The sequence below is a fragment of the Neisseria sp. P0016.S008 genome, from assembly GCF_051957775.1.
Taxonomy (GTDB): Bacteria; Pseudomonadota; Gammaproteobacteria; order Burkholderiales; family Neisseriaceae; genus Neisseria; species Neisseria flavescens_B.
Genome location: NZ_JBQCWB010000001.1, coordinates 351,904 through 409,574, shown reverse-complemented (window position 1 = coordinate 409,574; position 57,671 = coordinate 351,904). Strand labels below are relative to the sequence as shown.

The following is a 57,671-nucleotide window of genomic DNA, read 5'->3' as shown; positions in this document are numbered from 1 at the left end:
AAGTCAAAGCGGCGCAAATCGCCAAAGTCGAAACTTATTACGACAAAGACAATCTCTTTGTCGGCGGCGGCGTACACTATGCCAAAGGCCATGAGACAGCCAACGAATATTTAGGCTATTTCACCGATGGTTTTAATGAGTACAAGGGTAGTAACATCACTACCGACTCAGGCAAAGAGGAAGCCGTGAAAGTGGTTGATGCAGCAGTAACTGTCGGTTACAAATTGGGTAATGTCACCCCACGCATTACTTACGCACACGGCTGGCCTGCCAAGGGCGTGAACAGCGGCGAGAAATTGGTGGATAAATTCGACCAAGTCGTTGTCGGTGGCCAATACACCTTCAGCAAACGTACCGGCGTCAATGCCCAACTGGCGTATCTGAAAGTCGGCAACAAAACCCGTCTGACTGCAGCCAACAAAGGCGGCGTTGAACAAAAAGCCGCTTCTGTGGGCCTGTATCACAAATTCTAAGCCGTCTAGAAAGACAAGGCCGTCTGAAAAATTTCAGACGGCCTTTTTCTTGATTAAAGCGGTTTATTTGTCGTGGTTGGTCAGCGTTGTACCGTGACGGCCGCCGCGTTCTTTCAAACGTTGTACCAAACCTTCGACCGTTGTCGGCATGCCGTCGACACAGAATGCCTGATACAGGGCGGTGTGCAGAGCGTCGTTGCGGCTGAACGCATTGCCGATCAGCTTCCAATCACCTTTACGCGGCTCGAACCAGCGGTGGTTTACTGTGTCGCCGTAAGCGAATACTTTGTAAGACGAACGCTTGTCGTTGCTGTAAGTAAAGGACGTGCGGGCGCAATAGAGGCCTTCGACGGAGAGGTTGTCGTAGCCTTTGTCGGAGCGCACGTTTAAGATGTAGCGGATGCTGTTATCCGGCGCAGGCATGATTTGCAGGCTGCTGAGCAGGATTTTGGGCTGCTTGCCGTAGGTTTCGTTGACATAGAGGTCGAACCAATCGCCCGATTGGGTATCGGGCAGGGGCGGCAACTCGGCTTTGTGTTCTTTAAATTCGCGTGCGGCAACTTCTTCAGGGCTTTCCTGATAACGCGTGTTGGTCAGCGTATCCTTTTGGCTGAAACCCAAAGCAAATGCTTGAGTCGCGGCAAGGCTGAGAGCGAGAAGGGCAAAACGGCGCATAGACAGCTCCAAAGTGAAAAACGGCTTTATTTTATGGGCTTGCAGGGTGGGGTGCAAGTAAGTGCGGTATAATTGACGTTAATTCTGATTAATATGACGAGTTTTCATCATGAATACACAAACTCTGGATGTCATCGGTTTGAAATGCCCGCTGCCGATTTTGCGTGCCAAAAAAGCTTTGGCGCAAATGCAGGAAGGCGAAGTGCTGACCGTATTGGCCACCGATGGCGGCGCGCCCGGTGATTTTGAAGCGTTTTGCCGTCAGACCGGACATGTTTTGTTGGAATCGAGTGAAGCCGACGGCGTGTTCAAGCTGGTGTTGAAGCACAAATAAAGGCCGTCTGAAATGTCTAAAGCCGTCGCGTTGTCTGCCGCTGTATTGGCTGTCTGCCTGAGTGCATGCGGTAATGAAGGCGTTTCACCGCAGAACGCTGCCGATTATGCCCAAAATGTAACCGACTTGTTCCGCCAAAGCTGCGTGGCCGCAGACGGCGATGCCGCCCTTGTCGGTGAGTTTGCCAATGCCAACAAACTGGTTTTATTGTCGAAAAAAGATATTGCCGATTTGCCTGCCGGAATGATGGATTTGGAGGCATTAAGTATTTGGAAGAAAACGGTAAACGGCGCAGATTATTATTTGAGCCTGACCGAAGACAGTTGCAGCGTGCGTACGGCCAAAGCCAACGACCATCTGATTTTCAAACAATTTTTGGCTTTGGCAGAAAACCCGCCGCAGGGTTTGAACGCTGAGTTGCGTGCCGATAATTTGTCGGAGGCCCCGTTGCCTATGCGTCAGATTTCCTACGCATGGCGCGCGCCCGGCAGTCCGAAAGAAACCTTGCTGACCGTCAAAACAACGTCGTCCGAGCATTTTCCGGTACAGGCTGTTTTTTATTTGACCCATCATTCTTACGACAATAAGGCCGCCGTTTTGCCTTAGGCCGGTTGACGATTGAAACATCAAATCAATACAAACCATTCCGCCGAATAAAGGCCGTCTGAAACATTATCAAACCAAACCACTCGAAAGTAAGCTATGCAAACCCTGACCATCATCCGCCCCGACGATATGCACTTACACCTGCGCGACGGCGACGCGCTCAAAGCTGTTGCCCCGTACACCGCCCGACAAATGGGCCGCGCGGTTATCATGCCCAACCTGAAGCCGCCCGTCGTCAGCGTTGACGATGCCCAAGCCTACAAAGCGCGCATTATGGCCGCCCTGCCTGAAGGCAGTACCTTCCAGCCGTTGATGACGCTTTATTTGACCGACAACGCCACACCCGAACTCGTGCGCGAAGCCAAGGCTGCCGGTATTGTGGCTTTCAAACTCTATCCGGCAGGCGCGACCACCAATTCCGATTCCGGCGTAACCGACTTGTTCAAACTCATCCCCGTATTGGAAGAAATGGCGAAACAGGGCATTTTGTTCTTGGTTCACGGCGAAGTTACCGACCCTGAAATCGATATTTTTGACCGCGAGGCCGCCTTTATCGAGCGCGTGATGAAGCCCATTTTGGCGCAAGTGCCGAATCTTAAAGTCGTGTTCGAACACATCACCACTGCCGAAGCCGCCCGACTGGTATTGGAAGCTGGCGATAATGTGGCTGCGTCCGTGACGCCGCAACACTTGCTGCTCAACCGCAACGACCTTTTGGTCGGCGGCGTGCGCCCTCATCATTTCTGCCTGCCCGTACTCAAACGCGAAACCCACCGTCAGGCTTTGGTTGCCGCCGTTACCGGCGATAAGGCGCACAAATTTTTCCTCGGCACGGACTCTGCACCACATGCGAAGACTGCCAAAGAAAATGCTTGCGGTTGCGCCGGTATGTTCAGCGCGATGACCGCCATTGAGCTTTATGCCGAAGTGTTTGAGAAAGCAGGCGCGTTGGACAAACTGGAAGCCTTTGCTTCTAAAAACGGCCCGCGTTTCTACGGTCTGCCTGAAAATTCCGATACCATCACCTTGGTCAAACAAACGCAAACCGTTCCTGCCAGCGTGCCTTACGGCGATGGTGAGCTTGTACCGATGAGGGCCGGCGGTGAGATTGAATGGACGGTGCAATATTAAATTTGCCGTCAATAAGGCATAAAAAGAAACAACCTGCTTGAAAAGGCAGGTTGTTTTTTTATTGTTGTTCAGACGGCCTGTCGTGGGGAGGAGAGGCTCACTAGGCCGTCTGAAAACCGGATTAGAGTGTGTGTTTATTCGGTCAACATGGGTTTCAGCACTTCCCAAGCCTGCGGCAGTTGGGTAAAGCCGTCCGAAGCCATCAAATGGCCACCTTCGGGGATATGGGTAACAGGGCTTTTGAGCTTGGCCGCCATGTCCAAAGTCAGTTCGGGCGGAACATGGGTGTCGTTGTCGGAAACCAGGCAGTGTTTGGGCATGTCGATTTTGCGTAGGATGTCGAAATCGGGCGACGCTGCTTTAATGTAGGCATCGAGCGCAGGTAGGGGCGGCAGCGTATCGGCAAAACCGGCGGCAAGCAGCAGGCCGCCGATTTTTTGCGGCTGTTGGCGGCTGAGGAAGTGAAGGAGGGTAATGCAGCCTAGGCTGTGGCCGACTAGGAAGGTATGGGCATCGGGCTTGCCGATGTGCTGGTCAAGGGTAAACTGCCACGCGGTCGTGCTTGGTTTGTCGGGATTGGGCATGGCGAGAGAGATTGCTTGTGCGCCGGTGCTTTTGATTTGGGCGCAAAGCCAGTCAAACCAGTTGCCGTGCGGATTGCCTTCAAAGCCATGTACGATATAAACGCGTCGGTTCATGTTTCTCCTCCTTCAGACGGCCTGAGACTTTTGTCTAAATCTCTGCCTGTAAGTGTTTATTATACCATGTTTGTTTATGTTTTATTGTTTGTCGCTTCGTTAGGATTTTTGATTAAGCTTTTGTTGTTAAATGATATTTGCAAGAATAATAAAGCAAACAACACGGCAGGGGCGGATGGCTTTGCCGTGTTGTTCGGGTTTGAAATATATAGGGGCCGTCTGAAAAAACGGTTTAGAAATAGCCTTGTTTTTTGCGCTCTTCCATTGCCGCTTCCGATACGCGGTCGTCCATGCGTGTGGCACTGCGTTCGGAAATGGTCGCGGCGGCGGTTTCGGCAATGATGTCTTCGGGGGTGGCGGCGGTGCTGGCAACCGGGCAGGTGCAGGAAATATCGCCGACGGTACGGAAGCGGACATCGCGGATTTGGGTAACTTCGCCTTCGCGTTTGGGGGTCAACGGGGTAACGGGAACGAGCAGGCCGTTGCGTTCGACAACTTCGCGCTTATGGGTGTAATAAATCGGCGGCAGGGCGAGTTTTTCGCGTGCGATGTATTGCCAGATGTCCAATTCCGTCCAGTTGGAAATCGGGAACACGCGCATGTTTTCGCCTTGGAACAGGCGTGTGTTGTAGAGCGACCATAATTCAGGACGTTGGTTTTTGGGATCCCATTGGCCGAACTCGTCGCGGAAAGAGAAGATGCGTTCTTTGGCGCGCGCTTTTTCTTCATCGCGGCGCGCGCCGCCCATCAGTGCATCAAAGCCTTGTTCTTCGATGGTTTCAACCAGTGTAACGGCTTGGGCGGCGTTGCGCGAATCGGTTTCGCGGCGCAAGACGACGCTGCCTTTGCGGATGGATTCTTCTACGCTGCCGACCACAAGTTGTACGCCGGTGCGGGCGACCGTGTCGTCGCGGAACTGGATGACTTCGGAGTAGTTGTGGCCGGTATCGACGTGCAGGAGTTTGAACGGCAGTTTCAGCGGGCGGCCTTCGATTTGGAAGGCTTTGACGGCAAGCGCCAGCAAGACGACGGAGTCTTTGCCGCCGGAAAACAGTAGGGCCGGGTTTTGGGCGTTGGCAATCACTTCGCGGATGATGTAGATGGACTCGGCTTCGAGCCAGTCGAGGTGGTGGTTTTGGATGGACATTTTTTCTCTCTTTGCAATCTTGGCGATAGCCGATACTTTAGTGAGGCCGTCTGAAAAAGGGAAAGAATGGTTTGTTTGTTACAAAGATGTTTTTGTTATATTGCCCAAGTGTGTTTTCAGACGGCCTTTGCGCTTTAACTTATTTTTAACCCGATTTCTCTGACGAAGCGCCTGTCTTCGCGTACACTTTGGTTTTTTAGAAATGAGAATGGTTTATGTATCACGGCGAGAGATTTAATGCGTACAGCCATTTGGCCGGTTTCTTATTGGCAGTGGCGGCGTTGGTGCTGATGCTGGTGAAAGCGGTGGAATCGGCGGACGGCTATCGGATTGCCGGTGCACTGACTTACGGAATCTGCCTGCTGCTCCTGTATTTGGGTTCAACCTTATACCACAGTATTCCGCAGCCGAAGGCCAAGGCGATTTTGCAAAAGGTCGATCATTGCATGATTTATCTTTTGATTGCAGGCAGTTATACGCCGTTTACGCTGATTACCCTGCATGGCGGCTGGGGCTGGTCGCTTTTCGGCGTGTCGTGGGGGCTGGCTTTGCTGGGCATTGTTCAGGAGCTGACGATCGGGCGCAAAAGCGAGAAACGGCTGCTGTCGATGGTGATTTATGTGTTGATGGGCTGGCTGATTGTGGTGGCGGTGTGGCCGCTGATAAAATCGCTTTCGGCGGGCGGATTATTTTGGCTGGTGTTGGGCGGCGTGTTGTATAGCGCGGGGATTTACTGGTTTATCAACGATACGAAAATCCGCCACGGCCACGGTATCTGGCACTTGTTTGTCTTGGCAGGCAGTTTGACGCAATTTATCAGTATTTATTTTTATGTGTTGTAGTTTCAGACGGCCTGAAATAAAAAACCTCTCAGTTTGACTGAGAGGTTTTTGTTTGTTGTTAATCAGGGTTTTTGTCGTGGAATTCGTGGAATTCATAGTTGTAGGTCAGCTCTTTGCCGGCTTTGGTTTGCGCCAGATAATCGTCGTAAACCGCACGGATTTCCTTACGCAGCAGGAAGAGGGCGATTAAGTTCGGCAAGACCATAAAGCCGTTGAACATATCGGACATGCTCCAAACCAAATCCACTTTGCCCAATGTACCCAATACGATGGCCACCAAAACCAGTGTGCGGTAGATGCCCAAGTGTTTGCCGCGGAACAGGAAGCGGATATTGGATTCACCGAAGTAATACCAGCCGATGATGGTGGTAAAGGCGAAGAAGGTCAGACAGATGGCGAGCAGTTGCGAACCGAAACCCGGAAAGGCTTTGTTAAAAGCCAGTTGGGTAACCGCCGCGCCGGTTTCACCGGAGAGGTTGGCGTCGGTCAGCAGGATAATCAGCGCAGTTGCCGTGCAGACCATCAGCGTATCGATAAAGATACCGATAAATGCGGCCATACCTTGTTGCACGGGATGTTTGACGTTGGCGGTCGCATGAGCGTGCGGGGTCGAACCCATACCGGCTTCGTTAGAAAACAGGCCGCGTGCCACGCCGAAACGTACGGCCTCGCGCATACCGATACCGGCCGCACCGCCCAATACCGCTTCAGGATTAAAGGCGGCAACAAAAATATGGCTGAACATCGGAATGATGTGGTCGGAGAATTTGAACAAGATAATCACGGCACACAAGATGTAAATTACCGCCATAAACGGCACGACAAATTGCGCGATACTGGCAATGCGGTTGATGCCGCCGATGATAATCAGGCCGGCAAGTACGGCCACGGCAATACCGACCGCCATCGGCGGAATATTAAAAGCCAAATTCATGGCCGAGGCGATGGAGTTGGATTGGGTCGCGTTGCCGATGAAACCCAGCGCGATAATCAAGGCAATGGAGAAAAAGCCGGACAGGAAACGCGCCGCGCCCCGGCCGATTTTCGGGGTCAGGCCGTGCGTGATGTAAAACGCAGGGCCGCCGATGTATTTGCCGTGGCTGACCACGCGGTATTTTTGCGCCAAAACGGCTTCTGCAAAAATGGTAGACATGCCCAAAATGGCAGACAGCCACATCCAAAAAATGGCACCCGGGCCGCCGGCGGTAATCGCAGTGGCGACACCGGCAACGTTACCGGTACCGATTTGCGCGGAAATCGCCACGGCAAGCGCTTGGAATTGAGACAGGGATTTGCCTTCGTGGTCTTTGTCTTTTTTGCTGAACAAGCCGCCGAAAACGGATTTGAAACCTGTTCCTAATTTGGTAATTTGCGGTGCGCCCAAGTACAGGGTAAAAAACAGGCCGATGCCGATTAAGGCATAAATCAGCAGGTAGTCCCAAAGAACCAGATTGACTGCACCCACCAGAGCAGACAATATTCCTTCCATAATATAACCTTTAAGAAAAACAAATAAAAAGAAAATGATACGGGCAACTACTCCCGTTCATTTTCGCGGTTGGCAACAAGGGCGAGCAGGCCGTTTTGCCGTTTAATACCGGTTAAGTTGTTAACAATCCTGACCGATTTTGTCATCATACCGTAAACCTTCGTGAATTAAAACGAAAAACTGACAAAGGTTTGCCGCAAATATGCATCTTTAAAAAAGATTCTTTGTTTTTCAGACGGCCTGTTTTTGCAAATATTCGGGCCGTCTGAATATTTTGGGTAAAGACAACTTATGATAAAATGCACGCCTTACAAATAAAGCACATCCCGCCTCAGCGCGTGAAAAAACGAAAGGAATCAATATGGCAGGCCATAGTAAGTGGGCAAATATCCAACACAAAAAAGCCCGACAAGATGCCAAACGCGGCAAAATCTTCACCCGTCTGATTAAAGAAATTACCGTTGCTGCCCGCATGGGCGGCGGCGATCCCGGCGCCAACCCGCGCCTTCGCCTGGCTTTGGAAAAAGCCGCCGAAAACAATATGCCTAAAGACAACGTGCAACGTGCCATCGATAAAGGTACGGGCAATCTGGAAGGCGTGGAATACATCGAGTTGCGTTACGAAGGCTACGGCATCGGCGGCGCGGCTTTGATGGTGGACTGTCTGACCGACAACAAAACCCGTACCGTTGCCGACGTGCGCCATGCGTTCACTAAAAACGGCGGTAACTTGGGTACCGACGGCTGCGTAGCGTTCAACTTCGTGCATCAAGGCTATTTGGTGTTTGAACCGGGCGTTGACGAAGATGCGCTGATGGAAGCGGCTTTGGAAGCCGGTGCGGAAGACGTCATCACCAACGACGACGGTTCCATCGAAGTGATTACCGCGCCAAACGACTGGGCAGGCGTGAAAGCGGTATTGGAAGCCGCAGGTTACAAATCTGTTGACGGCGACGTTACCATGCGTGCCCAAAACGAAACCGAGTTGAGCGGCGAAGATGCGGTTAAGATGCAAAAACTGATTGACGCATTGGAAGATTTAGACGACGTACAAGACGTTTACACTTCTGCCGTGTTGAATCTGGACTAAACAGTTTAAAGAGTTTAAAGAACAAAAGGCCGTCTGAAATTTCAGACGGCCTTTTTATATTGAAACCAATCAGATTTTTCTGGTTTTCAACCAAGCCCAAAGCAGCAGTAATACGACAAAGCTGAAATACAAAATACTCCAAACCGGCAGGGCGACGCCGAATAGATAGTCCGGCTCGGCGCAGTTGCCAAAGCCGCGGACGATGGGTTCAAACCAATCGAACAAAGGCCAGTCGCGCAGGCGGAAGGTCCAAGGTGCGCCGCAGGAAGGGGCGGTGCCGGGCGGCAGGCTTTGCAACCAAATTTGATAGGCGGCGACACCGGCGCCGTAAACGGCCGGGGCGGCAATCAATAATGCCGAGAGCGAACGGGCAAATTTGGAAGACTGTGAGCTGAACGCCGTAATAATGGCCAACAGCCCGATACCCAATACGCACAAGCGTTGCAGGATGCACAATACGCACGGGTTCATGCCCAATACGTATTGGGAAATAAAGGAGCCGCAGGCGGCAAATATGGAGAGGAGGACTAAAAATAAAACAGTCTTGCGGAAAAAGTTCATGACATAAAACCTTTCAGACGGCCTGGACGCAAAACAGCCGATAAATAATGTTTACTTTAACACAAAACGCATATGCTTTTTTTGGTTTGACGGTTTTTTGCGTATGTTTGTTGATGTTGCGTAACCATATACATAGAAACAAAATGTGTCGTACAGAAAAGGCCGTCTGAAATGTTCAGACGGCCTTTAAGGGAGAGACGTTTTATTTTTTCCCGTGAGATTTCTTGACGTCTGCTTCAGTAATCGTACCGCCGCCATTATTAAAGGCGTTCATGATGTAAGTGGCAACGGCGGCGACATCGGCATCATTGATGGCGGTAGAAGGCATGAAGCCGTTGTAGGGTTTGCCGTTCACTTTAATCGGACCGTTGATGCCTTTGGTCATGCTTTGCAACAGGACTTGCGGTTTTTTGTTGATATAGTCGGACTGGAACAGTGGCGGGAACATGGCGCCACGGCCTTCGCCCTTTTTGCCGTGGCAGGCGGCGCAGTTGGTTTCGTAAATCTTTTGTCCTTTGCTCATCAGCGTGGCATCAGCGGCAAAAGCGGTTGGGAGGCTGAGTGCGCTCAGGAGGAGCAGGATAGGGCGGAGTGCAGTCATGATGTGTTCCTTTTTGAGTCGTGTTTTTGATGGCCACACGCTTGGTTTGCGTTTTAATAGCTTGATGATAACGCTAAAGGCCGTCTGAAAGTGGATTTTTCAGACGGCCTTTGGTTTAGGTCAAATCCAGCCTTGCAGATTGGCCCGGCTTAATTGGGCAAGTGCGGCAATCCAGTCGGCGGAATCGTTGAGGCAGGGGATGTAACGGTATTCTTTGCCGCCTGCGGCGTGGAATTGTTCGCGTCCCATAATGGCGATTTCTTCCATGGTTTCGAGGCAGTCGGCCAGGAAGCCGGGGCAGAATACGTCGAGTTTGGTCGTGCCTTGTTTCGGCAGCTGATCAAACAGGGCTTGCGTGCTGGGCTTGACCCATTGGGATTTGCCAAACTGGCTTTGGAAAGAAACAATGTATTCTTGTTCGGACAAGCCCAATGCCTGCGCCAGCAGTTTGGCAGTATGGTGGCACTCGTCAGGATAGGGGTCGCCGTCGTCGTGATGCTTTTGCGGAATGCCGTGGAAGCTCAACATCAGTTTTTCACCGCGTCCGTTTTGGGCCCAATAGGCTTCAATATGCTGCTTCATGGCTTGAATATAGGCGGCATCGTCGTAATAACGGGAGACGGTGCGGACGCTCATTTGGTTGCGTTGCAGCAATAACTCTTGAAGCACTTTGTCCAAAGCCGCGCCGGTGGAAGAGCCGGCATATTGCGGATAGAGCGGAATGACCAGCAACTTGCCCACGCCTTGGGCTTTAAGTTCCGCCAAAACATCGGCAACGCTCGGGTTGCCGTAAGTCATTGCATGACGGACGATGACATCGGGTAAATGTTTGGCCAGGGCTTCTGCTTGGCGGTGTGTGTAAACCTCAAGCGGCGAACCTTCTTTAAACCAAACTTTTTCATAGGCATGCGCGCTTTTTTTCGGGCGAAAAGTCAATACCAAGCCGCGCAATATCGGTTGCCATAAGAGCTTGGGCAGTTCGACAACGCGTTGATCAGAAAGAAATTCTTTCAAGTAGGGCTTGACTGCGGCAGCAGTGGGCGCGTCAGGCGTGCCGAGGTTGAGCAGTAGGACGGCGGTGCGGTTTTGTGCGGTATAGGCTAGAGCCGGTTCGGTATGGAAACGGGACATGATTGTGCTTTATTAATGATGAATATTGAGGCCGTCTGAAAAGCAGTTTGACTCAAAACCTGGTTTCAGACGGCCTTTAAAAGGATTAATCTACACCGCGGGCGCGGTTTTCATGGAATTGCGCCTGCCAATCGGCAAATTTGCCTTGTTCGATGGCTTCGCGCATTTCGGCCATGATAACTTGGTAGAAATGCAGATTGTGTATGGTATTGAGTTGTGCGCCCAGGATTTCGCCGACACGGTGCAGATGGTGCAGGTAGGAGCGGCTGAAATTCTGACAGGCGTAGCAGGTGCAGCTTTCGTCAATCGGACGCTTGTCGAGTTTGTGTTTGGCGTTTTTGATTTTCAAATCGCCAAAACGGGTAAACAGCCAGCCGTTACGCGCATTGCGGGTAGGCATGACGCAGTCGAACATATCCACGCCGTGTGCCACACCGTACACCAAGTCTTCAGGCGTGCCGACGCCCATCAAATAATGAGGTTTGTGTTCCGGCAGGATAGGGCCGACGGCGCGCAACATGCGGTACATTTCGGGCTTAGGTTCGCCAACGGATAAGCCGCCGATGGCCAAGCCGGGGAAATCGAGTTCTTCTAAACCTTTCAGCGATTCTTCGCGCAAATCTTCATACATCGCGCCTTGGACAATACCAAACAGCGCATTCGGGTTTTTCAGGTCTTCAAAAGCCTTTTTACTACGTTCCGCCCAGCGCAGGCTCATTTGCAGCGATTTTTGCGCTTGGCTGTGCGTTGCTTCGCCAGGGGTGCATTCGTCCAACTGCATCACGATGTCGGAATTCAACACGGTTTGGATTTTCATCGACACTTCGGGCGAGAGGAACAGTTTGTCGCCGTTGATCGGGCTTTGGAATGTACAGCCTTCTTCGGTTAGCTTGCGCATGTCAGACAATGAGAATACTTGGAAACCGCCCGAGTCGGTCAAAATCGGCTTATCCCAACCGATAAATTCGTGCAGGCCGCCGAATTGTTCGATGACTTCTAAACCTGGGCGCAGCCACAGATGGTAAGTGTTGCCTAAGATGATTTGCGCTTTGATGTCATGCAGGTTTTGCGGGTTCATCGCTTTGACCGAACCGTAAGTGCCGACCGGCATAAATACCGGCGTTTCGATTTTGCCGTGGTTCAGTTCCAAAGTACCGCGTCGGGCATGACCGTCTTTTTTGTGTAAGGTAAATTTGAGCATAATAATAAGAGATTGGACGTTCGCGTGTGTGCGAAATGAAAGGGCAGATTATAAAGGATTTTTCGTTGGTTGACGGCTGGATTTTATCTTTGTCAAAACAATGCTTCAGACGGCCTGAATAATAGAAGAAATAAAAAATGAGGCATAAATCAAACAAAAATATCCAGGCCGTCTGAAAAGTATTTACAGATGCTTGCAAAAGGGAACACGCTTCGTTACAATAAGCGACTTAGATGAAGGCACATAGCTCAGTTGGTTAGAGCACCACCTTGACATGGTGGGGGTCGTTGGTTCGAGTCCAATTGTGCCTACCAAATTTCCATAACGGCTTTATGCCGTTATTTTTTAATGTTTTGGAGCTTTCTGATGTTGAACATTACCTTGCCGGACGGTTCGGTCCGCCAATATGAATCACCCGTTACCGTGGCGCAAATTGCAGCGTCTATCGGTGCAGGTTTGGCAAAGGCAACGGTAGCAGGCAAGGTTAACGGTAAATTGGTGGATGCTTGCGATCCGATTACCGAAGATGCCCACGTTCAAATCATTACGCCTAAAGACAAAGAAGGCGTGGAAATTATCCGCCACTCCTGCGCGCACTTGGTCGGTCATGCGGTCAAGCAGCTCTACCCTGATGCCAAAATGGTTATCGGCCCGGTCATTGAAGACGGGTTCTATTACGATATTGCAACTGAAAAACCATTTACGCCTGATGATGTAGCCGCCATCGAAGCGCGCATGAAAGAATTGATTGCACAAGACTATGACGTCATTAAAGTGATGACGCCCCGTGCAGAAACCATCAAAATTTTCCAAGATCGCGGCGAAGAGTACAAATTGCGTCTGATTGAAGACATGCCTGAAGTGGAAGCAATGGGTATGTATCATCATCAAGAATACGTCGATATGTGCCGCGGTCCTCACGTTCCCAATACCCGTTTCTTGAAAAACTTCAAGCTGACCAAACTGGCAGGCGCATACTGGCGCGGCGACAGCAACAATGAAATGTTGCAACGTATTTACGGTACAGCCTGGGCAAGTAAAGACGAATTAAAAGCCTATATCCAACGCATCGAGGAAGCGGAAAAACGTGACCATCGTAAGTTGGGTAAACAATTGGATTTGTTCCACCTGCAAGATGAAGCGCCGGGTATGGTGTTCTGGCATCCTAAAGGCTGGGCTTTGTGGCAAGTGATTGAGCAGCATATGCGTAAAGAGCTGAATGCTGCCGGTTATAAAGAGGTGAAAACGCCTCAGATTATGGATAAAACCTTTTGGGAAAAATCCGGCCACTGGGAAAACTATAAAGACAATATGTTCGTGACCAGTTCAGAAAAACGCGAATACGCGGTTAAACCGATGAACTGTCCGGGGCATGTGCAAATTTTTAATAACGGCTTGCGCTCATATCGCGATTTGCCAATGCGTTTGGCTGAGTTCGGTTCTTGCCATCGTAATGAACCAAGCGGTGCGTTGCATGGTCTGATGCGTGTTCGCGGTTTTGTGCAAGATGATGCGCATATCTTCTGTACCGAAGATCAAATCGTTGATGAAGCACGCGCATTCAATGAGTTGCTGGTTCGCATTTATAAACAATTCGGCTTCCATGATGTTGCTGTGAAGTTGTCCCTCCGCCCTGAACAACGTGCAGGTTCTGACGAAGTTTGGGATAAGGCTGAACAAGGTCTGCGTGACGCGTTGACCGCTTGCGGCGTAGAGTGGGAAGAGTTGCCTGGCGAAGGCGCATTCTATGGTCCTAAGATTGAGTACCATGTCAAAGATGCCTTGGGTCGTTCTTGGCAGTGCGGTACCCTGCAGTTGGACTTCGTATTGCCGGAGCGTTTGAATGCCGAATATGTAACAGAAAACAACGATCGTGCGCGTCCTGTAATGTTGCACCGTGCTATTTTGGGTTCATTGGAGCGCTTCATCGGTATTCTGATTGAAAACCATGCAGGCTCATTCCCATTGTGGCTTGCGCCGGTTCAAATGGTGATTATGAATATCACCGAGAACCAAGCAGATTATTGTCGCGAAGTGGCTGCCAAATTGCAGGCGGCAGGCTTCCGTGTCGAATTGGATTTGCGTAACGAAAAAATCGGTTACAAAATCCGCGACAATAGCCAATACCGTTTCCCTTATCAAATCGTTGTCGGCGATAAAGAGAAACAAGAAAACAAAGTTGCGGTACGCCGCAAAGCAGAAGACTTGGGTTCTTTGAATGTAGATGATTTTATTGCACAATTGCAGCAAGAAATCACTGACGCCCTCGTCAATCATTAATTTTTATAGGAGTATTCATCATCGCTCAAGAACGCGAAGCACGAATCAATGGTGAAATTACCGCCAAAGAAGTGCGATTAATCAGTGAGTCAGGCGATCAGCTTGGTGTCGTTTCAGTTCGTGAAGCTCTGGCTATGGCCGAAGAGCAAGATGTCGATTTGGTAGAAATTTCCCCGACTGCCAAACCGCCCGTATGCAAACTGATGGATTACGGTAAATACAAATACCAACTAGCCAAGAAGCGCGACGAAGCCAAGAAAAACCAAAAGCAGGTACAAATCAAGGAAATTAAATTCCGTCCGGGTACTGATGAAGGCGACTATCAAATCAAGATGCGCAACATCAACCGTTTCCTCGCCGATGGTGACAAAGTCAAAGTGACATTGCGTTTCCGCGGTCGTGAGATGGCCCACCAACAATTGGGCGCCCAACTGCTTGAACGCGTAAAAGAAGAGTTGGCTGAAGTGGCACAAATCGAGTCCTTCCCTAAAATGGAAGGCCGCCAAATGGTGATGATGATTGCGCCTAAGAAAAAATAAAGCTATAATGCAAGGCTTATTTCGATTGCCGCTCGGAATAAGGTTTAATTAGCGGCAAAAACCGTGGTATTTTGGGTTCCAAGTGTTTGAAATTTATTTCAAAACCCCTTATACCTTATCTAATAACGAATGGAGTTTTCCAATGCCTAAAATGAAAACCAAGTCTAGCGCGAAAAAACGCTTTAAAGTACTGGGTAACGGTGGTGTAAAACGCGGTCATGCGTTCAAAAGTCACATCCTGACCAAAAAAACCACTAAAACTAAACGTCAATTGCGCGGCACCGCTATGGTGGATTCACGCGATTTGGCTTCTGTTGCTAAAATGTTGCCCTACGCTTAAGGAGTTTAGAATATGCCACGCGTAAAACGCGGTGTTACCGCTCGTGCTCGTCACCAAAAAGTCTTCGCGTTAGCCAAAGGCTACCGCGGTCGTCGTAAAAACGTTTACCGTGTTGCCAAACAAGCGGTAATGAAAGCCGGTCAATACGCATACCGTGACCGTCGCCAACGCAAACGTCAATTCCGTCAACTGTGGATCGTTCGTATCAACGCAGGTGCTCGTGAAAATGGTCTGTCTTACAGCAAATTCATGAATGGCCTGAAACGCGCTACTATCGAAATCGACCGTAAAGTATTGGCTGATTTGGCTGTATTCGACAAAGCTGCATTTGCACAATTGGTTGAAAAAGCTAAAGCTGCTTTGGCTGCCTAATTCGATAAGATTATTTAAAAAGGAAGCTTATGCTTCCTTTTTTCTTTTCTTAAAGAAATCCTATGTAGTTGATTTTCTTTCTTTAAACTCTATTTTTTTATACTAATTTGCGATAAAATAGGCCTCTCTTATCAAACGGATTGGCCGCAGTAAGACAAAAGGCCGTCTGAACGGGTTTGTAATCAAATCCAACAGACGGCTTTGTTGTTTCAGACGGCCTGCCATCAACAAACAGACGATAAACCACTATGGAAAATGTAAACCGTATCGTTGCAGAAGGTATTGCCGCTATTGAAGCCGCGCAAGACTTCAATGCCTTAGAACAAATTAAAGCACGCTATCTTGGTAAAACCGGTGAATTGACCGGACTTTTGAAAACTTTGGGTCAAATGTCTCCTGAAGAGCGTAAAACCATAGGCGCGCACATCAACGAATGCAAAAATCAGTTTCAGACGGCCTTTAATGCCAAGCGCGATGCCCTGAATGAAGCCAAGCTGCAAGCCCAATTGGCCGCAGAAGCCTTGGATATTACTTTGCCGGGTCGTGCGCAAGAACATGGCGGTTTGCATCCAGTCACTTTGACTTTGCAACGTGTGGTTGAGCTGTTTCACGGTATGGGTTTTGAAGTGGCGGACGGCCCTGAAATCGAAGACGATTTCCATAATTTCCAAGCCTTGAATATTCCTGCAAATCACCCCGCGCGTGCGATGCAAGATACTTTCTACGTTGAAAACGGCGACGTTTTGCGTACACACACTTCGCCTATTCAAATCCGCTATATGCTCGACAAAAAAGAGCCGCCTATCCGCATTATTGCCCCCGGCCGCGTTTACCGTGTGGACAGTGATGCCACTCACTCGCCTATGTTCCATCAGGCCGAAGGTTTGTGGGTGGAAGAGGGTGTCACTTTTGCCGACTTGAAAGCAGTGTTCACTGATTTTATCCGTCGCTTCTTTGAACGCGATGACCTGCAAGTGCGTTTCCGTCCGTCTTTCTTCCCGTTCACCGAGCCTTCTGCCGAAATTGACATTATGGGCGAAAACGGCAAATGGTTGGAAGTAGGCGGTTGCGGTATGGTACATCCTAACGTGTTGAAAAATGTGAATATCGACCCTGAGAAATATACCGGTTTTGCCTTTGGCATTGGTCTCGACCGCTTCGCCATGTTGCGCTACAACGTCAATGATTTGCGCTTGTTCTTTGATAACGATTTAAACTTCTTGAAGCAGTTTAAATAAATTTCAAATAAACCCAATGGATAAATTAACCCCGGAGCAGCGTAAAAAATGCATGCAGTCCAACAAAAGTAAAGGGACGAAGCCCGAGCTTGTGTTGGCGAAGGCAATGTGGGCTTTGGGACTCAGGTATCGGAAAAATAGCGGAAGCATTTTTGGAAAACCTGATTTTTCGTTTAAAAAATATAAAGTTGCCGTATTTGTCGATGGGGAATTCTGGCATGGTAAGGATTGGGAACAGAAAAAAGCGGAAATAAAGGGAAATCGTGAGTTTTGGATTGCCAAAATTGAGCGCAATATCCAAAGGGATATAGAAGTAACAGGCTGTCTGAAAGCCGAGGGCTGGACGGTTTTACGTTTTTGGAGTAACGATGTCGTTAAAGATACAACCAGCTGTGCAGAAAAAGTCAAAGAAATCATCCGAGCAAGAAGAATTGATTTACAAAAACGAAATTAAGGGTGGTAATCAAGGCGAATACTTGGAAGAAAAAGCAGCTCAATACAGCCTTTTTGAAAACAGTGGTACTTTTCAGACGGCCTTGAAGCCCAAATTTACCTTTATCGATTTGTTTGCAGGTATTGGTGGCTTCCGCATAGCGATGCAGAACTTGGGCGGAAAATGTGTGTTCTCGAGTGAGTGGGACGAGAAAGCTAAACAGACTTATGAGGCCAATTTCGGAGAAGTGCCGTTTGGCGATATTACTTTGGAAGAAACCAAACAATATATTCCAAAGCAGTTTGATGTGTTGTGTGCGGGTTTCCCCTGCCAAGCCTTTTCGATTGCCGGTCGGCGTGGGGGATTTGAGGATACGCGCGGTACATTGTTTTTCGATGTGGCGGAAATTATCCGCAGGCACCGTCCCAAGGCATTCTTTTTGGAAAACGTAAAAGGATTGACCAATCACGACCGAGGCAGGACGTTGCAGACGATATTGAATACGCTGAGGGAAGATTTGGGGTATTTTGTACCCGAGCCGAAAATTGTCAACGCAAAGGATTTCGGCGTGCCGCAAAACCGCGAAAGGATTTTTATTGTCGGCTTTCGGGGAGATACCGATATTAAAGATTTCGAATATCCCGAACCGACAGGAATTCAGGTAGCCTTTAAGGATATACGGGAAAAAGATACCGTGCCGACAAAATATTATTTGTCCACTCAATACATCGATACTTTAAGAAAACACAAACAAAGGCATGAAGAAAAGGGTAATGGGTTCGGATATGAAATTATTCCCGATGACGGGATTGCCAATGCGATTGTCGTCGGCGGCATGGGGAGGGAGCGGAATTTGGTAATCGACAAACGCATTACTGATTTTACTCCGACCACCAATATCAAAGGCGAGGTAAACCGTGAGGGAATCAGAAAAATGACCCCGCGCGAATGGGCAAGGCTGCAAGGATTTCCTGAGGAGTTCAAAATCCCCGTCGCGGATGCTTCCGCATATAAACAATTTGGCAATTCAGTTGCCGTGCCGGCGATTCAGGCGGTGGCTGAGAAGATATTAGCAAAATTGGAGAGTCTGAATGGTTAAGAAAAAAGAAGATAGTGGCGTAATCCAAGAGGTGGTAAAGAAACTAATTTTGCAAACCCCTATACAGAAGCAATGGAAGCCAAGTGAGTTTATCTCTGTTTATTGGAAAGAATATAAAGAAAATTTTCCTCCCAACAATTCTGTAAATGGCGGTGTGTTCGAACAGCTTTTAATTTTATCCCTACTTAGGGAGGGAATAAGTCCGATTTATACACAAGCGCAACTGGCATTTGTTCCAAATGTTAATTTGGATATTGTTTTATACAATCGGAAGACACCAGTTACAATAAGTGCCAAAACAACATTGCGAGAAAGATGGAAACAGGCAGATTTGGAAGCTATGGCTACAAAATATGTTCACAGGGAAGCTAAATGTTATGTCTTAACTTTGTCTGAAAAAGAGGTGTCGGCTAGACGTAAAGAAGAGAACAGCTATATGGGAATAGATGCCTTTATTTTGGCAAATACCAATGAATATGACAAACTGATTGAGAAGCTGAAAGAAATAAAGATTTCAGAAAGCGAAAGCGTGAAAATCATTCAAACTGATGAACGTATATATAACCATGATGTTATTAAGGATATTTATCATATTTCGTTTTGAGTACCCGCAGTGTACTGCATAGATTAACCAGCCCTAACAAATTACCTCGAAACCCCAAAAGCAGCCTGCGCATTTTCAGGTAGCCTTAAACGCCGTCTGAAAACAAAATCTGATAGAAAAGTTAATTAATTGATTGAGAAAATAACATGCAATTCTCCTACTCATGGCTGAAAACCCAAGCCAATCCTGATCTTTCTGCCGATAAACTGGAACATCTTTTGACCATGGCTGGTTTGGAAGTGGAAGAAATCGATACTGCTGCCCCTGCTTTCAGTGGCGTGGTTGTTGCCGAAGTAAAATCTGTTGAAAAACATCCTGATGCAGACCGTTTGAACGTTACCCAAGTTGATGCCGGTACGGGTGAGTTGGTTCAGATTGTTTGTGGTGCGCCAAATGTCAAGCCGGGTATTAAAGTGCCGTGTTCGTTGCCGGGTGCCGTTTTGCCGGGCAATTTCAAAATTAAGCCGACTAAAATGCGCGGCATCCCATCAAACGGTATGCTGTGTTCGACCAATGAACTAGGTTTGCCTGATGATGGTGTAGACGGTCTGCATATTCTGCCTGAAGATGCGCCTGTCGGTGCCAATATCCGTGAATACTTGGATTTGGACGATACGCTGTTTACGTTGAAAATTACGCCTAACCGCGCTGATTGCTTGAGTGTTAAGGGTATCGCGCGTGAGGTTTCTGCGTTAACTCAATGTGCGTTTACGCCTGTTGAAATTCAGACGGCCTCTATCGGCAGTGAGAAAAAACAGGCTGTCCGTATTGATGCACCGGCTGACTGCGGCCGTTTTATCAGCCGCGTTATTGAAAATGTCAACGCGAAAGCGGCTACTCCCGATTGGATGAAACAACGTTTGGAACGCAGCGGTATCCGCAGCATTTCCGCATTGGTGGACATTGGTAACTATGTCATGCTGGAAATCGGTCAGCCTATGCATGTTTTCGATGCTGACAAGCTGTCAGGCAGTTTGATTGTCCGCCGTGCTCAAAATGGCGAGACTTTGGCGTGCCTGAATGAGAAGACGGTTACTTTGGCTGACAATACACTGGTGGTCGCTGATGAAAAAGGTGCGTTGAGCTTGGCCGGCTTGATGGGCGGCGAGGCAAGCGCGGTTTCTGATGAGACGCAAAATATTGTGTTGGAAGCTGCTTGGTTTGCTCCGGAGATTATTGCTGGTAAATCCCGTCAATACGGTTTTGGCTCGGATTCTTCTTTCCGTTTTGAACGTGGTGTGGATTACCGCTTGCAAGCTGATGCCATTGAGCGTGCTACCGAATTGGTGTTACAGATTTGCGGTGGCGCGGCCGGTGAAATGGTTGAAGCACAAGGCAAATTGCCTGAGGCAAAACAGGTCGAATTGCGTTTAGGCCGTCTGAAAACGGTATTGGGCGTTGAAATCCCTGCCGAGCAAGTCGAAATTATCTTGCAACACTTGGGTTTGCAGCCTGAGAAAACTGCAGAAGGCTTCTGTGTCACTTCTCCTAGCTTCCGTTTCGATATCGAAATCGAAGCCGATTTGATTGAAGAAATCGGCCGCGTTTACGGTTATGAAAATATTCCTGACGACTATACTTCAGGCCGTCTGAAAATGTTGGCATTGCCTGAAACCAAACGCCCGCGTTTTGCGGTTTATAACGAAATGGCGGCTCGCGGTTACCGCGAAGTGGTCAGCTATGCGTTTGTGGATGAGCAATGGGAGCAAGACTTTGCTGCCAATACCAATCCTATCCGCCTGCAAAATCCGTTGGCGGCGCAGTATGCCGTCATGCGTTCTACGCTTATCGGCGGTTTGGTGGAAGTTTTGCAAAACAATTTGAACCGCAAGCAAAACCGAGTACGCGTGTTTGAAATTGCCCGTGTGTTCAGCAAAGATTCGGCTGATCAATTTGTTCAAAACGAACGTATCGGCGGTTTGTGGTATGGCTCCGTATTGCCTGAGCAATGGGGTGAAAAAACACGCAACGTAGATTTTTACGATATGAAAGCCGATGTTGAGAGCCTTTTGAAAAACAAGGAAGTATCCTTTGTTAAGACCGAACATCCGGCATTGCATCCTGGTCGTGCCGCCAATATTGTTTCAGACGGCAAAGTAGTTGGTTTTGTTGGCGAGTTGCATCCGAAATGGCTGCAAAAATATGATTTGCCACAAGCGCCGCTGGTATTTGAAATCGATATGGATGCGGTATTGGGTCGTGAGAAAACCCGTTACCAGTCCGTATCCAAATTCCAACCTGCACGCCGAGATTTGGCATTTGTAATGCCTGAAGCTGTAACGCATGATGATTTGTTAAATGCCCTGAAAGCGGCGGAGAACAAGCTGGTTCAAGAAATCAGCGTGTTTGACGTTTACCGCGGTACGGGCGTGCCTGAAGGCATGAAGAGTGTTGCCGTCAAAATCATTTTGCAAGATATGGAAAACACGCTGACAGATGAAGTCATCGAGCCTTTGGTTGCGAAAATGATTAAAGCGGCAGCCGAAAAAGACGCACAGCTTCGCGCTTAAAATAAGATAAAAGTTGTCGCTAAAAATCGCCAATAATATTTGATTTTTGGGTGAGGACTTGATTTTTAAAAGAATTTTGGTAATAATTGCACCAGTTTGAATGAAGGTAAACACATGACACTAACTAAAGCAGAATTGGCTGATATTTTGGTCGACAAAGTCAGCAACGTCACCAAGAATGATGCCAAAGAAATCGTCGAGCTCTTTTTTGAAGAAATTCGCAGCACTTTGGCGCGTGGTGAAGAAATTAAAATTTCCGGTTTCGGTAATTTCCAATTGCGCGACAAACCTCAACGCCCTGGCCGTAACCCTAAAACAGGCGAAGAAGTGCCGATTACCGCACGCCGTGTGGTAACTTTCCATGCCAGCCAAAAACTCAAAGGCATGGTGGAGCATTACTATGACAAACAACAATAATCCGGTTATCCCTGCCAAGCGTTATTTTACGTTGGATGAAATGTGCCAATTGGTGCAAATCAGTCCGGCTCAGTTTGCCCAATGGCAACATGAAAATAATGTTGTGATTGGATACGGTGGCGATCGATATACGCGCTCAGATGTGGTTAAGTTGTTGAAACTGAAAGATACGTTTGAACCGTACATCGATACGTTCAGCCGTGGCGCTTTGGATGCAAACGGCAATCCTGCCGCCAATGCAGAAGAAGTCCGTCATGGTCTGATGCAGATTTTGTCTGATTTGGAGCGTCATCTGGGTTCTGAACAACAAAACCACCATGTCGAGCCGTAATCGATAAGGAAATTGTGATCAAAAGTGCGAAGGCATACAAAGATTTGCATGATTGATTATTGTAAAGGCTGTTTGAATTGTTTTCAGACGGCCTTTATTGTTTTATATTGCTTTCGAAATATCAGAATCTTGATTGCAAATGATTCTATGAAATAGCCGTAAATGTTATACTTAGCCTCTTGTTTGCCGATTGGGAAGAAATAGTCATTAGATAATGCGGATAAATGCCGCTTTTTCATGGCAGACTGAGGTTTTTAAAACAAATGTAACGGCAGAATAAACAGGCTGCCGGACAACATTCAAATCGATGAAATGGATAGCAGAAAATGAGCAGAATCCAACACACTTTCTCAGCGCTCAATGGCGCAAAAGCACTGATTCCTTATATTACGGTGGGCGATCCCAGCCTTGAGACAACCTTGGCATTGATGCATAGCCTGGTGGCTAATGGTGCTGATATTTTGGAACTGGGTGTGCCGTTTTCTGACCCGATGGCGGATGGCCCGACTATTCAACGTGCGGCTGAAAGGGCGTTGGCAAATCATGTTTCTTTGCGCGACGTATTGGAAACAGTACGCTTGTTCCGCCAAACCAATGATAAAACGCCGGTTGTGTTAATGGGCTATTTGAACCCTGTACACAAAATGGGTTATCAGGCGTTTGCGCAAGCGGCTGCCGAGGCAGGCGTTGATGGCGTGTTGACCGTAGATTCTCCGGTAGAAACCATTGCGCCTTTGCATGAGTCATTGAAAGCACAAGGTATTGATTGTATTTTCCTTATTGCACCAACGACAACTGAGGAGCGTATTCAAACGATTGCCAAAGTAGCCGGCGGTTTTGTGTATTATGTATCGCTCAAAGGTGTAACCGGTGCGGCAAGTTTGGACACTGAAGAAGTTTCGCGTAAAATAGAGCTTTTGCGCAAATACATTGATATTCCGATTGGTGTCGGCTTCGGCATTAATAATGCGGAGAGTGCGCGTAAGATTGGTGCGGTGGCAGATGCCGTTATTGTCGGCAGCCGTATCGTCAAAGAGATTGAAAGCCACGCGGGTAGCGAGGCTGAAGCAGTAGGCGCGTTGGTTAAAGAGTTGAAAGACGCGATTCGCTAAATTTTTCCATTCCATTATTTCAGACGGCCTTACGTTCGACTGGCCGTCTGAATTCTGAATCCTAAGGAGTTATTCATGAGCTGGCTAGATAAAATTCTTCCTCCGAAAATTAAAAACCGAAGCAGTTCGTCCAGCGTCCCTGAAGGTCTGTGGCACAAATGTCCGTCTTGTTCAGCAACGGTTTACTCAACCGAGTTGAAACAAAACAGCGAAGTCTGCCCGAAATGTAATCATCACAATCCGCTTTCTGCGCGCGAACGTTTGGACCTGCTTTTGGATGAAGAAGGCCGTGAAGAGATTGCAGCCAATATTAAACCGACAGACCCGCTGAAATTTAAAGACAGCAAAAAATATCCGGACCGCCTCACTGCTGCGCGTAAAGCAACCGGCGAAGACGATGCTTTGGTCGTTATGAAAGGCACCATGAACGGCCTGCCTGTCGTGGTGGCTGCTTTTGAATTCCGCTTTATCGGCGGCTCTATGGGTTCGGTAGTGGGTGAGCGCTTTGTGCAGGGTGTGCGCCGTGCTGTTGCAGATAATTGTTCGTTTATTTGCGTGGCAGCTTCCGGTGGTGCGCGTATGCAGGAAGGTTTGAACTCTTTGATGCAGATGACGAAAACCAGCGCGGCTTTGCATTTGCTGACTGAAAAACGTCTGCCGTTTATTTCCGTATTGACCGATCCGACCATGGGCGGCGTATCTGCCAGCTTTGCCTTCTTGGGCGATGTGGTTTTGGCAGAACCAAATGCTCTGATTGGTTTTGCTGGTCCGCGCGTTATCGAGCAGACTGTACGCGAAACCCTGCCGGAAGGTTTCCAGCGTGCAGAATTCTTGTTGGAGAAGGGCGCAATCGACCAAATCGTCGATCGCCGTTCCATGAAAAAACGTATCAGCGATTTAATTACCTTGTTGCGTCATGAAGGTAAAGTAACTGCTGCTTGATGAACACAGTAAGAAAGGCCGTCTGAAAATAATATTTCAGACGGCCTTTTTGATTATTGATGATTAAGCAGTCAATGCGGCTTTCAAGACCTTGTTGACTTCACCCATGTCGGCTTTGCCGGCCAGACGGGTTTTTAGTACGCCCATGACTTTGCCCATATCTGCCATGCCTGATGCACCGGTTTCTGTAATGGCTGCTTCAACGACAGTCTTGATTTCTTCTGCAGACATCATTTGAGGCAGGTAGCGGTTGAGGATTTCGATTTCCGCGTTTTCTTTGTCAGCCAAATCTTGACGGCCGGCTTCGGTATAGATTTTGGCACTGTCTTTGCGTTGTTTCACCATTTTGGTCAGGATGGAGATGACTTTGGCGTCATCGGCTTCAGTGCGCTCATCTACTTCAAATTGTTTGATGGCGGCATTAATCAGGCGGATGGTGCTTAAAGACACTTGGTCTTTGGCACGCATGGCGATTTTCATGTCTTCGGTTAATTGTGTTTTTAGGCTCATAATGTTCTCACTTTATATAAAAAGATGCCGTCTGAAAAACAAAACACACCGCAAAGCTGCCCTTGCGGTGTGTCGTTTATCACAGGGCAGGCCTGTAATTAGTACATTTTAGGAGGCAGTTGTTGGCTGCGCAGACGTTTTTGCAGACGTTTAGCTGCAGCAGCTTTTTTGCGTTTGCGTTCGGTAGTTGGTTTTTCGTACGCTTCACGGGCGCGCAGTTCGGTCAACAGACCGGTTTTTTCTACGGCACGTTTGAAACGACGCATGGCAACTTCAAATGGTTCATTCTCTTTAACACGAATAGCAGGCATTTTATTTCCTTTAAATTTTGTTCAATCAAACCGTTTTAAGAAATAGAGGACGGTTTGTCATAATGGGGGAGTTGTTGTATCGCTGGTTTGCCTAGGGCAGGGCGGGATACGCGCCGTGATGTAAACATCACCTCCTAACAAGTCGGCTTTTGCCGTGCAAGTGACCTTTTCGGTCAGAAACAATCGGGCGATTATCTTATAAACCCGATAGTATGTCAAGATTGCAGGCCGTCTGAACGTTTGATTCTGTCTCACTTTTCAGACGGCCTATCGGGTATTAATAGCGGCCAGGAACCGTACCCATACGTTGTTTCAACGAAGTTTGCGGTTCATTGAACAATGATGCGTAATAAGTCGCGTTGGTCATGACTTTTTTCACGTAATCACGGGTTTCGGTGAATGGGATGGTCTCGGCGTAGATGGCTCCTTCCAAAGGCGAAGAAGCCTGCCAGTTGCGGGCGCGACCGGGGCCGGCATTGTAGCCTGCGGTGGCCATCACTTCGTTATTTTGCAGGCGGCGTTTGGCATCTGCCATGTACCAAGTACCCATGCGGATGTTGCCGTCCATGGTGTAGAGTTCGCTGCTGCTCATGCCGATTTTACCTGCAATTTCGCGGGCGGTTGCAGGCATAACCTGCATCAGGCCTTGTGCGCCGACGCTGGATTGCGCGCCCATGACAAAGCGGCTCTCTTGACGAATCAAACCGTAAACCCATGCTGGGTCAACGCCTGCCTGTGCGGCATAGCGGACGGTCAGGTCTTTAAACGGAGAGAGGTAGCGCAGTTTGTAGTTGAGTTTGTGGTCGGTACGGTCTGCGCTGTTGATTGCCATGTCGTAGAACTGGTTGTCAAAAGCGACTTGTGCGGCAGTCAGCAGGTTGTCTTCATTGAAGTCGCGGGTGGCAAAACGCCATTCTGCCTGTGCCTGACGGCGCATTTTGGAGTCGCCGTTGCTTTGGCTGTTTTTAAACAGAACCAATGCGCGTTTGATGGCGCCGTCTTCGCTCATGCGGCGGACGTCTCTGGCATCGGCATCGGAAACGTTGTTGCGCGTATTGATGCGGCGGCCCAGTTCTTCACCTGCCATTACGGCGTAGAAATTGCGGCCGGAAGCGGCAGCTTTTTCGTACATTTCTTTGGCTTGGCTGCTTTTGCCTTGTGCGGCAAAGCTGCGGCCCAGCCAATATTGCCATGTCGGGTCTTTTTGCAGTTTTTCAGGCATATGCTGAATCACGCTTGCCAATTCGTCCCAACGTTGTAGGCGCAAAGCGGCGCGTGCGTACCATTCCAATTGTTCGTCGGTCAGTTGCTTGTGGTCGGAAACGCGGCCGTAGTAGCTCAAAGCAGTCGGCATGTTTTGGCTTTGTGCATGGTGGTGGCCCAGTACGCCCCATGCGAAGCTGCGTTGTTCGCGGCTGAGGCCGGATTCCATGTCGGACAGGGTAGCGGCGGCAGAAGCGGATTTGCGTGCATCTTTGCCGATCACGCTCAACAGGCTGTATTCGGTCGCACCTTGCGCGCCACCTTCAAATGGGCTGCCCAATGCGGCGGCGAGGTTGCGTGCATCTGTGGTTTGGCTGTTGCTCAACAAGCCGCGCACGCGACGCCATGCGTCGTTGGTGTTCAGACGGCCTGAAGCTGCCGCGCTTTCAACCAAGCGGGTACAGCCGGCAGGCAGTTTGCCGGTCACGCGAACCAGTTCGGCGGCTTTGCTGTAATTGCCGCTGCTCAAATCGGCATAACATTGGACTTCTTGTGCGACGCCGGCGGCGTTCAATTTACTGAATTCTTGACGGAATAAATCCCATTGGCCGCGCGCGCCCAAGGTTTTCAGCCATTCGTTGCGGACGTTTTCAGCCATTGCGCTGTCGCTGGCTTGGGATAAAAATTGTTGTACCCATGCATCGTCGCCGCGTTTGGCGGCATCGATGGCGCTTTGGTATTGGCTGTAATCGGACAGGACTTTGGATTCGCTGTCGGCGCGGCGTGAAGGAATAGAAGTAGATTTAGGCTGAACGACGGTTTCGGTTTTCGAAGCAGTCGGTGTGTTTTGGGTGGCGCACGCCAATAAAACAGCGGCGGTAATCAAGCTGAGGGAGAGAGGGAAAAGACGTTGAACGTTCATTGGATACCGTGTCGTTTTTAGAATCAAAATAACTGCTTATTTTAAATGATTTATGCGGAATAACCGAATTACAAACCGATATTTACATTTTCAAAGCCCGGAAATGACTAAGGCCGTCTGAAATATGAAACACTTTTGAGGTATTCTTATTTCAGACGGCCTTTTATGAAGGAAGTCGTCAATCGGGTTTGTGTTCGATATAGTCTTGCGGTTTGTCGGCTTTGCCGGTGCGCGTAACCGTATATTCGCCTTCGATAATATCTTCATCATCTTTGGCGGAGCTGTAAGTCTGGCGGCTTTGGAAAGACTGCGTAGAAGAAACGGCCGCATTGCCTTTAAACGGAATCAGCAAGAGCAGGGCAACGGCGGTTGAAATAAAGCCGGGGCTGAGCAGGAAAACCGCGGCGGCAGTATAGCGAATCGGCCACAGCATCTGATAGAGGGAAATGTTTTGTCCGCTGCGGACGGCTGCGCCTGCGAGCAATAAGCCGGAGATGCCGGTATGGCGCAGCATAAAGATACCGCTGATAAAGCTGACGGCCATCACAAACAGCGTCCAGCCGCCGCCTATCCAGTCGGCAACCCAGACGATGGACATGATTTCCAAAAAGATTAAAACCAAAAAACCGATTCCAAAATACTGCATAAGTGTTTGTTCCTTCATTCAACGGATAGTGTCGATTGTCTTCTATCTAGATAAAGATAAACCTTATTTTTTCAAGCAAATGCTGTGTGAAAAAGGGTAAACGGGCGATGAGGCCGTCTGAACGGAGATAAAAAGAAGGCAGATGTTTCAGACGGCCTTTAGATATTCTATCGCATCACATTGTTCCAATCACTTTCAAAATAACTGACGAGAATTTGGTTGTTCAAATAATTTGCTTCAACCTTGCGCCTTGCCATATCGGGCGGAAAACGGAACATTTCGGCGACAGTCTGGGCATTAAGATAGCGGGTGGGTACGTCGAATTTTTGCGGAATGGGGAAGTTTTGGTCAAACCCTGCCAACACAAATCCCCATTCGCCAAAGGAAGGGACGTAGACATGATAGGGCGCGGTATTCAACTTGGCCGCTTCGAGGGTGGCAACGACCGACCAGTAGGCATTGGGTGCAAAATAAGGCGAAGTCGATTGCACAACAATCTTGCCTTTCGGCTCAAGATGGCGGGCAACGAGGCGGTACATGGGGACGGAGTAGAGTTTGCCCAGTGAGAAATTGGACGGGTCGGGCAGGTCGATGATGATAACGTCGAATTTTTCAGACGACCCTTCCAGCCATTTGGCGGCATCGTCGTTGATGACGTGCATTTTGGGATGGGACAGCGAACCTTGGTTGAGCGCGCTCAAGGTAGCGGAGGTTTTAAAAGTGGCGGTCATGTCGGGATCGAGATCGACCAAAGTAACATTTTTGACCTGCGGATATTTCAAGACTTCGCGTGCCGCCAATCCGTCTCCGCCGCCGAGAATCAGGACGCGTTCGGCGTTCGGCACCATCTGCATGGCAGGCAGAACGAGTGCTTCATGATAACGGGCTTCGTCGCGTGAGGAGAATTGCAGGTTGCCGTTGATATAGAGACGGGTATCGTCTTTCCAGCGTGTAACGACCAGCCGTTGGTAGGGAGAATGGCTTTGATAGACGACGGGATCGCCGAAATAGCTTTGTTCGGCTTTGAAAGAGATACGGTCGGCGTAGGCGAAGGCGGCGGCGAGGACGGACAAGACAATCAGCGCGCGCAGGCGGATGGCGTGGTAGCGGGGTAATTCGGATTTGAATACACGCGCGGTCAGGTAGGCGACGGCGGCGTTGAAAATGCCAAATAACAAGGCGGAACGCGCCATGCCGAGTTTGGGGGCGAGCAGAAGCGGAAATAATAACGAGACGGCAAGTGCGCCCAAGTAGTCGAAGGTCAATACTTTGGAAACGAGTTCTTTAAATTCTGCACCTTTTTGGTTTAACACGCGCATGACCAAAGGAATTTCCATGCCGACAACCATGCCGACAATCAGTACAAAAGCGTAGAGCAGTGTGCGGAACGGGGCGGCGGATAAACCGAAGGCCACAAATAATGCCAGCGCAGAAATGCCGCCGATGATGCCGACCAGAAGTTCGATTTCGATGAAGCGGTGCAATACGTCTTTATCTTTGATGTATTGGGTCAGGTGCGCGCCGATGCCCATCGAGAAAAGATAAAGTCCGATGACGGAGGAAAACTGCAAAATACTGTCGCCCAAAAGATAGCTTGCGAGCGCGGCGATGATGAGCTCGTAAGCGAGGCCGCAGCTGGCGACGATGAAAACAGAGATAATGAGGGTGCGGTGGGCATTCATGATGACGTTTTTGTGGCTTGAGTGTGGGCAATGTAATGATTTTTAGGGTGGGCTGCAAGTTTATTTATAGGATGTAGAAAAGGCCGTCTGAACAAATTGTTTCAGACGGCCTTTAATCTGTCAGGCATTAATAGCGGTGTTTGAATACCATGCCCACTGCGTAAGAAGATTTTTTCGGCAAATCTTGGTCGTATTTCGGATTGACGTTTTCTTTCAACCAGCCGGCGCCGAGTGTGGCGGTTGTCCGTTTGGAGAAGCTGTAATCGGTGCTGACGGCGACGTGTTTGTAGTCCTCGCCGATAGAGCTTTTACCGTAGGCGAAGCCGATTTGAGGTTTGAAATTGCCTACTTTGTATGAGCCGGACACCATAAATTCTTTGGTGTTGTTGATTTCTTTGTCGTAAGAACCGGCTACGTTGCCTGCCGCATCTTTCCATACGCCCCAGCAGCTGAAGCCGTCGCAAGTGTTTTTGGCGTATTGGAACGCGGCATCGACGGAGATTTTGTCTTTGCTGTATCCGGCCATGAAAGCGTGGGCTTGGAAGTCTTTGGTTTCGGTCGGAGAGTCGTTGGGTGCGTATTCGGCAGCGTAGTGGGCGTTAAAGCCGTTGTTGGGGTGGTAGTAGTCCACGCCCCAGCCGAAGACCCAGTCGCCGTCACGTTTTTTATCCGGATTCCAGTCGTTGTTGTTGCGCGCGGCATTGGAACCTGGGGAGACGTTGAATTTGAATTGGAAACCGTTTTTCCAAGGCGATTCATAAGCCATGGAAACGCGGCGTTGGCCGAAACGGGAAATTTTGCCGAATTCCAAAATCGGGCTGTTGGTGTCGAACGGATTCAGATAAATGCTGTTCATAGGGGTACTGATGTAACCCATTTTGACGGTGCCGAGGTTTTTGTAACTGTTGAGCGCGACGTATGAGTCGGCAGTACCCCAGCCGCCCCAGCGATCGGAATCGAAGTAAATAAAGGAGCCAAGTTGCCATTTCAACCATAAGTCGTTGTTGAGTCGTACTTCATCGGAGAGATAAAGACTGGAACTTTTATCGGAAATGGTTGTATTGGTTACACCGGTTTTATTGTTGTGTTCGACCTCGGTCATGATGTAGATGGTGCCGCTCATTTTAGGTTCGGCGTGGGCGGCACTTAGGGAAGAGCCTATGAGGGCAGTGGCAATAAAGTAAGATAACTTCTTCATTTGATTCTCCTTTTTATGTCTTTTTCTTGCTTATGGCGAAAGAGTTCGGATAATCTTATTTGACAAAACATAAAAAATCAATACATTTGTAACTTATCGTAGGATAAATTGAAAAATAGTTTTCAGTTACGTATTTTTGTGTTAATTTGCCGACAATCTTAGACGGCTATTATTATTTCGATGGAATATATGGTTTAAAACACTATTTTCATGGTTTGAAATAGATGATTTAACTATGCTGGAGAACTTCTAAATAAATGTAGTCGAGTGTAGTTTGAATCATCAGGCCGTCTGAAAAAGAAGAATACCCAAAAAGAAGGAATGAAATATGGCCGGAAAAACCTATCCGCTGTTGGCTGCATCATTGGCTGCCGTATTCGCATTGTCGGCGTGCAGCCGCGATGTCAAGCCTGCCCCTGAGTTTAAACGTACCGATTATGAGCGCGTGGTGGTCAGCAACGGCGTCGAGCCGGGTACGCTGGATCCGCAGATGAGCGGCGATATGGCGGCCGGTGCGATTATCCGTCAGTTGATGGATGGTTTGGTCGGTACGGATGCCGAAGGCAAAACCATTCCTGCTTTGGCGGAAAAATGGGAGAGCGAGGGCGAGCGTGTTTGGACCTTCCATCTGCGTGATGCCAAATGGAGCAATGGCGATCCGATTACTGCCGAAGATTTCGTGTACAGCTTCCGCCGTCTTGCCGATCCGGCCACCGGCGCACCTTTCGGCAGCTATTTGGTCGATGCCCAAGTGGAAAATGCGGAAGATATATTAAACGGCAAAGCCAAGCCTGAAACATTGGGCGTCAAGGCGTTGGACGCGAAGACCCTGCAATTTACGTTGATTGCGCCCGTGCCTTATTTCCCCGATATGCTGATTCAGCAATTCACTTTCCCGGTTCACCGCGCCACTGTCGAAAAATACGGCAATAAATGGACGCAGCCCGGTCATTATGTTTCCAGTGGCGCCTATCTGTTAAAGGATTGGAAAGTCAACAGCCACATTAATATGGAACGCAATCCCAATTATTACGATAAAGACAAAGTGGCCATTCCGAAGGCGGTGTTCTTGTCAGGCAGCGGCGAGTACAACCGTTATCGCGCCAATGAAATTGATGTGACTTACGGCATTCCCAGTGATCAGGTCAAAGTGGCGGATATTGAGTTTCCGGGACAAGTGAAACGTACAACTTCTTTATGTAGCTGGTATTTGGAGCCGAACCACGAAGCGGCGCCGTTTAACGATCCGCGCGTCCGCAAGGCGCTCAATATGCTGACGCGCCGCGACATCGTCGTCAAAGTGGGCGGCCGCGGCGATACGCCTGCGTTCCAGTTGACGCCGCCGCAAATGCAGGGCGTGATTCCTGTTTACCCTGAGTGGAAAGAGTGGACGCCTGAAAAACGCATCGAAACTGCGCGCAAACTGTTGAACGAAGCAGGCTACAACGATGACCATCCGCTTGAGTTCGATATTTTGTACAGCACCAGCGAAGCGTCCAAAAAACAAATTACTGCCGTGCAGTCGGTGTGGAAAGCCGCTATTCCGTTTATCCGTCCGACTTTGTCCAACGAGGAATGGAAAACTTATTTGGATACGCGTGCGCAAGGCAATTTCAAGGTTTCGTTCAGCGGCTGGTGTTCCGATTTCAACGATCCGGCAGGTATGCTCAATATCTTGAAATCCAACAACTCAAACAATGCATTCCGCTACAAAAGTGCGGCGTTTGACACATTTATGAACAATACGCTGAAAGATGGTGTCAGCAAGGAAGCGCGCAGCCAGCTCTATGCCGATGCGGAGAAGCAGCTTCAAGAAGACGCTGCGCTGATTCCACTGTATCATCAGGTTGAAGTGCGTATGGTCAAACCCGATATTATCGGCTATTCCGACAAAGACCCTTTGCGGAACTACACGGTCAAGAGCTGGTCGTTCGCACCGAAAAAATAGATTGATTATAGACAGTACAAGTTTTCAGACGGCCTTGATGACAGAGGCCGTCTGAAACAACAGGAGACATAACACATGAAATCTGTACAACAACGTTTGTCCGCTTTACGCGAAGCCATGAAAAAACATGGCGTGGACGCGTTTGTCATTCCTTCCGCCGATCCGCACCTTTCCGAATACCTGCCCGAGCATTGGCAGGCACGCCGCGATTTTTCCGGCTTTACCGGTTCGGCCGGCACTTTGGTGGTGACCGCCGATAAAGCAGGCGTGTGGACGGACAGCCGCTATTGGGAACAGGCAGGCCAACAGCTTGCGCCAAACGGCATCGAGCTGCAAAAAATGGGCGTTGATGCGCCTTATACCGAGTGGTTGGCACAAAATCTGCCCGAGGGCGCAGTGGTCGGCGCGCCTGCCGATATGTTTGCACTCAGCGGCGAGCGCGGTTTGAAACAGGCCCTTGCCGCTAAAAACATCCGCCTCGAATATCCTGAAACCTTGTTGGACGAAGTGTGGGACGATCGTCCTGCATTGCCGACTCCGGAAATCTACGTTCACCATCCCGACTACGTTTCCGAAACTGCGGTCGAAAAACTGACCCGTATCCGTGCGGCCATGAAAGAGCAGGGCGCAGATGCGCATTTGGTTTCTTCTTTGGACGACATCGCTTGGATTACCAATCTGCGCGGTGATGATGTGCCGTTCAACCCCGTGTTCTTATCCCATCTGTTTATCAGCCAAGATAAAGCCGTATTGTTTACCGATGCAGGCCGTCTGAAAGCCGAATCTGCCGAAGCTTTGAAAGCGGCAGGTTTTGAAGTATTGCCTTATGCGCAGGCGGCGGACTATTTGGCAGGCGTTAATGGCACATTGCTGATTGATCCGAACAAAACTGCTGTCGGCACTTTGCGCCGTCTGTCTGAAGACGTCCGTTTGATTGAAGCCATCCACCCAAGCACATTCTTCAAATCAGTCAAATCTGATGCCGACATCGCCCATATCCGCAATACCATGGCGGAAGACGGCGCGGCATTGTGCGGCTTCTTTGCCGAGTTTGAACAAATCTTGGCAGACGGCGGCGAATTGAGCGAGCTGGACATCGACGGCATGCTCTATAAACACCGCAGCCAACGTCCCGGCTTTATTTCGCCAAGTTTTGACACCATCGCCGGCTACAATGCCAACGCCGCCTTGCCTCATTACAGCGCGACACCGGAAAACAACAGTAAAATCAAAGGCGACGGTATGCTGCTGATTGACTCCGGCGGCCAATACTGGGGCGGTACGACCGACATCACGCGCGTGGTTCCCGTCGGCAATCCGAGTGCGGCCATGAAGCGCGATTACACTTTGGTGTTGAAAGCACATATTTCTCTGGCGGAAACCATTTTCCCTGAAAACATCAAAGGCCCGATGATTGATGCCATCTGCCGTAAATCACTCTGGCAGGCACAATGCGATTACGGTCACGGTACAGGTCATGGCGTGGGCTATTTCCTCAATGTGCATGAAGGCCCGCAAAGCATTGCCGTTGCCGCCGTGCCGCAACCGCATCACGCGATGAAGTCAGGTATGCTGACTTCCAACGAGCCGGGTCTTTACCGTCCGGGCAAATGGGGTATCCGTATTGAAAGCCTGGTAATCAACCGTCCGGTTGAAAACCCAGAGGAAACCGAGTTCGGCAAATTCCTGTATTTTGAGACTGTTACCCTTTGCCCAATCGATACGCGCCTGATCGATACCAAACTGATGACCGGCAGCGAAATCGAATGGCTGAACCAATATCACGCCGAAGTGCGCCGCCGTCTTGAGCCTTTGACAGAAGGCGCGGCCAAAGCATGGCTGATTGAACGCACCGAACCTTTGGCGCGTTAACGTGAAAGGCCGTCTGAAACGGCGGATACAAAGTTTCAGACGGCCTTATAACAACAATTATCTAAAAACTAAAAAAACCTTACCCGACTCCGAATAAAAACAATAACCCGGTCGGAATAGAGAGAGAAACCGGCGCGGCGACGTTACAGATGCCTGCTGCCATTCATCCGATTTCCGCTTCAGGTCAGCTTTGTTTTCACGAGTCCGGTATGTTCAGACAGGACAGCCTGATTATGTTGAAATTCATCATCAAACGGATATGTGCTTCCATCCCGACCATGCTGGTGTTGATTACCGTATCGTTTTTTCTGATGCGGCTCGCACCGGGCAGCCCGTTCACAGGCGAACGCAATTTGCCGCCTGCGGTCATGGCCAACATCGAAGCCAAATACCACCTCAATGATCCGATGTACCTCCAATATTTCCACTACCTCAAGCAGTTGGCGCAGGGGGATTTGGGACCGTCGTTCAAATATAAAGATTTCAGCGTTAATGAGTTGCTTGCCCAATCCCTGCCGGTATCGGCGGAACTTGGCTTCTACGCCTTTTTGATTGCCGCCATCTTCGGCATGTTTATCGGCATCATCGCCGCCTTAAAACAAAACAGCTGGCTGGATTATTCGCTGATGAGTGGTGCAATGACCGGCATCGTCGTTCCCAGTTTTGTGATGGCGCCGGTATTGGTGCTGGTGTTTGCCGTCAGGCTGCAATGGTTGCCTGCGGGTGGCTGGAACGATGGCGCACTGATGAACTTGATTTTGCCTGTCGTTACTTTGTCCATCGGTTATGTGTCCAGTATCGCGCGGATTACGCGCGGCGCGATGATTGAAGTATTGAACAGCCCCTTTATCCGTACGGCACGCGCCAAAGGCCTGCCCATGAGCCGCATCATCCTGCGCCATGCGCTGCGTCCCGCCATGTTGCCGATTGTTTCTTTCTTAGGCCCGGCATTCGTCGGCATTATCACTGGCTCCATTGTGATTGAAAACGTGTTCGGTATTCCCGGCGTCGGACAATTGTTTGTCAACGGCGCGCTCAACCGCGACTACGGCATGATTTTGGGTTTGACGATTTTGGTCGGCATCATGACCATTTTGTTCAACGCCATCCTCGATATTCTGTATGCCATTATTGACCCGAAAATCCGTTATTAATCCCATTTGCGCAAAGGCCGTCTGAAACGTTCAGACGGCCTGAAGAAAGAATAAAAAGCGAGAGAGAATATTATGTTATTCAAAAAGAAGCAGACTCAGGCCCTTGCAGAGGCAGCAGAATACGCCCAAGTACACGGTAAAAGCCTGTGGAGCGACGCATGGCGGCGTTTTAAACAGAACAAAGCGGCGGTGTACAGCATTATCATCCTGTTGCTGATCAGCATTTTTGTGATTGTGGCGCCATGGATTGTCCGCTACACCTATGATTTCACCGACTGGGACAATATGCAGATTCCGCCGTCCTTTTCTACCCATCACTATCTGGGTACGGATTTGCTCGGCCGCGATTTGCTGTCGCGTGCGGCAACCGGTGGACGTATTTCCTTGCTGGTCGGTGTGGCCGGCGCATTGGTGGCCGTTGTCATCGGTACGCTTTATGGTGCGATTGCCGGCTTTATCGGCGGCAAGCTCGATTCGCTGATGATGCGCTTTTTGGAAATTTTGAACGCGTTTCCATTTATGTTTTTCGTGATTCTGCTGACCACGTTCTTCGGCCGCAATCTGCTTTTGATTTTTGCCGCCGTAGGTTTGGTGTCTTGGCTGGACGTGGCGCGTATTGTGCGCGGTCAAACCTTGAGCTTGAAGCATAAAGAGTTTGTCGAAGCGGCGCGTGTGAGCGGCGTGGCAAAACGTAAAATCGTAACGCGCCACATTATTCCGAATGTTTTGGGTGTGGTGATGGTGTATGCCTCTTTGCTGGTGCCGGGCATGATTATGTTTGAATCCTTCTTGAGCTTCTTGGGCTTGGGCGTGCAAGAGCCGATGACCAGTTGGGGTTCGATGTTGCAAGAAGGCGCGATTTCGATGGAAGCTGCACCATGGCAGCTGCTTGTGCCAAGTTTCTTCTTGGTAACCACTTTGTTCTGTTTCAACTTTATCGGCGACGGCCTGCGCGATGCGCTCGACCCGAAAGACCGCTAAACCACAACCAAAAGGATAATCAAAATGACAAAACAGTTACTGGTTGTAGAAAATCTGGACATCAATTTTGAGCTGCATGAAAAAAACGTGCACGCCGTGCGTAATGTCAGCTTTAAAGTGGCAGAGGGCGAAACATTGGCTTTGGTCGGCGAGTCCGGCTCGGGCAAGTCTGTAACGTCTATGTCCGTTATGCGCCTGCTGCCTGAGAAATTTGCCCGATACAGCAAAGATTCACGCATTACTTTTGACGGTATTTCCATTTTGGATGCAGACGAGAAAACCCTGCGTGATTTGCGCGGCAACCGCATCAGCGTGATTTTCCAAGAGCCGATGACCTCGCTCAATCCGTTTATGCGTATCGGTGCGCAACTGATTGAAGCGGCGCGTGTGCATAATAAAAAGCTTGGCAAAAAAGAAGCCGGGCAGAAGGCATTGGCATTGTTGGAGCGTGTGGGCATCAAAGAAGCCGAACGCCGCATGAAGCAGTATCCGCATGAGTTTTCCGGCGGTCAGCTGCAACGCATCATGATTGCCATGGCGCTCATCAATGAACCTGACCTGCTGATTGCCGACGAACCGACCACGGCTTTGGATGTGACCATTCAAGCCGAGATTCTCGATTTGCTCCACGATTTGCAACAGCAAATGGGCATGGCGATTATCTTTATTACCCACGATTTGGGTTTGGCGGAACACTATTCCAAAACCGTCTGCGTCATGCGTAACGGCGAAATTGTCGAGCGTGGCAAAATCAAAGAAGTATTTGCCCATCCGAAACACGAATATACCGCCGAACTCATCAATGCCATTCCCAAAGGCATGAAAGAGCCGGAAGAAAACAACGCCGGCGTGTTAATCGAAGCTGATAATGTCCATGTTTCTTTCGTATTGAAGCAAAATTTTTTCGGCAAACCGCTCAAAACTTTTGACGCCGTTAAAGGCATCAGCCTCAAAATTAAAGAGGGCGAAACATTGGGCGTCGTCGGCGAGTCCGGTTCCGGCAAATCCACGCTGGGCAAAGCCGTCATGCAGATGCTGCCTTATACCGGCCATATTTCTTTTGAAGGCAAAGACCTGAAAAACTATACCGCCGAAGAAGCACGTCGTCTGAAATCGCAACGGCAAATTGTGTTCCAAGATCCGTTCGGTTCGCTTTCACCGCGCTTGACCGTTGGTGAAATTATTGGCGAAGGTTTGACGGTTCATCATCCTGAAATGACTAAAAAAGAACGTATTCAACGCGTTTTGGAAGTCATGAAGGAAGTGTCCCTGCCGCTTGACGCGCTCAACCGTTATCCGCATGAATTCTCCGGCGGCCAGCGTCAGCGTATCGCTATTGCACGCGCCGTTATCCTGCGCCCGAAATTCATCCTTTTGGACGAGCCAACCTCTGCACTTGACCGCTCCGTACAATCCAAAGTGGTCGAACTTTTGCGCGATTTGCAGAAGAAATACGGCCTGACTTATATGTTCATCAGTCATGATTTGTCTGTCGTGCGCGCTGTGAGCGACAACGTGATTGTGATGAAGCAGGGCGAAATGGTTGAATACGGCAGCGCGGATCAGATTTTCCACCATCCGCAAAACGATTACACCAAACGTTTGATTAACGCCGCGTTTGATTTATAGAAAAGGAAAAGGCCGTCTGAAAAGAGATTTTCAGACGGCCTTTTTAAGCGGAGGCTTTTTTCATCTAATTAGCGCTGCTATCGCCTATGCTTGTGCGGCATCCAATGCCTGTGCCAAGTCGGCAAGCAAATCGTCGATATGCTCGATACCGACGCTCAGACGTACCATGTCGGGACTGACGCCTGCTGCGGCGAGTTCTGCATCGTCAAGCTGACGGTGGGTCGTTGTGGCAGGATGGGTAGCCAGCGATTTGGCATCGCCGATGTTCACCAAACGCAGGAAGAGTTGCAGTGCGTCAATGAACTTCGCGCCGGCTTCACGGCCGCCTTTAATACCAAAACTCAGTAAACCTGAGGCTTTTCCACCGTAGTCGCGGTCAATCAAAGCTTTATACGGACTGTCAGGTAGGGCAGGATAGTTCACCCATTCGACCTGCGGATGTTTCTTTAAGAATTCGGCTACTTTTAGGGCGTTTTCGCAATGACGTTCCATACGCAGGGCGAGGGTTTCCAAACCTTGAAGCAGTAAAAATGCGCTGTGCGGAGACAGGGCGGCACCGGTATTACGTAATGGGACGACGCGGGCGCGGGCGATATAGGCCGCCGCGCCAAAATGTTCGCAGTAGTTTACGCCGTGGTAAGACGGATCAGGCTGATTGAAGGTTTTTTCAAAACGCGGATTGCCTGCCCATTGGAATTTGCCACTGTCGATAATGGCACCGCCAATCGTTGTGCCGTGGCCGCCGATGTATTTGGTCAGGGATTGGATAACGATGTCGGCGCCGTGCTCGATCGGGCGGAACAGCGTGGGTGTGGCGACGGTGTTGTCTACCATCAGTGGCAGCCCTTGTGCGTGCGCGGCTTGGGCGAATGCTGGAATATCGACGACATTGATGGCAGGATTGCCGATAGATTCGCAATACACCAGTTTGGTGCGGCTGTCGGTATTAGCGGCGATTTCTTCGGGCTTGGCCGGATCGATAAAGCGTACTTCTATGCCTTGGCGCGGTAGGCTGTGGGCAAAGAAATTGTATGTGCCGCCGTAGAGGGTTTTGGTTGCAATGATGTTGTCGCCTGCTTCAACCAAGGTTTGAACAGCATAGGTAATCGCAGCCATACCGCTGGCGACAGCCAATGCGGCGATACCGCCTTCCAAACGGGCAACGCGTTCTTCCAAAACGGCAGTGGTCGGATTCATCATACGGGTGTAGATATTGCCCGCTACATCAAGGTTGAACAAGTCTGCGCCGTGTTGCGTGTTGTCGAAAGTGTAGGAAGTGGTTTGGTAAATGGGGACAGCAGCGGATTTGGTAGTCGGTTCGGATTGATAGCCTGCATGCAGGGCAATGGTTTCCCGTTTCATTTAAATATCCTTGTAGCGATGAAATAATGATAAATAGAGACCAGTAGATTCGGATTTGAAGGGCAAACTTTCCATAACGGAAAAGTTTGGATGCAGCAGCATACGGCCTTTTCTACAAGAAAGATTACCATGAGCGACACGCAACTGACCCAAGAAGAACGATACCACATTCAAGACCTGTCCTGCCACCACACCCCCATCGAATGACACCCCATCAAGCTACCATTTGCCGCGACCTCCTCCAAGATAAAAGTAACGGCGGCACTCTGTGGCAACATCTCAGAATATGCAGCAAATCCCATTGCAAACGATACGGTGGCACATGACTCTGAAATAAAATGTACAATCGCGGCGGCATGGAAAATGCCTCTCCATTGTCGAGCAAAAATTCTGCATTGGTAATGGGTAGGAAGATACCATTGAGGGTAAAGATCAGAAAAGCGAATATCTATGCAAAATTCCCCCAAATCCCTAAATGTCTGGGTAGGACTTTAGGAATTTGGGGGATTTTTCAAAGGTATTAGGCCGTCTGAAACTGCATTATGGAAAGTTTCAGACGGCCTTTTCGGTATTCTTTGGATTTAAAAATAAAAAAAGACTTGAATCATCAAGTCTCGCATTTCATTTTCACTAGATAAAAAAATATCAAGAATGGCGGAAGCGGTGAGATTCGAACTCACGGAGGGCTATCAACCCTCGACGGTTTTCAAGACCGTTGCATTAAACCGCTCTGCCACGCTTCCATTCTTGAAGCCGTAATATTAATGGAACTTACGGCCTTTGCCAAGAGGTATTTTAGAAAAAATATCTAGGATTCTGTTTTTATTTAGATTGTTCTTCACGCATGAATACCCATTCGGCTTCGTTTGAAGCTGCTTCATTGAATGAATAGCCCTCGTAGTCGAAATTTTTGAGCATTTCAGGCTCGGTAATGCCGTGTTCTGCCGCGTAGCGCACCATCAAACCGCGCGCACGTTTGGCGTAGAAGCTGATGATTTTGTATTTGCCGTTTTTCTCGTCTTTAAAAATCGGCGTAATCAGGCGTGCGTTGAGTTTTTTGGTGTTGACGGATTTGAAATATTCTTGTGAGGCAAGGTTGATTAAGACATCGCTGCCGGCTTGCTTCAGTGTTTGGTTGAGCAGGTCGGTGATTTTATCGCCCCAAAATTCGTAGAGGTTTTTGCCGCGCGAGTTGGCAAAGGCCGTGCCCATTTCCAAGCGGTAGGGTTGCATCAAGTCGAGCGGGCGCAGTACGCCGTATAAGCCGGAGAGCAGGCGGACGTGTTGTTGCAGGTAGTCGATTTGTTCCGGCTTGAGCGTATCGGCAGCAATGCCTTCATAGACGTCGCCGTTGAACATAAATACGGCCTGTTTGGCGTTTTCAGGAGTAAACGGCGTGTGCCATACGGCATTGCGTTCTGCGTTGAGCAGGGCGATTTTGTCGGAAACATGCATCAGCTCAGCGATTTGTTGAGGGGCAAGCTGGCGCAACTCTTGCATCAGGATTTCTGCTTCTGGCAAAAGGTCGGGCTGGGTAAAGCTGCTGACGGGGGAGGGGTCTTTTTCGTTGAGGTTTTTGGCTGGGGATAAGACAAAAAACATGATAATTTCGGCTTTGAAATGAATAATGTGTAGGATTGTAGGTTTAAAATCGGGGAAGAACAAGACGGGATAAACGCATTAATTGAATGCTTTTATTGAAACGTATTTCTGTTGAAAGTAAAATTCAAAGCTTCCACCTGATTCTGACATTTCTATTTGAGGAGAATATCATGTCTAAAACCATTATCCATACCGACAAAGCCCCTGCCGCGATTGGTGCATACAGCCAAGCAGTCCGTGCAGGCGATACGGTTTATATGAGCGGTCAGATTCCTTTGGATCCGGCTACGATGACTGTGGTCGGCAATGGCGACTTCCGCTCCGAAGCAGTGCAAGTATTTAAAAACCTGCAAGCCGTAGCCGAAGCGGCAGGCGGTTCTTTGAACGATATCGTCAAACTCAATGCTTATTTGACTGATTTGGCCAACTTTGCCGTGTTCAATGAAGTGATGGCTGAATTTATCGAACAGCCTTTCCCTGCGCGCGCTGCGGTGGGCGTAGCCAGTCTGCCTAAAGGCGTTCAGGTTGAAGCAGAGGCAGTATTGGTTTTAAATGCATAATTGATGTTTTCAGACGGCCTGGGCTGGGCTTGAGGCCGTCTGAAAATAAGAACAACGGAAAACAATAATAATGGCACATTACGCAATCGGAGACATTCAAGGCTGTTTTGACGAGCTGACTTTGTTGCTTGCCAAAATCGGCTTTAATCATGGTACGGACACCCTTTGGCTGGTCGGCGATATTGTCAATCGCGGCCCGAAGTCCTTGGAAACCCTGACATTTGCCAAAGAGCATGACAGCAGCGTGCAAATGGTTTTGGGCAATCATGATTTACATCTTTTGGCAGTCGGTTGCGGTGAAGGAACGCTCAAGCGCAGCGATACGGTTGAGCCGATTTTGACCCATCCCGATAGTCATGCCATGCTGGACTGGCTGCGTCATCAGCCGCTTTTGGTGCGCGGCGACAGGCATGTGATGGTGCATGCCGGTATTTTGCCGCAATGGTCGGTTGATAAGGCCGAAAGCCTTGCCCGTGAAGCTGAGGATGAATTGCAAGGTAAAAAATACAGGAAATTTTTTGGTAAAATGTACGGCAACAAGCCGACCGAGTGGACGGACGATTTGACAGGCTATGAGCGCCTACGCATGATTATCAACGTCTTTACCCGTATGCGTGCGCTGACGTATAAAGGCGAGTTGGATTACGAATATAAATCCACTTTGAAAAAAATGCCGCTTTACCTGCGCCCTTGGTTTAAAGCGCCCGATAGGCAGAATTTGGATTATATTACCGTGTTCGGACATTGGTCGTCATTGGGCTATGTTAATACTGATCAGGTTATTGCTTTGGATACAGGCGCGTTGTGGGGCGGAGAGCTGACGGCGGTCAATTTGGATACCAATGAAGTGATACAGGTACCATCCTTGGGCGGATTGGATTGGAAAACGGCATTGAAATAGTGTGGATAAGATAAAAGGCCGTCTGAAATGTTTCAGACGGCCTTTTTGTATTGGTTAATCCAAAGAAGGCAGGAGTTTGTCCGGATTCATAATGCCATAAGGGTCAAGCTGATTTTTGATGGCATGCATCAGAATGAGTTCGGCCTGTGTCCGCACACGGGGCAGCCAATGTTTTTTGATGATGCCTACGCCGTGTTCGGCGGCAATTGTGCCGTGGCAGGCAAGGATGTTTTCATAAACAATGGTATTGACGGCGTCTTCGTATTGGTAGGCTTCGTTGCTCAATACGTTGGGCAGGAATGTATTGTAATGCAGGCTGCCGTCGCCTAAATGTCCGAAGCAGACAATTTGTATGCCGGGAAAGCGGGTTTCCAAGTCAGGGGCGCATTGGCGGACAAAGGCGGCCACTTGGGCGATAGGGACGGCGATGTCGTGTTTGATGCTGGTGCCGAGTTTGCGTTGGGAAGCGGAAATATTTTCACGCAAGGTCCATAAGTCGGAGCGCTCTTGCTCGGATTGCGCCAAGATGCTGTTTTCCCATCCGTTTTGATAGAGAAATTCGGCAAGCTTTTCATCCAGTCCGGCATCGGGCACGGAGTCTGCAAGTTCAATTAAAATATGCCATTGCGCATCGGCAGGCTTTTTGAGTTGGCTGAATTCCGAAGATAAATCGAGGGCAAAGCGGCTGATCAGCTCGAAGCTGGTCAAGCGCTCGGCAAAATGGCCTTGCACCGCAGTCAAAAGTGAGACGGCGGATTCAATATCGTCTAAACCTACCCATGCGGTTGCTTTGGTTTTGGGCTGGGCAAAGAGTTTTAGTGTGGCGGCGGTAATGATGCCCAATGTTCCTTCGCTGCCGATAAAAAGATGGCGCAAGTCGTAGCCTGTCGTGTTTTTGTGCAGGGGCTGAAGGTGGGAAACCAGTTCGCCGTTTGGTAAAATGACTTCCAAACCCAATACCAAATCACGCATGCTGCCATAACGCAAGACATTCAAACCGCCGGCATTACAGGCGATATTGCCGCCGATTTGGCAAGAGCCTTCGCTGGCAAGGCTGAGCGGAAACAGTCGTCCGGATTCGGCTGCTGCCTTTTGAGCATTTTGCAAAATCACGCCTGTTTCAACCGTCATGCTGTTGTCGGCAAGGTTGATATCGCGGATACGGTTGAGTTTAGACAGGTTAAGCAGTACGCCGGTCGTAGTTACTGCAGCACCGCATAATCCGGTATTGCCGCCTTGCGGGGTTACGCGGATGCGGTTTTCAAAACAGAAACGCATGATTTTCTGCACGCTTTCGACAGAGTTCGGCTGTAAGACAATATCCGGCGAGGAAACAAAACGGCGGCGCTGGTCGTTTAACAAGGCCGGAGTGGCTTCGATGATTTCAGAGGCGGAAAGAAACTCAGCAAAACGGTCGTGAAGGTGCATGGCAGTCAGGAGGAAAAGTCGGGAAGGGGAGTGTGAGAAATGTAAAAAAGCAGGATACACAATGGTATCCTGCTTTTCTTATATTCAAAAGAATATTATTTAGCAGCTTCAGAAGCAGCAGCTTCAGTAGCAGAAGCAGCGGCTTCAGTAGCAGATGCAGCAGCTTCAGTAGCAGAAGCAGCGGCTTCAGTAGCTTCGGTAGCAGCAGAAGCAGCGGCTTCAGTAGCAGATGCAGCAGCTTCAGTAGCAGAAGCAGCGGCTTCAGAAGCAGCAGAAGCGGCAGTTTCAGCAGCTTTATCAGCACCGCCACAAGCGGCCAAAGCTAAAGACAACAAAGCAGCAGCGAACAGAGATTTTTTCATTTTTGAGGACCTTTTTAAATCGATTTAAACATTTAAACTAAAAATAGCCGTCAAACGGCCTGTACAGTAGAAATTCATTGCTGAATTTTCGTTATTATGCCCCACGGGGTGGGCCAATGCAACGTTGCTTAACCGTTTGCGGATTAAAATCAATACAAAATTAGCGAAAATAATGTAAATCAGGGAGGCAGGTAAAAAATCATCTAAAAATATTCATAATTAATGAACTTTTAAAAAGTTGTTTATATTCAATAATTTGATTATTTTTAACTGTTGTTGGTTTTAAGGATTTAGAATGTTTTTGCGTTTGGGGAATTTTTTGTAATTTAGCAACTTTGTGTTGTGAAAAAGCAACTTTTGTGGATTGGAATCATTCAATTTTGTTTTTTATATGGGCTTTTTTGGTTTTGTTGTGTTTGCCAAAAGTATTTGTTTAAGGTAAACCGATTGTTTAGTTACAGCTGTGATAGAATAGCCTGAACTTGACTTTTAAATATTGATTAAGGACGACATGATGTCTATTGTTAAAAATTCTGTAGTTTCGCTGCATTATGAAATGTACGATGCAAACAACCAGTTGTTGGATAAAACCGAAGAGCCGATTGCTTACCTGCATGGCGGCTATGACGGTATTTTCCCTTTGGTGGAAGAAGCGTTGCACGGCAAAAATGTAGGCGATACCGTTGAAGTGGCTTTGTCGCCTGATGATGCTTTCGGCGAACAAGATCCTGAGCTGGTGCGTATTGAAGATGTAAGCGTGTTCCCTGTCGAAGTTGAAGTCGGCATGATGTTTGAAGCCGATGATCCGGAAACAGGTGATGTATTGATTTATCGTGTAACCGATGTTGCTGACGGTAAAGCCGTAGTGGATGGTAACCATCCTTTGGCCGGTATGAAAGTATTGTTCAAAGCGACTGTTGAAGGTGTGCGCGATGCGACTGAGGAAGAAATTGCCCACGGTCACGTACATGGCCCACACGGTCATCACCACCACTAATCAGGCTTGAAGCATGATAAAGGCCGTCTGAAAAGGAATGAAACCTTCCTTTTCAGACGGCCTTTAAGTTTTTACAAGACAGATAAATAGGAAATTTTGGCGCAGGTCAAATCAAACAGGGAAATATGGATTTTATTAGAGGCTACAATAAACTACATGTAACGGTGCGACAAAATCTGTATTAAGATTCAGATATTGGTAAAACAGGCAGAATGCAATGAGTGAGACATTGGAGCGGCAGGCCGTAGAGGCCGGTATTGATTTAGGCTACCACGACATCAACGGAACATATCATGCGACCAAACCTGAAGTTTTGGAATCGATCGTTGCTGTTTTGGACAAAAGCAAACCGGATTCAGACGGCCTTTATCTGAATACGATGGTCGCGCATGAAAACGGCGAAGAATCTTTACAGATGCCGTCTGAATTTCATGGTGCGGAAGCGGTCGTATTGATTGATGAGGCGGATGAGTGCCAGACCTTGATTTTATATCCGGGCGACAACGATACGCTTTGGATTAAACTGCCCCAACTGGCTTGCGGTTATTACACGTTGTCTGCCGAGACCGGCGGCGGATGTCGCCTTGTACGCCTGATTGTTGCGCCTGAATCGGTTTACCAACCCAAACTGCTTGCTAATGGTGGTCGGATGAATGGTTTGACCATGCATTTGTACAGCCTGCGTTCCGAGCGTAACTGGGGCATAGGCGACTTTACCGATTTGCTGAACCTGATGAAATATGCGGCGGAGAAAAAGCTGGATTTTGTCGGTATCAACCCTTTGCACGCCTTGTTTACCAGCAAGCCTGCCTTTGCCAGCCCGTATAGCCCTTCTTCGCGCGAATGGCTTAATCCGATTTACTTGGATATCGAGAAAGTCGGGGCGTTTACTTATAACGAGCAACTGAAAAACTGGCTGGCACAACCAAAAATCCGTCAGCGTATTGCCGCTTTGCGTGTTACGGAAACGGTGATTTATACGGCGGTTTGGGCATGCAAATGTGATGCGCTGCACATGGCGTTTAACGCGTTTGAACAAGATACTTGCGAAGCTGCGGCAAATGAACGCGCTGCATTTGAAGCATTTGTATTAGAAAAAGGCAAAGCTTTGCAAGGCTTCGGTTTGTTTGAGGCTTTGGACCAGTATTACAGCCGTCCCGGACAAGTGGGTTGGCAGTCGTGGCCGTCTGAATTTCATCAGCCTGATGGCGAAGCAGTAGAAAAATTCGCGCGCAGCCATGAACGTGAAATCCGTTTTTATATGTGGCTGCAATGGCTTTGCGCGGAGCAGTTGCAAGAAGTCAACAAAGCCGCTGCCGAATACGGTGTCAAACTCGGTATTTACGGCGATTTGGCGGTCGGCGTGGCGCGCGGCAGTGCGGATACTTGGTTCAACCGCCAAGATTATTGTATGGACGTATCGGTTGGTGCGCCGCCCGATCCTTTGGGGCCGACTGGGCAGAATTGGAATTTACCGCCGCTTAATCCGTCGATGTTGAAACATACGGGCTATGAAAAGTTTGCCCATTTGTTGCGCGAAAACATGCGTCTGTATGGCGTGTTGCGGATTGATCATGTGATGGCATTGTGTCGTTTGTGGTGGGTTTTAAACGATAAAACAGCAGATTTCGGCGCATATGTGCATTACGACGCCGAAGTGACTTTCGCCATTTTGGCTTTGGAAAGCCAGCGTAACCGTTGCGTCATCATCGGCGAGGATTTGGGAACGGTACCCGATCAAGCGCGTTATCTGCTCAACCGCTATCAAGTGTTTTCCTACAAAGTGATGTATTTCAGCAAGGGCTGGAACGGTTTTCAATTACCTGAAGAATACCCCGAGCAGGCGATTACGGTTATCAGTACCCACGATGTCGCACCGCTGGCAGGTTATTGGATAGGCAAAGATTTGGATACGATGTTCAAACTCGGTACTTTGCCTGATGCAGCCGCTTTTCAGACGGCCTTGGATGAGCGCGAACACGATAAAGCCGATTTGCTGGACAAATTGAAATATACCGGCTGTCTGGGTGCGGACGTGCAAATACCGGCAAAAGCCGATGAAACCTTGCTGGCGGCTTTGCACAAATACGGCGCATTGAGTCGCAGCAAGCTTTACGCCGTACAACTGGAAAACTTGCTGGGCGTCATTGACAATTTGAATGTCCCTGGCGTAACGGACGGCTATCCGAACTGGGCGCAAAAAATGCCGGTTTCTTTGGAAGATTTCCCACAACACCGCCTTATGGGCGGCCAAATTGCCATTATTGACGAGGTACGCATGAAAACAAACAGCCAAATCAAGGCTTATCATGAACTTGACCAAATCGAGCGCGATACGGTCGAAAGCCTGTTTCTTGCCACCCACAGCGACTTGTTCGCTTATCTGGGACGACACCGCCTTGCAGAGGGCGATGAAGTGGTGCGCGTTTTGATTCCCGGCGCAGTAAGCGTGGATATTGTGAACCGCCGCAGTGGCGAACTCATCGTGCCGTCTGAAAAAATTGATGAACGCGGTTTCTTTGTGGCTGTTTTGCCCGATGATGCGCCCGATTACGCTTTGAGTATCCGTTATACCGAAGATTCCGAGCCTGTGATTGAAGAAGACCCTTATCATTTCAGCTCTGCATTGCAAGACATGGATTCCTGGCTGTTGGCCGAAGGCAAGCACCTGCGTCCTTATGAGGCTTTAGGTGCGCATTTTGCCGAGTTGGACGGCGTGAAGGGCGTACGTTTTGCCGTCTGGGCGCCAAATGCGCAACGCGTTTCCGTTATCGGCGAGTTCAACAACTGGGACGGCCGTCGCCATGTGATGCGTTTCCACCGCGACAACGGCATTTGGGACATCTTTATTCCGGCAGTCAAACTCAATGCCCTCTACAAATTTGAAATCCGCGATGCCAACGGCGATGTACGCGAAAAAGCCGACCCGTATGCTTTCGGTGCGGAACTGCGCCCGACTACGGCATCTATCGTGCGCGGTTTGCCTGACGAAGTGGAAGAACCGGCTTTCCGCGCCCGTGCCAACGCCATTGATGCGCCGATCAGCATTTATGAAGTGCATTTGGGTTCATGGAAACGCAATCCGGAAAACAACTTCTGGCTGACTTACGAAGAGCTCGCCAAAGAGCTGGTGGCATACGTCAAAGACATGGGCTTTACCCATATCGAGTTCCTACCTGTTTCCGAATATCCGTTTGACGGCTCATGGGGCTATCAGGCAACCGGTTTGTATGCGCCGACCAGCCGTTTCGGTTCGCCGGAAGAATTGCGCGCATTGATTAAAGCCGCGCACGACGAGGGCATCAGCGTTATCCTCGACTGGGTAGTCGGCCATTTCCCGACTGATGATCACGGTCTGGCCAAGTTTGACGGCACCGCATTGTATGAACACGCCGACCCGCGCGAAGGCTACCATCAAGACTGGAACACCCTGATTTACAACTTTGGCAGGAACGAAGTGAAAAACTTCCTGCAAGGCAATGCCCTGTATTGGATAGAGCGTTTCGGCTTTGACGGTATCCGCGTTGATGCGGTTGCTTCGATGATTTACCGCAACTATTCGCGCAAAGACGGCGAGTGGATTCCGAACCAATACGGCGGCCATGAAAACCTTGAAGCCATCGCTTTTCTGCGCGATACCAACACCATGTTGAAAGAGGAAGTTCCGGCAGCGACTGAAATCGCCGAAGAATCTACTTCGTTTGCCAATGTGACCCGCCAAGAAGGTTTGAACTTCAGCTTCAAATGGAATATGGGCTGGATGAACGATACTTTGCGTTACATGATGGAAGACCCCATCAACCGCAAATACCATCACAACAAAATGACCTTCGGCATGATGTACCAGTACAGTGAAAACTTTGTCCTGCCACTTTCACATGATGAAGTCGTGCACGGCAAACGTTCGCTGCTCGGACGTATGCCAGGCGACTGTTGGCAACAATTTGCCAACCTGCGTGCCTACTACGGCTTTATGTACGGCTTCCCCGGCAAAAAACTCTTGTTTATGGGCAATGAGTTTGCACAAGGCCGCGAGTGGAACTACAACGAAGGACTGGATTGGTTCCTGCTGGAGCAAGAGGGTGGCTGGCACAAAGGCGTACAAGACTTCGTACGCGAGTTGAACCATGTCTATAAAGACACTGCGCCGCTTTACCAACTGGACCAATGGCCTGAAGGCTTTGAATGGCTGGTTGCCGATGACGGCGACAATTCCGTATTTGTCTTCGAGCGCCGCGACCGTGAAGGCAACCGCGTTATCGTCATCAGCAACTTCACGCCTGTGGTACGCGAAGGCTACCGCTTTGGTGTGAATTCTGCCGGCGAATACCGCGAAATCCTCAACTCAGACGACCTGCATTACAAAGGCAGCGGCGTTTCTGCCGGCGCAACGGTAGAGACAGAAGAAGTTTGGTCGCATGGCAAACCAAATTCCCTGTCTGTTACCGTACCGCCGTTGGCAACCGTTTACCTGTATCAGGCGGCAGTCAAAGACGAAGCGTAAATCAACTTTGAGGATGGGTATCGTTCCTGCCTAATCAGCTGAAAATTAAAAGATAGTGATATCAATATGATTCAAGGCCGTCTGAAAGATTTTCAGACGGCCTTATATTGGACACGAAACCAAATACATACCAAGGAATCATTCTATGACTGCCAAATCATGGCATATCGAGGAAGGCAAGCCTTATCCCATGGGCGCGACCCTGACAAGCAAGGGTACGAATTTCACCTTGTTTTCCATCAATGCCGAAAAGGTCGAATTGTGTCTGTTTGATAAAGATAAAGATAAAGAAACCCGTTTGGAGATGCCTTCGCGGCGCGGTTCGGTATTTTACGGATTTGTGCCGGACGTTAAGGCAGGACAGCGATACGGTTTTCGCGTGTATGGACGTGAAAACGCAGAATACGGCTCATGTTTTAATCCCAACAAATTGCTGATTGACCCGTATTCCAAAAAAATTGACGGCAAACCAAGCTACCGTACCGCTGAAGAAATGGCATGGTTCAGACCGGAAGATGAGCGCGACAATGCCGCTGTTGCGCCGAAAAGCGTCGTGATCGGACGCAGCCGATTTAATTGGGCCAAAGATTGCCGTCCGGAAATACCGTGGGGCAAAACCGTTATTTATGAAGCCCATGTCAAAGGGTTTACCAAGCAGTTCCCCGATTTGAAATATGCAGGTACTTATAAAGCCTTGAGTGATAAACGGGTTTTGGCCTATCTGCAAGAGTTGGGGGTAACGACGGTCGAGCTACTGCCGATTCATTATCATCTGGATGAATACCATCTTCAGCAGATGGGTTTGAGCAATTATTGGGGTTACAACACTTACTCCCATTTTGCCGTTGAGCCGTCTTATGCCGATAATCCCGAGCGTGCGGCGGCAGAGCTGAAACAAGCAGTTAAAGCCCTGCATCAGGTGGGTTTGGAAGTGATTTTGGATGTCGTGTACAACCACACGGCAGAGCAGGACGACAAAGGCCCGATGCTGTGTCAGCGCGGTATCGACAACACTTTATGGTATTGGCACACCCCTTACGGCAATTATGAAAACTGGTCGGGTTGCGGCAATACGCTCAATATTGTCCGGAGAGACGTTACCCGTTGGGCGGCAGACAGCCTGCGCTATTGGGCTGAAGAGTTTCATATCGACGGCTTCCGTTTCGACTTGGGAACCGTATTGGGACGCGAACCTGATTTCCAATCGTACGGCCGTTTTTTCCAAGTCCTGTATCAAGACCCGGTTTTGGCCGGTTTGAAACTGATTGTCGAAGCATGGGACATCGGCGAGGGCGGCTATCACTTGGGCAATTTCCCGCAACCTTTTGCTGAATGGAACGGCCGTTTCCGCGATGATATGCGCGCGTTTTGGTCATGGGAAAGCGGCAATTTGGGCGCATTTGCCGAACGCTTGGCCGGGTCGTCCGATATTTTCAACCACAGCGGCCGCCACCCGTCTGCCAGTATCAACTTCATCACTGCACACGACGGCTTCACTCTGCGCGATTTGGTCAGCTACAACGAAAAACACAACGAAGCCAACGGCGAAAACAACCGTGACGGGCATAATGAAAACATCAGCTACAACCACGGCGTAGAAGGCGAAACCGATGATGAAGAGGTTTTGCTCAACCGCGAATACACCTCCAAAGCGTTGCTTGCCTCCTTATTTTTATCCAACGGTACGCCCATGCTGTTGGCCGGCGATGAGTTCGGCAACAGTCAGCAAGGCAACAACAACAGCTACTGCCAAGATAATCCGATTACATGGTTGGATTGGCAAAATGAGTCCCATGTATTGCAAAATTACACTCAAGAGTTGATACGTGTTCGCAGCCAAATCAAGCTGCTGACAGATGATTGTTGGTGGGAAAAAGAGCGTGTGCAATGGCTCAATGCCGATAGCAGCCCGATGACCGAATATTGTTGGCACAACAGGGGCAGTAAGGCGATTCAGATTATTTTGGACGATGAATGGCTGCTGCTGGTAAATGCCAAACGTAGTCGTCAGTTATTTAACCTGCCTCAAGGTAATTGGGAAATTTCTTGCGTACCATCAGAGAAATTTAATTACGAAGAATCAGGAAAATGTGTTGTTGAGCATATGGGGATTTGGATTTTACATAAAATAAATTAAATGAGAATCAAACTATTGGTTGATTAACTCTTTGATATTTTGTCGATATTTGTTCATTTTTGGCTTGGTGGTATAAATTGAAAATGCCGATAAGATGATGAATGGTTTAATTGTTAATTGAATGTTTTATAAAGAAAAATATATCCTTTTTTTGAATCTTTCCGCTATAATCTCCTTAGTTTGTAACAAATCTACGCACCATTCTTTTCAGACGGCCTGTTGCCGTTGTCAGGCCGTCTGAAAACCGAGTTTCGTTGTTTTTAATAAAACCATCAGGCGCGTTGTCCAGTGCCTCACGCTAGAGAAAGGCTTCCATGGCTAAGAAAAAACTCCCCATCTCCGGTTACGATTATGTAATGCCTAAACCGGACGCCGAAACCATCCGCAAGTCCATCGTTTACAAGCTGATTTTCATCTTGGGCGTCGATCCTAAAGAAGCAACTTCACACCAATGGCTCAACGCCGCCATGCTTGCCGCGCGTGACCTGATTGCGGAAGATTTCCTCAAAACACGCCGCGCCCACATCGACAACAGCAAACGCATGGTTTATTACCTATCTATGGAATTCCTACTCGGCCGTTCGTTTGTCAACGCGCTGATTAACGAAGGCGTTTATGCCGAGTTTGAAGAAGCCTTCAAGCAACTGGGCAAAGAATTTGCCGATGTCTGCGAACAAGAAGAAGATCCGGGTTTGGGTAACGGCGGTTTGGGCCGTCTGGCCGCCTGCTTCCTCGACTCATTGGCAACCCTGCGCATTCCTGCTATGGGCTACGGCATCCGTTACCAATACGGTATGTTCAAACAAGAAATCGTGGACGGCCAACAAGTTGAAAAACCCGATTTGTGGCTCGACCAAGATTTAGCATGGCAGTTTGCCCGTCCGAACAAACAATATTCCGTCCGTTTCGGCGGCCAAGTATTGAACTTGGGCAACAAAAAAGAATGGCAGCCGAGCGAAGAAATCTCCGCTTGGGCATACGATGAAATTATTCCGGGCTATGGCGGCGAATGTGCCAACCCATTGCGCTTGTGGACTGCGCACGCAGGCAACCTGTTCGATCTTGCCGACTTTAACCGAGGCGACTATGCCTCTGCCGTTCGCGCACAAAACAGCGACGAAAACATCTCGCGCGTCCTCTATCCTAACGACTCTACCGATTCCGGCCGCGAATTGCGCCTGAAACAAGAATACTTCTTGGTTTCCGCTTCCGTTCAAGATATTGTTGCACGCCACAAATGCCGTTTCCCAAGCATCCGCACGCTGGCGGACGAAGTCGCCATCCACTTGAACGACACCCATCCGGTACTCGCCATTCCAGAATTGATGCGCATCCTGATTGACGAAGAAGGCATCGAATGGACTGAAGCATGGAATATGTGCTGTAAGATTTTCTCTTACACCAACCACACATTGATGAGCGAAGCCTTGGAAACCTGGCAGGTTGACCTGATGGGCCGTCTGCTGCCGCGCCATTTGGACATCATCTTTGAAATCAACGCCTACTTCCTCAATGCCTTACGCGCCATCGGCAACTTCGACGACGACTTTGTCCGCCGCGTATCCATCATTGACGAAACCCACGGCCGTCGCGTCCGCATGGCATGGCTTGCCGTGATCGGTTCGCACAAAGTCAACGGCGTGGCCAAAATCCACTCCGATTTGATGACCACATCCATCTTCGCCGACTTTGCCAAAGTATTCCCGGAACGCTTTACCAACGTAACCAACGGCGTAACCCCGCGCCGCTGGATCAACATCGCCAACCCGGGCCTGACCAAATTCTTGGACAAACATCTGGGAAACGAAGACTGGCGCCTGCATTTGGACAACCTGACCAAGCTCAACGACAAAGTGGACGATGCCTCCGTACAGGCAGAGTTCGGCGCAGTGAAAAAAGCCGCCAAAGAGCGCCTTGCCAAATACATCGAAACCGAGCTGGGCATCAAGGTCAATACCGATGCACTTTTCGACATCCAAATCAAACGTATACACGAGTACAAACGTCAAGCCTTGAACGTGATGCACATCGTCGACCGCTACAACAAAATCCTGGAAAACCCGGATTTTGATTGGCAGCCGCGCGTGTTCATCTTTGCCGGTAAAGCCGCATCCGCCTATTACATGGCGAAGAAAATCATCCGACTGATTAACGACGTTGCCAAAGTCATCAACAACGACCCCCGTATCCGCGACCTGATTAAAGTTGTGTTCATCCCGAACTACAGCGTCAGCCTCGCCCAAATCATCATCCCTGCCGCCGATTTGCACGAACAAATCTCACTGGCGGGTACAGAAGCATCCGGCACCAGTAACATGAAATTCGCCCTCAACGGCGCGCTTTGCATGGGTACGCTGGACGGCGCGAACGTTGAGATTTTGGAAAAAGTCGGCGCGGACAACTGCTATATCTTCGGTAACACCGTCGAGCAAGTCGAAGAAATCCGTCGCAACGGTTACGACCCGTTGAGCTATATCGAGCGAGACAGCGACCTGCGCCGCGTCGTCAACCAAATCAGCCAAGGCACTTTCTCTCCGGAAGAGCCAAACCGCTACAACGACGTGTTGCAACCATACGGCGACTTCTATCAACTGATGGCCGATTTCCGCAGCTACATCGACACGCAATACAAAGCGGACGAACACTACCGCAACGTATCCGCATGGCGCAAATCAGCCTTGATCAATATCGCCAACATGGGCTTCTTCTCATCCGACCGCTCCATCGCCGACTACTGCCGCGATATTTGGTACATCAAACCATTGAGCGAAAAAGAATTGCCCAGCAGAAATTAAGCGTTAAGCAGATAGCGAAAGCCGATACATCGGAAAGGTGTATCGGCTTTTTTTCAGACGGCATGAGATAGAAACGAGTAAAACAGTATGGTTATATTTATTACTGTTTTAGCGTATTTCAAATGACTCAATTTAAAATCGGTATTTAAAATTTAGTAGCCATTCATTCTGACGGTAGCGGTAATGTGCTGTATTGCTATGGGAGATTGAGCGTCTAAAACGAAATTCAGGATACACACCTTTAAGGTTCCACTGCGGAAAGCCTACAGCGGCTATCATGATGTATTGATTGTCGCGTCGCCGTCTGTTGTCGCTGACAAAACTTGCAGCATCATAAAGACTGCGGCGGTGAAGCAGGATGGTGTTGAGGTAAGTACCGCTTGAAAAAAAACTATATGCGCCCAGCCGTGTCGTATATTCCTTGCTGGAAGAAGATTTTTCGGGATAGGCTTTGCGTGTTACATCAAAGTTGGCGAACAGGCCGCTTTGGGGTGTGAGAGAAAATTCTGCCCCTACGCCCAGTTCGTATTGCTTATAGTCGGCAAAGTAATCTTTGTTTTGTCCACTGTATCCGGTCTTTTTTGCTCCGGCATGTGAGTTAATACGCCAGCGAGGGGAAAGTGTGCGTGACCAGTTGACATCCGCGCCCCATGCGCGGTAGTGGGTGTGGTGGTTGCGGAAATCATATTCGAAATAGGGTAGCAGAGAAAAGGAGGAGTGTGTGTCGGCATAGGCATATCCCGCGTACAGCGAACCGTTGTGATAGCTGTAATCCGGCATGGCCGCCGAATCTTTGTCTTTTTCCGTGTAGCGGTTGCCGTACAGGACACCGCGCACCTGTACACCATGATGCCCTTTGAGCGGGACGGTTTTTTCAGCGGTCGCGCTATAGGATAAGAAGGTTGAATCCGTTGGCGCAGGCAGGGTGCGCTCCATCAGGCACATGCCCGCGATTTCCCACACGCATTGGTTGATGCCGTTGCCTTGGTTTACATTGCTGTTGTAGCCGTAGCCGAGACCGATTTGGCCGTGCCAGTGGCGGCGTTTGCCCAGTTCGGATAGGTAGTTTTCCACGATGGGGCGGGTTTCAGCAGGAATATCTGTTTTCAGAACTTTTTCAAATGCGGCAGCGGACTCTTTGTTTTGGTTGTCTTCGGCATAAAACCGCCCCGCTTCGAGCAGCAGGCGTAGGTTGTCGGGTTCGGCTTCCAAGGCCGTCTGAAAACTGTTCCCTGCCGCGCGGAAATTCCCTTCGTCCCGTTTTTGCAGCGCATCGGCCAAATGAATCAGCGCGGGTTTATGCTGGGGCAGTTTGGCGTAGCGGGCAGCGAACTGGCGCACCTTGTGCCACTGCCGCGCGTTGAGGGCGTGGTAAATCGCGCTTTCCAGCTCTTCCGCCGTATCGCCGACTTGATAGACTGTACCGTCTATCATGATGTAGCCGTCGTTTTCCCCCACTTCACCGCGTGCCTGTTCCGTGTCCAGCCAGCCGCTTTCGCGGTATTGCTGCGTTTGGCGGCTGCTTTCGTCCAGCAGGCGGCGGCGTTCGTCCGCGGCATCGTCGGACGGAGCGGCAAGGCAGACCGTACAGAGCGGTAGAAAAAGCAGGCAGAAGTGGTGTTTCATGGGATGGGGTCCTTTGGGCGGAGAGGCCGTCTGAAAGAAGTCGGATTTGATAAAACCAAAGCGGGATGCAGACTATGGTCAAGCTGCATCCCGTTGTATTCTTGACAATTTGGGCTTATTATTTGCGGCCGCCGAAGGCTACATCTTTATCCGCCCCCGCGCGATCCACGATACCGGCCAAGGCTTCCGCACCGTTGCCGTAGAAACGGCCGGTAATATGTTCGTTTGCCTTGCCGTTGTCAAATGTGCCGTTGCTCCGAATATTGGTACCGGCGAAGTTTACACTGTCGCCTGGACGGGAGATACTACCTGTCAGTGAACCTGACCCTGTTCCGTAGTTGGCGGTAAGTGTACCGGTATAGAAATCGTTGCGGCCGGGAGTGTGTTTGTTCACGCCCAATACATTGTATTTAGCATTAACGAGTTTCGGCATATTTCGGGTCGGATTGTCGCCCACATACCAAACGGTGCGTTTGCCATCCGCCATATTCAAATCGGTGCTGTTGTCAGACGGGTTGCCCTTGCGTGGTGCCCATTCGCCGAAGAACACGTTGCCGTCGCTGCCGTTCATACCCGGCACCTTGGCGATGACCAGGCCGCCGAATTTGGGTGCGGCGGGAATGGCCGGGTTGGCCATCTGGCGCACGCTGTACACTTCGGTGTTGTGGGCGCGGTTTTCATACCACACCTGTCCCAACGGCGGATTATAGAACCAGCCGATTACCGGTTTCACATCCTTTAAGGTCAGATAATGCGGATTGCGCGTGCCGTCCACATTAGCATAGGGGTTATTGCCGTTAATCGGAACTTTCTGTGTGCCCTGTTTATATTTGATACCGATATGTTTAACCGGGCCGTTTTCCAGATTGATGGAGTTTGACCAACTATGGCCGTTGTCGGTACTGAATGCCAAGCCTGCCTTGCCTTTACCAAAAGGCTGACTATCGGATTCACCGGGTTTGACTGTTGTTGGCTTCTTGTCTATGTTCGTTTGACTTGAACCACCTTCTGGAGCGGCGACGGCTACGCCAAAAACGCCGCACAGCGTCGCGGCCAACAGGGTTTGTTTGAAGATAGACATAATAAGTCTCCTTTTTAACATTAAGTGAATAACAACAAACATCCGCTTTATTGCCGCCGGCTGG

General features: G+C 49.3%; 50 protein-coding genes, 2 tRNA genes and 1 pseudogene (1 of these 53 running past the window's edge). 32 read left to right on the top strand and 21 right to left on the bottom strand.

Translation table 11 applies throughout. The features are described 5' to 3' along the window. Positions 1-473, top strand: partial view of a porin gene (locus tag ACTHS8_RS01970; protein ID WP_440372817.1) — the 3' portion only. The gene continues 643 nt to the left of window position 1, outside the view; only the last 473 of its 1,116 coding nucleotides appear in the window; its start codon lies off the left edge, out of view; it ends in the stop codon at positions 471-473. A gap of 63 nt (positions 474-536) precedes the next feature. On the opposite strand, the gene ACTHS8_RS01965 is transcribed toward ACTHS8_RS01970, so the two are convergent. Further along, positions 537-1,148, bottom strand: coding sequence for a CNP1-like family protein (locus tag ACTHS8_RS01965; RefSeq protein ID WP_440372854.1), 612 nt, complete (start codon positions 1,146-1,148; stop codon positions 537-539). A gap of 109 nt (positions 1,149-1,257) precedes the next feature. Here ACTHS8_RS01965 and ACTHS8_RS01960 point away from each other — a divergent pair, with 109 nt between their 5' ends. The 3 genes from ACTHS8_RS01960 (at position 1,258) to pyrC (ending at position 3,219) form a co-directional block, all read left to right on the top strand. After that, positions 1,258-1,482: a sulfurtransferase TusA family protein gene (locus tag ACTHS8_RS01960; protein ID WP_003681929.1), complete on the top strand. Its 225-nt coding sequence runs from the start codon at positions 1,258-1,260 to the stop codon at positions 1,480-1,482. 12 nt (positions 1,483-1,494) lie between these two features. Next, a complete protein-coding gene (locus ACTHS8_RS01955; RefSeq protein ID WP_440372816.1) occupies positions 1,495-2,088 on the top strand; it encodes an NMCC_0638 family (lipo)protein in 594 nt (197 codons plus the stop codon). Positions 2,089-2,184: 96 nt separating this feature from the next. Further along, on the top strand, positions 2,185-3,219 hold the full coding sequence (pyrC, locus tag ACTHS8_RS01950; RefSeq protein WP_440372815.1) for a dihydroorotase: 1,035 nt from the start codon (positions 2,185-2,187) through the stop codon (positions 3,217-3,219). A 134-nt stretch (positions 3,220-3,353) separates the two neighbouring features. Here pyrC and ACTHS8_RS01945 read toward each other — a convergent pair whose 3' ends face one another. Together ACTHS8_RS01945 and cysD are read right to left on the bottom strand one after the other, a co-directional pair. Further along, positions 3,354-3,917 carry an RBBP9/YdeN family alpha/beta hydrolase gene (locus tag ACTHS8_RS01945; RefSeq protein ID WP_314060047.1) on the bottom strand — a complete coding sequence of 188 codons (564 nt, stop codon included), beginning with the start codon at positions 3,915-3,917 and terminating at the stop codon, positions 3,354-3,356. A 232-nt stretch (positions 3,918-4,149) separates the two neighbouring features. Then, entirely contained in the window at positions 4,150-5,082 is a 933-nt protein-coding gene (gene cysD / locus ACTHS8_RS01940) for a sulfate adenylyltransferase subunit CysD (protein ID WP_440372853.1), read from the bottom strand. Positions 5,083-5,279: 197 nt separating this feature from the next. On the opposite strand from cysD, the gene trhA reads away from it, so the two are divergent. Next, entirely contained in the window at positions 5,280-5,906 is a 627-nt protein-coding gene (gene trhA, locus ACTHS8_RS01935; RefSeq protein WP_107867698.1) for a PAQR family membrane homeostasis protein TrhA, read from the top strand. 58 nt (positions 5,907-5,964) lie between these two features. On the opposite strand, the gene ACTHS8_RS01930 is transcribed toward trhA, so the two are convergent. Next, positions 5,965-7,395: an alanine/glycine:cation symporter family protein gene (locus tag ACTHS8_RS01930; protein WP_107867697.1), complete on the bottom strand. Its 1,431-nt coding sequence runs from the start codon at positions 7,393-7,395 to the stop codon at positions 5,965-5,967. 361 nt (positions 7,396-7,756) lie between these two features. On the opposite strand from ACTHS8_RS01930, the gene ACTHS8_RS01925 reads away from it, so the two are divergent. Next, positions 7,757-8,485, top strand: coding sequence for a YebC/PmpR family DNA-binding transcriptional regulator (locus ACTHS8_RS01925; RefSeq protein ID WP_440372814.1), 729 nt, complete (start codon positions 7,757-7,759; stop codon positions 8,483-8,485). A 69-nt stretch (positions 8,486-8,554) separates the two neighbouring features. Here the strand turns inward: ACTHS8_RS01925 and ACTHS8_RS01920 are convergent, their stop codons facing one another. The 4 genes from ACTHS8_RS01920 to tgt form a co-directional block, all read right to left on the bottom strand. Further along, a complete protein-coding gene (locus tag ACTHS8_RS01920) occupies positions 8,555-9,046 on the bottom strand; it encodes a disulfide bond formation protein B (RefSeq protein WP_440372813.1) in 492 nt (163 codons plus the stop codon). A 202-nt stretch (positions 9,047-9,248) separates the two neighbouring features. Continuing rightward, on the bottom strand, positions 9,249-9,647 hold the full coding sequence (locus ACTHS8_RS01915; RefSeq protein WP_440372812.1) for a c-type cytochrome: 399 nt from the start codon (positions 9,645-9,647) through the stop codon (positions 9,249-9,251). Between the two features lie 120 nt (positions 9,648-9,767). Beyond that, complete coding sequence (gene hemH / locus ACTHS8_RS01910; protein ID WP_440372811.1) at positions 9,768-10,778, bottom strand: ferrochelatase; 1,011 nt, start codon at positions 10,776-10,778, stop codon at positions 9,768-9,770. A gap of 85 nt (positions 10,779-10,863) precedes the next feature. Further along, positions 10,864-11,979 carry a tRNA guanosine(34) transglycosylase Tgt gene (tgt, locus tag ACTHS8_RS01905; RefSeq protein ID WP_003745960.1) on the bottom strand — a complete coding sequence of 372 codons (1,116 nt, stop codon included), beginning with the start codon at positions 11,977-11,979 and terminating at the stop codon, positions 10,864-10,866. 237 nt (positions 11,980-12,216) lie between these two features. Here tgt and ACTHS8_RS01900 point away from each other — a divergent pair. The 14 genes from ACTHS8_RS01900 to accD all read left to right on the top strand — a co-directional run bounded on the left by ACTHS8_RS01900 (position 12,217) and on the right by accD (position 24,196). Continuing rightward, positions 12,217-12,293: transfer RNA gene (locus ACTHS8_RS01900), tRNA-Val, on the top strand. 52 nt (positions 12,294-12,345) lie between these two features. Then, complete coding sequence (gene thrS / locus ACTHS8_RS01895) at positions 12,346-14,259, top strand: threonine--tRNA ligase (RefSeq protein ID WP_070838676.1); 1,914 nt, start codon at positions 12,346-12,348, stop codon at positions 14,257-14,259. 17 nt (positions 14,260-14,276) lie between these two features. Further along, the gene (gene infC, locus ACTHS8_RS01890; RefSeq protein WP_440372852.1) at positions 14,277-14,798 is read left to right on the top strand and encodes a translation initiation factor IF-3; all 522 of its coding nucleotides are present in this window, start codon (positions 14,277-14,279) and stop codon (positions 14,796-14,798) included. 142 nt (positions 14,799-14,940) lie between these two features. Beyond that, a complete protein-coding gene (rpmI, locus tag ACTHS8_RS01885) occupies positions 14,941-15,138 on the top strand; it encodes a 50S ribosomal protein L35 (RefSeq protein WP_003675505.1) in 198 nt (65 codons plus the stop codon). Positions 15,139-15,150: 12 nt separating this feature from the next. Next, on the top strand, positions 15,151-15,510 hold the full coding sequence (gene rplT / locus ACTHS8_RS01880; protein WP_070645019.1) for a 50S ribosomal protein L20: 360 nt from the start codon (positions 15,151-15,153) through the stop codon (positions 15,508-15,510). A 248-nt stretch (positions 15,511-15,758) separates the two neighbouring features. Then, positions 15,759-16,748 (top strand): phenylalanine--tRNA ligase subunit alpha, encoded by a 990-nt coding sequence (pheS, locus tag ACTHS8_RS01875; protein WP_003683075.1) that lies wholly within the window; start codon positions 15,759-15,761, stop codon positions 16,746-16,748. Between the two features lie 16 nt (positions 16,749-16,764). Continuing rightward, positions 16,765-17,202: a very short patch repair endonuclease gene (locus ACTHS8_RS01870; RefSeq protein WP_440372810.1), complete on the top strand. Its 438-nt coding sequence runs from the start codon at positions 16,765-16,767 to the stop codon at positions 17,200-17,202. Then, a complete protein-coding gene (locus tag ACTHS8_RS01865) occupies positions 17,180-18,280 on the top strand; it encodes a DNA cytosine methyltransferase (protein WP_440372809.1) in 1,101 nt (366 codons plus the stop codon). The genes ACTHS8_RS01870 and ACTHS8_RS01865 overlap by 23 nt, the downstream gene beginning before the upstream one ends. After that, the gene (locus ACTHS8_RS01860) at positions 18,273-18,884 is read left to right on the top strand and encodes a hypothetical protein (protein WP_440372808.1); all 612 of its coding nucleotides are present in this window, start codon (positions 18,273-18,275) and stop codon (positions 18,882-18,884) included. Before ACTHS8_RS01865 ends, ACTHS8_RS01860 begins: the two co-directional genes overlap by 8 nt. Before the next feature lie 146 nt (positions 18,885-19,030). Beyond that, positions 19,031-21,394, top strand: a complete 2,364-nt coding sequence (gene pheT / locus ACTHS8_RS01855; RefSeq protein WP_440372807.1) for a phenylalanine--tRNA ligase subunit beta — start codon at positions 19,031-19,033, stop codon at positions 21,392-21,394. 114 nt (positions 21,395-21,508) lie between these two features. Beyond that, positions 21,509-21,811, top strand: coding sequence for an integration host factor subunit alpha (locus ACTHS8_RS01850; RefSeq protein WP_003680933.1), 303 nt, complete (start codon positions 21,509-21,511; stop codon positions 21,809-21,811). After that, on the top strand, positions 21,795-22,142 hold the full coding sequence (locus tag ACTHS8_RS01845; protein WP_222570392.1) for a hypothetical protein: 348 nt from the start codon (positions 21,795-21,797) through the stop codon (positions 22,140-22,142). The genes ACTHS8_RS01850 and ACTHS8_RS01845 overlap by 17 nt, the downstream gene beginning before the upstream one ends. 326 nt (positions 22,143-22,468) lie before the next feature. Continuing rightward, positions 22,469-23,254, top strand: coding sequence for a tryptophan synthase subunit alpha (gene trpA / locus ACTHS8_RS01840; protein WP_063076402.1), 786 nt, complete (start codon positions 22,469-22,471; stop codon positions 23,252-23,254). A 75-nt stretch (positions 23,255-23,329) separates the two neighbouring features. Next, on the top strand, positions 23,330-24,196 hold the full coding sequence (gene accD, locus ACTHS8_RS01835; RefSeq protein WP_063076403.1) for an acetyl-CoA carboxylase, carboxyltransferase subunit beta: 867 nt from the start codon (positions 23,330-23,332) through the stop codon (positions 24,194-24,196). 63 nt (positions 24,197-24,259) lie between these two features. Here the strand turns inward: accD and ACTHS8_RS01830 are convergent, their stop codons facing one another. The 6 genes from ACTHS8_RS01830 to ACTHS8_RS01805 all read right to left on the bottom strand — a co-directional run bounded on the left by ACTHS8_RS01830 (position 24,260) and on the right by ACTHS8_RS01805 (position 30,668). Then, the gene (locus ACTHS8_RS01830; protein ID WP_063076404.1) at positions 24,260-24,706 is read right to left on the bottom strand and encodes a GatB/YqeY domain-containing protein; all 447 of its coding nucleotides are present in this window, start codon (positions 24,704-24,706) and stop codon (positions 24,260-24,262) included. Between the two features lie 98 nt (positions 24,707-24,804). Then, the gene (gene rpsU, locus ACTHS8_RS01825) at positions 24,805-25,017 is read right to left on the bottom strand and encodes a 30S ribosomal protein S21 (protein WP_003680926.1); all 213 of its coding nucleotides are present in this window, start codon (positions 25,015-25,017) and stop codon (positions 24,805-24,807) included. Between the two features lie 277 nt (positions 25,018-25,294). Continuing rightward, a complete protein-coding gene (locus ACTHS8_RS01820) occupies positions 25,295-27,142 on the bottom strand; it encodes a transglycosylase SLT domain-containing protein (RefSeq protein ID WP_440372806.1) in 1,848 nt (615 codons plus the stop codon). Between the two features lie 178 nt (positions 27,143-27,320). After that, entirely contained in the window at positions 27,321-27,788 is a 468-nt protein-coding gene (locus ACTHS8_RS01815) for an FxsA family protein (RefSeq protein WP_440372805.1), read from the bottom strand. 167 nt (positions 27,789-27,955) lie between these two features. Continuing rightward, on the bottom strand, positions 27,956-29,473 hold the full coding sequence (locus ACTHS8_RS01810) for a polyamine aminopropyltransferase (protein ID WP_440372851.1): 1,518 nt from the start codon (positions 29,471-29,473) through the stop codon (positions 27,956-27,958). Positions 29,474-29,597: 124 nt separating this feature from the next. Further along, entirely contained in the window at positions 29,598-30,668 is a 1,071-nt protein-coding gene (locus ACTHS8_RS01805) for a porin (RefSeq protein WP_315112667.1), read from the bottom strand. 328 nt (positions 30,669-30,996) lie between these two features. On the opposite strand from ACTHS8_RS01805, the gene ACTHS8_RS01800 reads away from it, so the two are divergent. The 5 genes from ACTHS8_RS01800 (at position 30,997) to ACTHS8_RS01780 (ending at position 38,252) form a co-directional block, all read left to right on the top strand. After that, complete coding sequence (locus ACTHS8_RS01800; protein WP_440372804.1) at positions 30,997-32,616, top strand: ABC transporter substrate-binding protein; 1,620 nt, start codon at positions 30,997-30,999, stop codon at positions 32,614-32,616. 75 nt (positions 32,617-32,691) lie between these two features. Beyond that, positions 32,692-34,488 (top strand): aminopeptidase P family protein, encoded by a 1,797-nt coding sequence (locus ACTHS8_RS01795; protein WP_440372803.1) that lies wholly within the window; start codon positions 32,692-32,694, stop codon positions 34,486-34,488. Positions 34,489-34,721: 233 nt separating this feature from the next. Then, complete coding sequence (gene oppB, locus ACTHS8_RS01790; RefSeq protein WP_036472303.1) at positions 34,722-35,642, top strand: oligopeptide ABC transporter permease OppB; 921 nt, start codon at positions 34,722-34,724, stop codon at positions 35,640-35,642. Positions 35,643-35,714: 72 nt separating this feature from the next. Then, positions 35,715-36,623 (top strand): oligopeptide ABC transporter permease OppC, encoded by a 909-nt coding sequence (gene oppC / locus ACTHS8_RS01785; protein ID WP_003683112.1) that lies wholly within the window; start codon positions 35,715-35,717, stop codon positions 36,621-36,623. Between the two features lie 24 nt (positions 36,624-36,647). Then, positions 36,648-38,252 carry an ABC transporter ATP-binding protein gene (locus ACTHS8_RS01780; protein WP_440372802.1) on the top strand — a complete coding sequence of 535 codons (1,605 nt, stop codon included), beginning with the start codon at positions 36,648-36,650 and terminating at the stop codon, positions 38,250-38,252. 84 nt (positions 38,253-38,336) lie between these two features. Here ACTHS8_RS01780 and ACTHS8_RS01775 read toward each other — a convergent pair whose 3' ends face one another. Next, entirely contained in the window at positions 38,337-39,614 is a 1,278-nt protein-coding gene (locus ACTHS8_RS01775; RefSeq protein ID WP_440372801.1) for an O-acetylhomoserine aminocarboxypropyltransferase/cysteine synthase family protein, read from the bottom strand. A gap of 197 nt (positions 39,615-39,811) precedes the next feature. On the opposite strand from ACTHS8_RS01775, the pseudogene ACTHS8_RS01770 reads away from it, so the two are divergent. Further along, positions 39,812-40,020 (top strand): annotated as a pseudogene (locus ACTHS8_RS01770) (IS30 family transposase); the annotation flags it as partial. 246 nt (positions 40,021-40,266) lie between these two features. Here the strand turns inward: ACTHS8_RS01770 and ACTHS8_RS01765 are convergent. After that, positions 40,267-40,357: transfer RNA gene (locus tag ACTHS8_RS01765), tRNA-Ser, on the bottom strand. A gap of 79 nt (positions 40,358-40,436) precedes the next feature. Then, the gene (yaaA, locus tag ACTHS8_RS01760) at positions 40,437-41,216 is read right to left on the bottom strand and encodes a peroxide stress protein YaaA (protein ID WP_070633483.1); all 780 of its coding nucleotides are present in this window, start codon (positions 41,214-41,216) and stop codon (positions 40,437-40,439) included. Positions 41,217-41,386: 170 nt separating this feature from the next. On the opposite strand from yaaA, the gene ACTHS8_RS01755 reads away from it, so the two are divergent. Continuing rightward, positions 41,387-41,776: a RidA family protein gene (locus tag ACTHS8_RS01755; RefSeq protein WP_440372800.1), complete on the top strand. Its 390-nt coding sequence runs from the start codon at positions 41,387-41,389 to the stop codon at positions 41,774-41,776. A 70-nt stretch (positions 41,777-41,846) separates the two neighbouring features. Next, the gene (locus ACTHS8_RS01750) at positions 41,847-42,677 is read left to right on the top strand and encodes a symmetrical bis(5'-nucleosyl)-tetraphosphatase (RefSeq protein WP_440372799.1); all 831 of its coding nucleotides are present in this window, start codon (positions 41,847-41,849) and stop codon (positions 42,675-42,677) included. A gap of 54 nt (positions 42,678-42,731) precedes the next feature. Here ACTHS8_RS01750 and ACTHS8_RS01745 read toward each other — a convergent pair whose 3' ends face one another. After that, positions 42,732-44,105 carry an FAD-binding oxidoreductase gene (locus ACTHS8_RS01745; protein WP_440372850.1) on the bottom strand — a complete coding sequence of 458 codons (1,374 nt, stop codon included), beginning with the start codon at positions 44,103-44,105 and terminating at the stop codon, positions 42,732-42,734. Positions 44,106-44,200: 95 nt separating this feature from the next. After that, a complete protein-coding gene (locus ACTHS8_RS01740; RefSeq protein WP_003683138.1) occupies positions 44,201-44,467 on the bottom strand; it encodes a hypothetical protein in 267 nt (88 codons plus the stop codon). A 514-nt stretch (positions 44,468-44,981) separates the two neighbouring features. Between ACTHS8_RS01740 and ACTHS8_RS01735 the strand changes: the two genes are divergently transcribed. The 4 genes from ACTHS8_RS01735 (at position 44,982) to ACTHS8_RS01720 (ending at position 54,900) form a co-directional block, all read left to right on the top strand. Next, complete coding sequence (locus ACTHS8_RS01735) at positions 44,982-45,464, top strand: FKBP-type peptidyl-prolyl cis-trans isomerase (protein ID WP_003683125.1); 483 nt, start codon at positions 44,982-44,984, stop codon at positions 45,462-45,464. Positions 45,465-45,681: 217 nt separating this feature from the next. Then, positions 45,682-49,968 (top strand): 1,4-alpha-glucan branching protein GlgB, encoded by a 4,287-nt coding sequence (glgB, locus tag ACTHS8_RS01730; protein ID WP_440372798.1) that lies wholly within the window; start codon positions 45,682-45,684, stop codon positions 49,966-49,968. 145 nt (positions 49,969-50,113) lie between these two features. Further along, positions 50,114-52,105 (top strand): glycogen debranching protein GlgX, encoded by a 1,992-nt coding sequence (glgX, locus tag ACTHS8_RS01725; protein WP_440372797.1) that lies wholly within the window; start codon positions 50,114-50,116, stop codon positions 52,103-52,105. A 314-nt stretch (positions 52,106-52,419) separates the two neighbouring features. Then, a complete protein-coding gene (locus tag ACTHS8_RS01720; protein ID WP_440372796.1) occupies positions 52,420-54,900 on the top strand; it encodes a glycogen/starch/alpha-glucan phosphorylase in 2,481 nt (826 codons plus the stop codon). A gap of 132 nt (positions 54,901-55,032) precedes the next feature. On the opposite strand, the gene ACTHS8_RS01715 is transcribed toward ACTHS8_RS01720, so the two are convergent. After that, positions 55,033-56,526: a surface lipoprotein assembly modifier gene (locus tag ACTHS8_RS01715; protein ID WP_440372795.1), complete on the bottom strand. Its 1,494-nt coding sequence runs from the start codon at positions 56,524-56,526 to the stop codon at positions 55,033-55,035. A 118-nt stretch (positions 56,527-56,644) separates the two neighbouring features. Beyond that, the gene (locus tag ACTHS8_RS01710) at positions 56,645-57,607 is read right to left on the bottom strand and encodes a Slam-dependent surface lipoprotein (protein WP_371509159.1); all 963 of its coding nucleotides are present in this window, start codon (positions 57,605-57,607) and stop codon (positions 56,645-56,647) included. Between the last annotated feature and the right edge of the window lie 64 nt (positions 57,608-57,671).

Coding starts and splice junctions, on each gene's coding strand:
- ACTHS8_RS01755 (WP_440372800.1), top strand. CDS start 41,387: ATGTCTAAAACCATTATCCATACCGACAAAGCCCCTGCCGCGATTGGT.
- ACTHS8_RS01775 (WP_440372801.1), bottom strand. CDS start 39,614: ATGAAACGGGAAACCATTGCCCTGCATGCAGGCTATCAATCCGAACCG.
- rpsU (WP_003680926.1), bottom strand. CDS start 25,017: ATGCCTGCTATTCGTGTTAAAGAGAATGAACCATTTGAAGTTGCCATG.
- ACTHS8_RS01925 (WP_440372814.1), top strand. CDS start 7,757: ATGGCAGGCCATAGTAAGTGGGCAAATATCCAACACAAAAAAGCCCGA.
- oppB (WP_036472303.1), top strand. CDS start 34,722: ATGTTGAAATTCATCATCAAACGGATATGTGCTTCCATCCCGACCATG.
- ACTHS8_RS01960 (WP_003681929.1), top strand. CDS start 1,258: ATGAATACACAAACTCTGGATGTCATCGGTTTGAAATGCCCGCTGCCG.
- ACTHS8_RS01830 (WP_063076404.1), bottom strand. CDS start 24,706: ATGAGCCTAAAAACACAATTAACCGAAGACATGAAAATCGCCATGCGT.
- ACTHS8_RS01710 (WP_371509159.1), bottom strand. CDS start 57,607: ATGTCTATCTTCAAACAAACCCTGTTGGCCGCGACGCTGTGCGGCGTT.
- trpA (WP_063076402.1), top strand. CDS start 22,469: ATGAGCAGAATCCAACACACTTTCTCAGCGCTCAATGGCGCAAAAGCA.
- pyrC (WP_440372815.1), top strand. CDS start 2,185: ATGCAAACCCTGACCATCATCCGCCCCGACGATATGCACTTACACCTG.
- pheT (WP_440372807.1), top strand. CDS start 19,031: ATGCAATTCTCCTACTCATGGCTGAAAACCCAAGCCAATCCTGATCTT.
- trhA (WP_107867698.1), top strand. CDS start 5,280: ATGTATCACGGCGAGAGATTTAATGCGTACAGCCATTTGGCCGGTTTC.
- ACTHS8_RS01795 (WP_440372803.1), top strand. CDS start 32,692: ATGAAATCTGTACAACAACGTTTGTCCGCTTTACGCGAAGCCATGAAA.
- ACTHS8_RS01800 (WP_440372804.1), top strand. CDS start 30,997: ATGGCCGGAAAAACCTATCCGCTGTTGGCTGCATCATTGGCTGCCGTA.
- ACTHS8_RS01870 (WP_440372810.1), top strand. CDS start 16,765: ATGGATAAATTAACCCCGGAGCAGCGTAAAAAATGCATGCAGTCCAAC.
- ACTHS8_RS01915 (WP_440372812.1), bottom strand. CDS start 9,647: ATGACTGCACTCCGCCCTATCCTGCTCCTCCTGAGCGCACTCAGCCTC.
- ACTHS8_RS01750 (WP_440372799.1), top strand. CDS start 41,847: ATGGCACATTACGCAATCGGAGACATTCAAGGCTGTTTTGACGAGCTG.
- ACTHS8_RS01845 (WP_222570392.1), top strand. CDS start 21,795: ATGACAAACAACAATAATCCGGTTATCCCTGCCAAGCGTTATTTTACG.
- ACTHS8_RS01965 (WP_440372854.1), bottom strand. CDS start 1,148: ATGCGCCGTTTTGCCCTTCTCGCTCTCAGCCTTGCCGCGACTCAAGCA.
- ACTHS8_RS01745 (WP_440372850.1), bottom strand. CDS start 44,105: ATGCACCTTCACGACCGTTTTGCTGAGTTTCTTTCCGCCTCTGAAATC.
- ACTHS8_RS01850 (WP_003680933.1), top strand. CDS start 21,509: ATGACACTAACTAAAGCAGAATTGGCTGATATTTTGGTCGACAAAGTC.
- ACTHS8_RS01740 (WP_003683138.1), bottom strand. CDS start 44,467: ATGAAAAAATCTCTGTTCGCTGCTGCTTTGTTGTCTTTAGCTTTGGCC.
- rplT (WP_070645019.1), top strand. CDS start 15,151: ATGCCACGCGTAAAACGCGGTGTTACCGCTCGTGCTCGTCACCAAAAA.
- rpmI (WP_003675505.1), top strand. CDS start 14,941: ATGCCTAAAATGAAAACCAAGTCTAGCGCGAAAAAACGCTTTAAAGTA.
- ACTHS8_RS01820 (WP_440372806.1), bottom strand. CDS start 27,142: ATGAACGTTCAACGTCTTTTCCCTCTCTCCCTCAGCTTGATTACCGCC.
- ACTHS8_RS01720 (WP_440372796.1), top strand. CDS start 52,420: ATGGCTAAGAAAAAACTCCCCATCTCCGGTTACGATTATGTAATGCCT.
- pheS (WP_003683075.1), top strand. CDS start 15,759: ATGGAAAATGTAAACCGTATCGTTGCAGAAGGTATTGCCGCTATTGAA.
- ACTHS8_RS01920 (WP_440372813.1), bottom strand. CDS start 9,046: ATGAACTTTTTCCGCAAGACTGTTTTATTTTTAGTCCTCCTCTCCATA.
- glgX (WP_440372797.1), top strand. CDS start 50,114: ATGACTGCCAAATCATGGCATATCGAGGAAGGCAAGCCTTATCCCATG.
- ACTHS8_RS01860 (WP_440372808.1), top strand. CDS start 18,273: ATGGTTAAGAAAAAAGAAGATAGTGGCGTAATCCAAGAGGTGGTAAAG.
- glgB (WP_440372798.1), top strand. CDS start 45,682: ATGAGTGAGACATTGGAGCGGCAGGCCGTAGAGGCCGGTATTGATTTA.
- ACTHS8_RS01945 (WP_314060047.1), bottom strand. CDS start 3,917: ATGAACCGACGCGTTTATATCGTACATGGCTTTGAAGGCAATCCGCAC.
- oppC (WP_003683112.1), top strand. CDS start 35,715: ATGTTATTCAAAAAGAAGCAGACTCAGGCCCTTGCAGAGGCAGCAGAA.
- ACTHS8_RS01735 (WP_003683125.1), top strand. CDS start 44,982: ATGTCTATTGTTAAAAATTCTGTAGTTTCGCTGCATTATGAAATGTAC.
- ACTHS8_RS01805 (WP_315112667.1), bottom strand. CDS start 30,668: ATGAAGAAGTTATCTTACTTTATTGCCACTGCCCTCATAGGCTCTTCC.
- yaaA (WP_070633483.1), bottom strand. CDS start 41,216: ATGTTTTTTGTCTTATCCCCAGCCAAAAACCTCAACGAAAAAGACCCC.
- ACTHS8_RS01815 (WP_440372805.1), bottom strand. CDS start 27,788: ATGCAGTATTTTGGAATCGGTTTTTTGGTTTTAATCTTTTTGGAAATC.
- accD (WP_063076403.1), top strand. CDS start 23,330: ATGAGCTGGCTAGATAAAATTCTTCCTCCGAAAATTAAAAACCGAAGC.
- tgt (WP_003745960.1), bottom strand. CDS start 11,979: ATGCTCAAATTTACCTTACACAAAAAAGACGGTCATGCCCGACGCGGT.
- hemH (WP_440372811.1), bottom strand. CDS start 10,778: ATGTCCCGTTTCCATACCGAACCGGCTCTAGCCTATACCGCACAAAAC.
- thrS (WP_070838676.1), top strand. CDS start 12,346: ATGTTGAACATTACCTTGCCGGACGGTTCGGTCCGCCAATATGAATCA.
- ACTHS8_RS01780 (WP_440372802.1), top strand. CDS start 36,648: ATGACAAAACAGTTACTGGTTGTAGAAAATCTGGACATCAATTTTGAG.
- ACTHS8_RS01930 (WP_107867697.1), bottom strand. CDS start 7,395: ATGGAAGGAATATTGTCTGCTCTGGTGGGTGCAGTCAATCTGGTTCTT.
- ACTHS8_RS01955 (WP_440372816.1), top strand. CDS start 1,495: ATGTCTAAAGCCGTCGCGTTGTCTGCCGCTGTATTGGCTGTCTGCCTG.
- ACTHS8_RS01715 (WP_440372795.1), bottom strand. CDS start 56,526: ATGAAACACCACTTCTGCCTGCTTTTTCTACCGCTCTGTACGGTCTGC.